We start from the raw sequence: 56,189 nt of genomic DNA on the forward strand, positions 1-56,189 counted from the left end.
GCCAGCGAGATCAACGAAGCCACAGTCCGGCAACTCCACCGCTGCGAGTTCATGGACGGGGCCCAGAACATCGTCCTGATCGGCGGCCCGGGCACCGGCAAGACCCACATCGCAACCGCCCTCGGCGTCCAGGCCATCGAGCACCACCGCCGCAAGGTCCGCTTCTTCTCCACCATCGAACTGGTCAACGCCCTCGAACAGGAGAAGGCCAAGGGAAAGGCGGGGCAGATCGCTGAAAGCCTGACCCGCCTCGATCTCGTGATCCTCGATGAGCTGGGATATCTGCCCTTCAGCGCCTCGGGCGGGGCGCTGCTCTTCCATTTGCTGAGCAAGCTCTACGAACGCACTAGCGTCGTCATCACCACCAACCTCAGCTTCAGCGAATGGGCCACAGTCTTCGGCGATGCCAAGATGACCACCGCATTGCTCGACCGCCTTACCCACCGCTGCCACATCCTGGAGACCGGAAACGACAGCTTCCGCTTCAAAGCCAGTTCAGCCGCCGCAGCGCGCCAAAAGAAGGAGAACAATCACGCCTTGACCTCTGAATGACCCAAAAACCATAATCAAAGGTGGGTCAGTTCTCGATGGAAAACCTGGGTCACTTCTGGGTGGAAATTAACATCAGGGCTCCCCCGCACCCGCGGGGATAGACCTTCTTCCCGGCAGCAGGAGCCTAATATGGACGTGGCTCCCCCGCACCCGCGGGGATAGACCCCCGCAGCCGAGACAACAGAACCGACGAACGAGGGCTCCCCCGCACCCGCGGGGATAGACCCCTGCAAGACGCCATGCGCAAGGTCTGGGCCGAGGCTCCCCCGCACCCGCGGGGATAGACCCAGATGCAGCGGCAGCGGACGGCCCGCGGATGTGGCTCCCCCGCACCCGCGGGGATAGACCCGCCACCCCGGCGCCGATCTCGGGACACACAGGGGCTCCCCCGCACCCGCGGGGATAGACCCTCGTCCGCCGGCGCCCAGCCCACCTTGAACGCGGCTCCCCCGCACCCGCGGGGATAGACCCGATCCGAAGTCTGGCGTTCTGTTGCGGCCCCAGGCTCCCCCGCACCCGCGGGGATAGACCCCCCGCCGCCCCGGTTCGTCAGGATGATGTAGGGGCTCCCCCGCACCCGCGGGGATAGACCCTTGCCGCGATACAGGTTCGCCGCCCAGCCCGAGGCTCCCCCGCACCCGCGGGGATAGACCCATATCCTCACGATCCTTGCATCCGGCAATCTGGGCTCCCCCGCACCCGCGGGGATAGACCCTCGTCCGCCGGCGCCCAGCCTACCTTGAACGCGGCTCCCCCGCACCCGCGGGGATAGACCCGATCCGAAGTCTGGCGTTCTGTTGCGGCCCCAGGCTCCCCCGCACCCGCGGGGATAGACCCCCCGCCGCCCCGGTTCGTCAGGATGATGTAGGGGCTCCCCCGCACCCGCGGGGATAGACCCTGTCCGATATTGGGTTGAACCGGAAGCCATCAGGCTCCCCCGCACCCGCGGGGATAGACCCGGTCAGGTCGGTGCTGTCGCCCACCTCGCGAAGGCTCCCCCGCACCCGCGGGGATAGACCCATTGCGCACCCGCTTGATCGTCGCGCGGAAATGGCTCCCCCGCACCCGCGGGGATAGACCCGGGCGGTTTCCGGCCTGTGGCCCGTCGCGTCCGGCTCCCCCGCACCCGCGGGGATAGACCCGACGGCGTGTCGCGCAGCATCGGCGCCAGGCGGGCTCCCCCGCACCCGCGGGGATAGACCCGGTCAGGTCGGTGCTGTCGCCCACCTCGCGAAGGCTCCCCCGCACCCGCGGGGATAGACCCCGCTCTCTTGGATGGCCCTTGCCATTATTGCCGGCTCCCCCGCACCCGCGGGGATAGACCCTCGCAGGGCGCGCCCGCACGGATTGATGGATCGGCTCCCCCGCACCCGCGGGGATAGACCTGACTGACCCCACCGACTGCACCTGCCACGCCCGGCTCCCCCGCACCCGCGGGGATAGACCGTCATCGTGCCAGGGCGTCCAGCCTTCCACGCTGGCTCCCCCGCACCCGCGGGGATAGACCCCATCTTGTCCTCTGCGTCCGGCACCGGCAGATGGCTCCCCCGCACCCGCGGGGATAGACCCTTCTGCTGCACCGCCTGCCGGTAGAAGTGCGCGGCTCCCCCGCACCCGCGGGGATAGACCCTCGGACGGAAAGCAGATCCCCGTTCGGGTCATGGCTCCCCCGCACCCGCGGGGATAGACCCGGCGCCCACGGCTACACCAAGGCCGCCATTGCGGCTCCCCCGCACCCGCGGGGATAGACCCCTCGAAGGGCACAGGTGCCTGCCCGGCGAACCGGCTCCCCCGCACCCGCGGGGATAGACCTTTACGGGCCTCTGCACCCATCTCGCGCATGTCGGCTCCCCCGCACCCGCGGGGATAGACCCGATGATGCTCATCTTGCGTTTCTTGTCGTCGTGGCTCCCCCGCACCCGCGGGGATAGACCCGGTCAGGTCGGTGCTGTCGCCGACCTCGCGAAGGCTCCCCTGCACCCGCGGGGATAGACCCGGTCAGGTCGGTGCTGTCGCCGACCTCGCGAAGGCTCCCCTGCACCCGCGGGGATAGACCCCGCTGGCCGTCCAATGTGCAAGCCATCGCTTTGGCTCCCCCGCACCCGCGGGGATAGACCTTGCCGAAAAGCAACATGCGCTATTTAGTCCGGCATAAACAACTCTTAGCGCAATGATTACACATGCTGAAGCTGCGGATGTGTTCGATTTGATCTGCAAGGTTTCTTCTGCTTTGAGCAGAAATCCTGCAATTTCGGGTCGCCGATGAACCCTCATTCCCGTGCCCCTGAATGGGATGACCTGCTCTGCCCGCGCCTGGTCGATTTGATCGATGCGCGCCACGAGTTGGTGAAGCTTGGGGCGCTGATCGACTGGGAGATTTTCGAACGGGAGTGGGCAACCTTTTTCCCCTTGCATCAGGTCCAGCCCGCGACATCGCGGCGCCTGGTGGCGGTCTCATGTATCTTCAGAATGCCTTCAAATTGTCGGACGAGGGAGTCGTCGTCCGGTGGGTCGAAAATCCATGCCATCAACATTCCACCGGCAAGACGTTCTTTCGGCACCGCCCGCCGATCGACCCGTCATCCTTGATCCGCTGGCGCAGGCAGATCGGCGAAGAAGGCGTGGGGTGGCTGCTGACCAAGACCATCGAGGCCGACCGAGCCGCGGGCGCCGTCACCGACAAAAACCTGAAGCGGGTGGCTGTCGATACAACCGGATGCGCGGCTTGCCCCGCGGCTGGCCGCCCAGGTCGGGCGCCATGCCCATGCCCGGCAGTTCAAGCGCATGTGCAAGACCCTGCGCCAGTTCAAGGGCTATGTTGGCCGGATGCGCCACGACCTCCAGGACATTCCCCAAAGTGCGCTGCACGAGAAGGTGCTGGAGGCGCTTTGGCTGGTCGGCCACCTGCTTAACTAAACACCGAAGAGCAAGAACAAGCTTTACTCCCTGCATGAGCCCGAGGTCGACTGCATCTCCCAGGACAAGCCCCGCATCCGTTACGGGTTCGGCGCCAAGATCAGTCTCGCTACCACCCTCGACGGCGGCTTTGTTGTCGGCGCCCGCAGCTTTCCTGGCGACCCTTATGACGGCCATACCCTGGCGTCAGCACGGGAGCGGGTTGGCATTCTCGCTGACCAGGTTCCGGGTCTGGCTGTGGTCGACCGCGGCTATCGTGGCCACGGCGTAACCACTACCAAGATCCTGATCAGCGGCACAAGACGCGGCATCACGCCATTCGTGGCGGGACTCCTCAGGCGACGAAGCGCCATCGAATCCGAGATCGGGCACATGAAGATCGACGGTCTTCTTGCGAGATGTCTGCTGAAGGGGTGCATCGGTAACGCGGTCTTCGCCGCAGCGCAGCATAGGGCGTAGTTCGAACTGGAGGGGACGAATCCGCCTCCGATGCCGGAAACCGAATTTCCGTAGCCGGTTTACGACATCTTATGGGCAGAAACATCTGGAAGATCTTCGAGAAGATCTTCGAAAGGTGCGACCTTCCGGTTCCGCACCCATGACTCTTGCCCAGAAGATCATTGCGCGCCATGTTCTGACTTCTGGTAAGCAACAATGGAACATGCAGCCCGGATCTAGCGGCTTCGTTCAAGCCGATTTCCGGTTCATGCATGACATGCATACCGACAGGGCGGCGAATATTCTTGATCGCGTCAAGGGCCGGGATGACGCGTTGTTCGACCGGATCAATCGTGATGTTCGAGAACCACTATTCCTATGTGCATCGGTCGCCAAACCATGTGAACCGCGGTTTGCTGCTGCAGATTGCCCATTTGGGCCGCAGACACCGGAACTTCGTGCATCGCCATGGGCTGACCGGCCACGGCTACCGGGCCGGAGAGGAGGGCAGCAAGGGGATCAGCCAGGCCATGATGGCCGAGCGATATGTCCTTCCCGCACAGTTGATCGCGGGGACCGCCAGTCACACACCGCATTCCGGCTCTTTAGGCTGCTTTGCCAGGGTGTCGGCACGACGGACATGTGCAACGCTTTTCCGACAGGCCCCATTCGCCTGACGATGGCCGGGTCGGTGCTTGTGGAACTGACCGGCAAACCGCAAAATGGCGTCACGTCCAAGGACATCGCCTTGGCTCTTCTGACCATGCCGGTCATTCCCAAGGGGGCCTGCGTGGATCGTATCGACGACTTCGCTGGACCTGCCATCACCGCCATGTCCACCGACGAACACACGACCCTGACGAACATGATCGCCGAATTCGGAGGACTTATGCCTTTGCGCCCCCGGCGCTGAAACTGTGCGCTTTCTGCGAGAACGGCGAGGGATCGAGTTCCGGCCGAAGACTGGATGCAGTCCGATCCAAAGGCCGCCTATACCGCCACCATCACGCTGGATCGCAGCACGGTGCCGCAGATGCTGGCGCAAGCAGGCGATCCTCGCAACAGAGTGGCGGTGTCGGATCTAACCGGTCCAGTTTCAGTCAACCTTGCTTATGCCGGATCCTGCACCGTCGGAAAGCGCAACGACTTCGACAAGTTTCACAAGGTTGCCTTTTGGACCTGCAGCACAGCTTGCATGTGGCAGATCACGTAACGCTCTTTCTGCAATGCGGGACGGTGCAGGTCCGCGACTACTGCATTGCCATGGGCTATCTGGACACGTTCAAGGCAATCGGTGCAGAGATCTCGGGCCTTGCTTGTGATGCATGCGCGCAATGCCGCCCCGGCATCACGCCCCGAACGGATCAGTTCACGATTTCGGCAATCAACCAGATCTTCCCCGGCCACGGGGAAGCGGGAAAACGTGGCTGGCGAACCCCGCAACGGTCGTCGCAAGTGCACTTGCCGGAGAAATCTGTTCCTTTGCCCAGGTCAGGAAAAAAGATCCGGCAGCCCGTTGGGATTGAACGCGACCGATTGAGATCAAGACCACCCATCTCGGCTGACCGCCATTCAGCCGAGATGAACGATCGTTTCGTTGCGCTATCTGCAAGCGTCAATCCTGACCACCCTGCCGCGCGCTGATGGTGCAGGATAGTGTCCACCATCGATGATGGACAGCATGGTGATGGCGTGGTGCGTCGGACAAAGCGGTTTTGGACGCCTGAGAGGATGCGGTCCATCTGTTTCCAGACGGTCGCGCCGGGCGTTTCGGTGGCGCAGGTGGCCCGGCGCGCTATGCGGCGAAGGCGGACCTGACCTTCAAGTGGATGCCCGCTCCCCTCTACGCGCCGGACCTTGCGATGATGCCATCGCCCGCGGAGGTGCCTCGCTTTCTGCTTGGGGAGATCGTTCCAGAGGTGGCGAGGCCCTTGGTCGCACCTGTCGCGGACAATCGCCTCCAGATCGATTTGGCTGGTGCACATCGGCTGCGCATCACCGGCCGCTACGATACCGAAGCTCCGGCACGGCTGATCCGGTGTCTGACGGCGTGATCCCGTTTCCGGCCAACACGCGGGTCTAGGTGGCGGCGCGCCTTACCGACATGCACAAAGGTTCTGCGGCCGTGGCAATGCAGGCCGAGGCGCGGCTGGGCACCGATCGCATCGGGTCTGGCCCATGTCGCAGACGCGGGACAGCTTCAACCGGCATTCGAGACCAGCAAGATCGCCGCCGCCGGGATGACGGCGCGAATGACCCTGCTAGACCTCGAGAAGAAGGACAAGCCCAGGCGCCGTCCGATCCCGGACCATATCCGACCCGATGCGCCGCGCTACGCCACGAGACGGCATGGCCAGACGAAACCACATGCCCGGATGCGGGTTTCACTTGATGATTGGCGGTTTGCCGACGGGGCTGCACAGGACGCAGGGATGAGACGGTCTGCCCAAATCTGGGGGATTTTACTGGCGGCGTTGATGACGCTGACCGTCATCGCCGTCTGGCCGCCTGGAGGATCGGGTCCTGCGTCGTCTTCTGTTTCCGCGGCAGTCATCTCATTCCACAGCTATCCTCAGTACCCCGAAGAGAACGGCCCCCGGCCGGCTGTGCGCGGTAATGTGGACGAGGACTGCCAGCCCGCGTCACCCGGCTGTTGCATGATGACCCATTGCTATCCGGGCATTTCCGTCGAACCGCATAAGGTGGCCGCGATTGCTGTCAACGACAAGACGGCGGCGGCAGCGGCGGCGCGGGGATTGGGCAGCGATCCGGGAGTGATCCTTCCCCCGCCGCGAGGCTTGCGACTATGACCGCTCAACAGATCATGGATTCAGGAGAACTAGAGATGAACATCGTAAAGACAATCCTCGCCACGGCTTTCGCCGCAACCGCATTCTCGGCGCCTACCTTGGCGCAGGATGCCAAATTCCAGCTGCCCGAGCAGTGTTCCACAGCGACCGCGGCAGGAGGAATGGACAATTCGACCATGGGTCAGGGGGGCATGGACGGCAACCAAGGCGGCGGCATGGACGGCAACCAGGCTGGCGGCATGGGTAGCAGCATGGGCGGCAACCAGGGTGGCAGCATGAGCGGCGGCATGGGTGACGGGATGATGGGCATGATGGGCATGATGGGGATGGGAGGCATGGACCTCGAATCCATGCCCGAGCATGTCCAGGAAAACATGCGCCGGATGATGGAAACCATGCCCGCCATGCACAAGGGCATGATGAATGAAGATGCGGATGTGGCCTTTGCCTGCGGGATGATCGCCCACCACCAGGGTGCCATCGACATGGCCGAGGTGCTGCTGGAGAATGGTGACGATCCGCAGATGCGGGCGCTGGCCGAGGAGATCATCGCCGCACAGGTCGGCGAGATCGAGCAGATGACCACCTGGCTGGCCGAGAACGCCAACTAAGCCATACGGGCCGCGCGGGACGGTCCGCGCGGCCAATTCTGCCGACCGCTTCGACATTTCGGGCTTCCGGCAGCGGGAATTCCCACGGTGCGGGGCAGAATTCAGGAAATGCGCCATGACCCTGGCCCCTGCCACGCGGCAATCGGGCCTGCCAGCCAAGGTGATTTGCTGCAACAAGGACATCGGGGTGCTGAAGCCCGATGGCCGCCGAAAAGCTGGGCGAGATCGACCGCAGGATCGCGGAACCGAACGGGGTTCAGAAGATGCCGGGGCATCTGGGCGATACCGGTCATGACGACGCGTGCCCCGGATGCCCGATCATCGACGGCCTGCCGGGAGGGACGACCACAAGGTTCAAAGGCTGAGACAATGACGGACAACAGGATGATGACGGGCGACGGCATGATGTGGGCCATGGGGCTTTGGGGGCTTGCGCTTGCCGTGCTGGTGGCGCTCGTCATCGCCCGCGTTGGTCAAATACATCTTCTTTCGATAAGGATCCTCTGATGTGCAGCATGGAGAAATGGATCCAAGGGGTTTTGCCTCTGGCAGCCATAGTGATCGGTCTGGTGCCGCTTTCGGCCTCGGCCTTCGTGCACGCTGCCGATGCCAGGACCGACGCGGGCGGCGCTTTGTATGCCGAACGCTGCGCGGTCTGCCACGGCATCAACCTCGAGGGCCAACCCGACTGGCGCAGCACCGACGCCGACGGCCTCTATCCAGCGCCGCCCCATGACGAGACCGGCCACACCTGGCACCATGACGATGCGATGCTGATCGACTACATCACCCGCGGCGGTCAGGCAGTTCTCGACGATATGGGCGTGAAATTCACCTCGGGCATGCCAGGCTTCGGCCCGGTTCTCGACGAGGAGGAGATCGAGGCGATCCTCGACTATATCAAGTCGACCTGGCCCAAACGCATCCGAGACCTGCAAGCGCAGAGATAGAACGCAGCCGCATCCGAATGACACCCCCCGAATATGCGTCGGAATCCCTGGAGAGGCCCGAGTGGAGCAGCGGCAGGTTGCCCAAAGGGGTCTGATGTCCAGCCATGCTCCGCACCAACTGGTCTCGTATCCAGTCCGACAGACGTCTATCCACCGGTTTGGGCCGCAAAACAGCGTCAGCCCCTCACAGTTCGATCCGCCGCAATCGCAGCGCGTTCGTGATGACCGAGACGGAGGACAGGCTCATCGCCGCCGCCGCGATCATCGGCGACAGCAACATGCCGGTGACGGGATAAAGCAACCCTGCCGCGACCGGCACGCCAAGCGCGTTGTAGGCAAAGGCGAAAAACAGGTTCTGCTTGATGTTGCGCAGGGTGGCGCGGGCCAGCTTGCGCGCGCGGACGATGCCCATCAGGTCGCCGCCCAGCAGGGTGATGCCCGCGCTTTCCATCGCCACGTCGGCGCCCGTTCCCATGGCGATGCCCACATCGGCGGCGGCCAGCGCGGGCGCGTCGTTCACCCCGTCGCCCGCCATGGCGATCTTGCGGCCGTCGCGGCGCAGCTGGTCGATCAGTTCCTTCTTGGCCTCGGGCAGGATGCCGGCGCGCACCTCGTCGATGCCAAGCCTGCCGGCCACCGCCTGCGCCGTGCGCTCGTTGTCGCCGGTCGCCATGATGACCCGCAGACCCTGCGCGTGCAGTTCCCGGATCGCCTGCGCGGTGCTGTCCTTGATCGGATCCGCCACCGCCACGATCCCGGCAAGCGCGCCGCCCGATGCGACGAACATCGCCGTCTTGCCGTCGCCGCGCAGGGCGTCGGCCTTGGCCTCGGCCGCATTCGTGTCCAGCCCCATCTCGCGCATCATCGCAGCGTTGCCCAGCGCCACCGCACGGCCGCCGACCGTGCCGCGCACGCCCTTGCCGGTGACTGCCTCGAAATCCGCCGCCTCCTGACGCGGCGCGCCTTGCGCCTCCGCGCCCTCGACGATCGCTTCGGCCAGCGGGTGTTCCGAGCCGCGTTCGAGGGCGGCGGCCAGCGACAGCAGTTCCGTTTCGGCCACATCGCCAAGCGCCACGATGTCCGTCAGCTTCGGCCTGCCCATGGTCAAGGTGCCGGTCTTGTCAACGATCAGCGTATCGACCGCCGCCATCCGCTCCAGCGCCTCGGCGTCCTTGATAAGCACGCCGGCCTGCGCGCCGCGCCCCGCCGCCGTGGTGATGGAAATCGGCGTGGCCAGCCCCAGCGCGCAGGGGCAGGCGATGATAAGCACCGACACCGCCGAGGCGATGGCGAAGACCAGCGCGGGTTCCGGGCCGACGGTCAGCCAGACGACAAAGGCGACGATCGCGATGACCACCACCGTCGGCACGAACACCGCCGACACGCGGTCGGCCAGTCCCTGGATCGGCGCGCGCGACCGGCGCGCGTTCGACACCATGGCCACGATCTGGGCCAGCACGGTATCGGCGCCGACCTTGCCCGCCTCGATCACCAGCGAGCCGTTCTTGTTGATCGTGGCCCCGGTCACGGCATCGCCCGGACCTTTTTCGACAGGCATCGATTCGCCGGTCAGCATGCTTTCGTCCAGCGACGACCGACCCTCGATCACGGTCCCGTCCACCGGCACCGCGTCGCCGGGGCGCACGCGCAGCCGGTCGCCCTCCATGACATTCTCCAGCGGCGCGTCGTATTCGGTGCCGTCCGGCAGGATGCGCCGCGCGGTCTTCGGCGCGAGGTCCAGCAGGGCCCGGATCGCGTCCCCGGTGCGTTCGCGCGCCCGCAGTTCCAGAACCTGGCCCACAAAGACCAGGGCCACGATCACCACCGCCGCTTCATAATAGGTTCCGACGCCGTGGCCCATGCGGTACTGCTCGGGGAACAAGCCGGGCAGGAATGTGGCGACCAGCGAATAGAGATAGGCCGCTCCGACGCCAAGGCTGATTAGCGTCCACATGTTGGGCGATCGGTTGACCACCGAGTCCCAGCCGCGCCGAAAGAACGGCAGCGCCGCCCACAGGATGATCGGCGTCGCCAGCAGGAATTCGAGATAACTTGCCGTCTGCGCTCCGATCCAACCGCGCACCGGCAGGGCCACCAGCTCGCCCATCGTCAGCACGATGAGCGGCACGGCCGCCGCGGCCGAGATCCACATCCGGCGGGTGAAGTCCGTCAGTTCCTCGCTGGGCTCGTCCGAAGGCACCATCGGCTCCAGCGCCATGCCGCAGATCGGGCAGCTACCCGGTGCGTCGCGAATGATCTCGGGGTGCATCGGGCAGGTGTACTGGACGTTGGCCGGGACCGCCTTCTTGCGGCCCGCAGCGCGCCCGGAGGCATAGAACCAGGGATCCGCCTGGAACTTCGTCTGGCACTTTCCCGAACAGAAGTGGAAGTCCTCGCCGCCATAGCTCTCGGTCCGGGTGTCCGGCTTCAGGCTCACGGTCATGCCGCAGACCGGGTCTATGGCCGTCGGACCGGTTGTCGGCTCCTCGTGGACCTTCGGCATTTCATCGTTGGAAGGGGCGTGGCGAGCGTGAGAGTCGACGGTGGACATGGCTTTCTCCTTTCGGGGTCTGCGCCGGGTGAACCTTGATGGTTGTCGCGGCAGAGACTGACGTGCGGCGATTTCCTTCAGGCCTGGAACACGGAATCTGTAACTGATCGTCGAGCGGCCCCGTTCCGATGGTGTCGATCACCAAAGCGTTCGGCGCCTTGCTTTCACCGCCAATTCGCTGGACGCGCAACAGCCGCCGGTCTGCACGCCGGACGAAGCCCCGCCCCAACGCCGGCGCCTTGAATTCCGCTGCGGGTTCTTCCCCCAGGGCACGGTCTCTCGCCTGTGCTCGGGCAATCCGATTCATCAGACGCGACATGCCGCCACCTCGTTTCCTTCACCTTGCGCTGCATCGCAACCATGATGCCCTGCGCACGGAGCATTGCGCAAGGCGCGCGCGCACGCGATCTTGGGCGGCCGATGGGCAGGCAAGGTCGTGGAAATCGCGGTCGCGGCTGTCATGATTGCCATGTCCCGTCAGGCGGCGACGGACCTTCCGAGCGCCCTGCGAAAATGAACTGCCAGAACGGGTGTTATGCGCGCAGACTAAACCGCAAGCGCATGAAAAAGCAAGCCGGATGGCGGCTTGCGCCCGCAGCCCTTGCCTGGTCGGCATGGCAAACCCTGCGGGACCGCCCGTCCGATTTTCAGGCAAGCGGCGTCTGGCCGTCGTCGTTCCACGCGCAGAACGCCGCGCAATCGCCATGCAGGATGCCGTTTGGCCATGTTGCCGACACAACACCCTGCCCTCCCAAAGGCATTCCTCGGTGACGGCCTCGCTCGTCCAGTCTTTGCCCATCCAGTCCTGGATTTGGGAAAGCCTTCATCGGCCCAACCGTCGCAGGCGCCGCAGGGCGCAAGCCTGTCGCAGGGCGATATCGACACGCTGGCAAATCCCGCCGCGAACCAACTTGCACACTGTGCAATTTTGGGATATGGCGTCTTCCTGACCCGAAAGGCTCTTTCATGTCCGCGACCATTCTTCATGCACAGACGCCCCAGCGCCGTCTGCCTCTGCCGGAATTCGTGGCGATGCTGGCATTCCTGTTTGCCACCGTCGCCTTTTCCATCGATGCCATGCTTCCCGCGCTGCCGGACATCGCGGGCGAACTGACACCCGCGAATGTCAACCGGGCGCAACTGATCCTGACCGCCTTCATGGCGGGGATGGGACTGGGCACGCTGTTCGCCGGTCCCATATCGGATGCCATCGGGCGCAAACCGGCGATCTTCCTGGGCACGGCCCTTTATATCGCCGCCGCCGTCGCCGCGATCTTTGCCCAATCCATCGAATTCCTGCTGGCGGCACGGTTCGTCCAGGGGATGGGGGCATCCGGGCCCCGGATCGTCGGCCTGGCACTGATCCGCGATCTGTATTCGGGCCGAGAGATGGCGCGGATTTCCAGTTTCGTGATGATGGTCTTCATCACGATCCCCGCCTTGGCACCGTCCATCGGCGCAGGCATCATCTGGGCGTCGGGATGGCAGGGCGTCTTTGTCGCCTTCATCCTGTTCGCACTGATCGGCGCAGGCTGGCTGGGCATCCGCCAGGCCGAAACCTTGCCCCCGTCCGAACGCCGCCCCCTGCGCCTTGGCCCCCTGACCGCCGCCGCGCGAGAGGTGCTGTCGGACCGGCAGGTCATGCTGTGCACGCTGGTTCTGACCTTGGGATTCGGCCAGATGTTCGCATTGCTGTCATCGGCCCAGCAACTGTTCGGCGAGGCCTATGGCAAGGGCGACAGCTTTCCCGCCTGGTTCGCGCTGATGGCGATCCTTTCGGGGGCCGGGACGCTGCTGAACGCGACCTTCGTGATGCGTTTCGGGATGCGGCGCATCGCGAAATGGGCCTATGCCATGCAGACGGTCGTGTCGTCGGTGATGCTGGTGCTGGTGGTGTCCGGCGTCCTGCCGGAAAGCCTGCGATTTCCGGCGTTCTTTTTCTGGGCGGTCAGCGTGTTCTTCATGGCGGGCGTGACCTTCGGAAACCTCAACGCCCTGGCGCTGCAACGCATGGGCCATGTCGCGGGCATGGCGGCGTCCATCATCGCCGCCCTGTCCACCGTCGCGGCCACGCTGATCGCGGCTCCGGTCGGGTTGCTGTACAACGGCACGGCCGTCCCGGCGATCACCGCCGCCCTGATCTGTTCGGCCTTGGCGTGGCTTCTGATGGGGTGGCTACGCGACTGACAGATCCGCCGGACGCGATCGTGACGTCACGAACCGGGCATTCGCCAGATCGTTTCGCAGATGCGCGGCGATCTGGTCTGCATCCTTGCCGTAACCTTGCCACCGCTCTGTCAGCCGACGTTCCAGTTCGGCTTCGGGAACATCCAGCCAGACCGTCAGATCATAGCGGAGGCGGTTCCAGGGCGCTGCGTCCAGCAGCAGATAGTTTCCTTCGATCACCACGATCCGGTGTCCGGAATCGACCACCCCGGATCCGGCCACCGCGATCTCCCGGCTGCGATCGAACAGGGGAAAGACGACCTCGGCACCAGGCACGGCCAGCCGCGTGACCAAGGATGCAAAGCCCTCGGCGTCGAAGGTCTCGACCGCTCCCTTGCGACGGCGCAGGCCGCGCGCATCCAGCACGCGGTCATCCAGGTGAAACCCGTCCATCGGCACCAGCACCGCATCGTCCAACCGCGCCACCAAGGATTCGGCCAGGGTGGACTTGCCTGACCCCGGCGCCCCGGCCACCGCGACCAGGATCCGCGCTCCCGGCAATGCGCGGATCCGGTCCAGCAACTCCTGCCCATCTTCTTCATCGAAATATCCTGGGGGGAGTCCGAAGGACGGGGGGCAAGGCCCCCCTTCCGCGCCGGTCATGCAGCGACTCCTTCCGGCACGCGCGCGCCGGTCATATAGGCGACCGCATCCGACATCGTGTGCTCCTTGGGGTTGATGACGCACAGCCGCTTGCCAAGACGATGGATATGGATCCGGTCGGCCACCTCGAAAACATGGGGCATGTTGTGGCTGATAAGGATGATCGGAACCCCGCGCGAGCGCACGTCGCGGATCAGATCCAGCACCCGGCGGCTTTCCTTGACCCCCAGGGCGGCGGTCGGTTCGTCCAGGACCACCACCTTGGATCCAAAGGCCGCGGCCCGCGCCACCGCGACACCCTGGCGCTGTCCGCCCGACAAGGTTTCGACCGCCTGGTTGATGTTCTGGATCGTCATCAGGCCCAGTTCGTTCAGCTTCTGGCGGGCAAAGGCTTCCATGCGCGGCCGGTCAAGCTGGCGGAACAGGCTGCCCATCACGCCCGGCTTGCGCAGTTCGCGCCCCATGAACATATTGTCGGCGATCGACAGCGCCGGCGACATGGCCAGGGTCTGGTACACGCATTCGATGCCATGCGCCCGCGCTTCCAGCGGAGAGGCGAACTGCACGGTCCGCCCTTCCAGGGTGATTTCGCCTTCATTGGGCTGGACCGCACCCGACAGCGCCTTGATAAGCGACGACTTGCCCGCGCCGTTGTCGCCGATCACGGCCAGGATCTCGCCGGGGAACAGGTCGAAGTCGCAGTGATCCAGCGCGGTGACGCGGCCGTACCGCTTGACGAGGTTGCGCGCCTTGAGAATGGGTTCGGTCATGACGACACCTTTCTGATCCACTGGTCCACGGCGACGGCAAAGATGATGAGCGCGCCGATCAGGAAGAAGGTCCATTGCGGGTCCGTGCCGACCAGGCGCAGGCCCATTTCGAAGACGCCCACGATCAACGCGCCAAAGAACATGCCGATCACCGACCCCCGCCCCCCGAACAGCGAAATGCCCCCGATGACCACGGCGGTGATCGACTGGATGTTGCCCAACTGTCCGGTCGAGGCCGTGGGCGAGACCGATCCGAAGCGCCCGATCATCACCCATCCCGCGATGGCGCAGAACAGCCCGGCCAGCGCATAGACCTGGATCACGATGCGGCTGGTCTGGACCCCGGCCAGTTGGGCGGCCTCCTGATCGTCGCCCACGGCATAGACATGACGCCCCCAGGCCGTGTGGCGCAGGACATAGGACAGGACCGCCACCAGCGCGATCATCAGGAACACCGCATACAGCACCTTGACGCCGAAAGGATCGATGGACTGGCCCCAGAATTGCAGAGACGGCGCGTTTTCGGCCACATCCTGACTGCGGATCGTCTCGTTGCGCGAAAAGATGAAGTTGGCCGAGAGATAGATCTGCCAGGTGCCCAGCGTCACGATGAATGGCGGCAGCTTCAGCCGCGATATCAGGAAACCGTTGAAAGCCCCCATCGCCGTTCCCAGCGCCAGGCCCAGCACGATGGCCAGCGGCGCGGGGATTCCGAATGTGAACGCCATCTGTCCCATCAGAACCGAACAGAACACCGCGATGGCCCCAACCGACAGGTCGATTCCGGCGGTCAGGACCACGATGGTTTGCGCGCAGCCCAGGATGCCGACAATCGCGATCTGCTGAAGGATCGTCGACATCGTGGTGGCGCGGAAAAAGTTGTCCGACAGCAGCGCGAACACGATCACCGACGCCAGCAGCACGATCATCGGCACGGCCGAGGGCGTCTTGTGCAGCCAGTGCTGCACCTTCTTCACAAGGCTTTTTTCTTCGTGAAACTCGGCCACGCTTTCCGAGGCGCCTTTCAGGCCCTCCTCGAAACTTGACGAAGCCCCGGTTTGATTGGCCATGCTCGCTCCTCCTGGAATGCATCGCGGGCTGTGACACTGGGGCGGCCTCAGCGCCGCCCCATCGGTTCAGGCCTGGCGGACCCCTGCGCCGGATCTCAGCCCCAGCACAGCTCCGCACCCTTGGTCGAATCAACCGATTCGACGCCATCGACCGGCTTGTCGGTAATCAGCATCACGCCGGTATCGACGAAATCCTTGCCCTCGGTCGGGGTGGGCTTGGTGCCGTCCTTGGCAAAGGCGGCGATCGCCTCGATGCCCATGGACGCCATTTCCAGCGGATACTGCTGGGACGTCGCGCCGATCACGCCATCCTTGATGTTCTGGACGCCGGGGCAGCCGCCATCGACCGACACGATCAGGGTGGAACCCTCCTTGCCGACAGCCTTCAGCGCCTCATAGGCGCCGGCGGCGGCCGGTTCGTTGATGGTATAGACCACGTTGATGTCGGGATCCTTGGCCAGCAGGGCTTCCATCGCGGTCAGGCCGCCTTCCTCGTTGCCCGCCGTGACCTCGTTGCCGACGATGCGCGGATCGGTTTCGTCGCCCCACTTGTTGGGATCACCCAGATCGATGCCAAAGCCTTCCAGGAAACCCTGATCGCGCAGCACATCGACCGAGGGCTGGGAAATGGCCAGATCCAGCATCGCGATCTTGGCATCCGCCGCGGCATCGCCCATCGTCGCGCTGGCCCATTGCCCGATCAGCCGGCCCGCCGCGAAATTGTCGGTCGCAAAGGTGGCGTCGGCGGCGTCGATCGGATCCAGCGGCGTATCCAGCGCGATCACCAGAATCCCGGCGTCGCGAGCCGACTGCACCGAATCCACGATCGCCGCCGTGTCGGATGCGGTCAGCAGGATACCCTTGGCCCCGTCGGCAATGCAGGCTTCGATGGCCGCCACCTGCGCCTCGTTGTCGCCGTCCACCCGCCCGGCATAGGATTTCAATTCGATCCCCAGTTCCTCGGCCTTGGCGGTGGCGCCTTCCTTCATCTTGACGAAGAACGGGTTGGTGTCGGTCTTGGTGATGATGCAGGCCTTGACCGGATCCTGCGCGCTGGCAAAGCCCGCCGAAAGGGCCAGCACCGATGCGGCCAGCGACAGACGAAGCGACGATTTCACGATCATGTTCAAAACTCCTCCATACGGCGGAACCCCTGCCGCCTTGCCGGTTCAGAAAGCACAAAGCGATTCCTCTTGTCAATAAATCAATCATGTTGATTAATACGTCAAGGAGGGCGTGCCACCATGCTGAACGATCCCATACCATGGCTTGATCTCAGCCAGAACGAACGGCAGATCCTGTCGCTGATCCGCCGGCGCGGACCCCTGCCCCGCGCGGCTCTGGCCCACGTCACCGGACTGTCGCCGCAAGCCATTACCAACCTTACGCGAAAGCTGATCCAGAACGGTTTTCTGGATGCCGGAGAGGTCGTGCGCGGCAAGGTTGGACAGCCCTCCACCCCCCTGTCCCTGGCCCCCGAGGGCGCCCTTTTCCTGGGCCTCAAGCTGGGACGCAGGCTGGTCGAGCTGGCCCTGGTCGATTTTGTCGGCCACATAAAGATCCACCGGCAAGAGATATACAGCCATCCGACCCCGGAACGGGTGTTGGCCTTTGCCCGTCAGGGTCTTGCGACGATCCTCGATTCGCTGGCCCCGTCCGCGCGAATCGCCGGGATGGGGATCGCCGCTCCGTTCCGCCTGTGGGACTGGGGATCCGAAATGGCGGGCTGGCACGATGTCGATCTGTCCGCATCCCTGGCCGAGGGGCTGGCCTTTCCGGTGTTTCTGGAAAACGACGCCAGCACCGCCTGCGCGGCGGAGCTGATCTTCGGCCGCTCGGTCCTACCGCGCGATTTCGTGCATCTGTACATCGCGCATTTCGCGGGCGGGGGCGTGGTCCTGGATGGCCGGTTGCGGATCGGGCCGCGGCGCAACGCGGGGGCGCTGGGGTCCATGCCGATCCCCGGCGGGCGGCAGTTGCTGGACGCCGCCTCGGTTTCGACCCTCGAACAGCGTCTTGGGCGGTCGCTGCCGCCCGACGATTCGGGATGGCAGGTGCCGACGGACGTCGAAGCGCAATGGATCGCCGAGGCGGCCCATGCCCTGGCCTTCGTGGCGCTGTCGGCGACGGCGCTGCTGGATATTCCGGTCGTGGTGATCGACGGGGCCGTCCCCCCCGCAACCCGCCGGGCCTTGGCCGACGCCACCCGCACTGCCATGGAGGCCCTGCCCGCTGCGGGGATCGACCGCCCCAAGGTGATCGAGGGCAGCCTGGCCCGCAGCGCCCGCATTCTGGGTGCGGCGGCCCTGCCGCTTGCGCATTTCTTCGAGCCGGGGGGCGCCTTGGCTTGACAGCGGCGCGCGCCGCCTTATAAGCGCGCACTTCATTGGTGTTGGCGGCCCCCGCAAGGGGATGCCTGTCGGGTCCGCGGACCAAAGGACAACGCCCTTTTGAAACGCACAAAAGGAGATCAGCCGTGACGAAACGCACGTCTGCCAAGTACAAGATCGACCGCCGCATGGGCGAAAACATCTGGGGCCGCGCCAAATCGCCGGTCAACCGCCGCGAATACGGCCCCGGCCAGCACGGCCAGCGCCGCAAGAACAAGCTGTCCGATTTCGGCACCCAGCTGCGCGCCAAGCAAAAGCTCAAGGGTTATTACGGCGACCTGACCGAAAAGCAGTTCCGCCGCATCTATGCCGAGGCCGAGCGCGTCAAGGGCGACACCGGCGAGAACCTGATCGGCCTGCTGGAACGTCGGCTGGACGCCGTGGTCTATCGCGCGAAATTCGTGGCGACCATCTTTGCCGCCCGTCAGTTCGTGAACCATGGCCACGTCACCGTGAATGGTCAGCGCGTCAACATCGCGTCCTATCGCGTCAAGGAAGGCGACGTCATCGCCATCCGCGACCGTTCGCGCCAGTTGGCCATCGTGCTGGAGGCCGTGGGCCTGACCGAACGCGACGTGCCGGATTACCTGGAAGTGGACCACAACAAAATGACCGCGACCTTCGTGCGTCAGCCGGCCCTGGGCGACGTTCCCTATGCCGTGGTGATGGAGCCGAACCTGGTCGTCGAATACTACGCCAAGAACTGACGCCACGCTTCCTGCTGTTCTGAAAGCCGCATCCCCCGGATGCGGCTTTTTTCTTGCCGCCGCGCCGCGTTGCGGGCCTTCCTTGCCGGGTTGCGATGCACTAGACGGGGCGTGACAAGGATCAGGAACATGACGCAGATCATCCCCCAGCCCGGCATCATGGACATCGCGCTGTATGTCAGCGGCGAAAGCAGGCTGCCGGGCCACGACGACGTGCTGAAGCTGTCGTCCAACGAAAATCCCCTTGGGTGCAGCGACGCGGCCCGCGCCGCCTATGCCGCCGCGGCGGCCGATCTGCACCGCTACCCCTCGACCGACCACATCGCCCTGCGTCGCGCGATCGGAGACGTTCACGGCCTTGACCCTGACCGGATCATCTGCGGCGTCGGGTCGGACGAGGTGCTGCAATTCGTGACCCATGCCTTTGCCGGTGCGGGGGATGAGGTCATCACGACCGAGCACGGCTTTTCCATGTATCCGATCCTGGCCCGCATGGTCGGCGCCGTCCCGGTGACGGTTCCCGAAATGGACCGCCGCATCGACGTGGACGCGATCCTGTGCGCGGTGACGGACCGGACCCGCATCGTCTTCATCGCCAACCCGGCCAACCCGACCGGCACCATGCTGACGCCCGACGAGGTGCAGCGGCTGGTGGACGGGTTGCCCCCGCATGTCCTGCTGGTCCATGACGGCGCCTATACGGAATTCGCGGCAGGGGCCGATGGCGGTGTGTCGCTGGTTGACCGGCATCCGAATGTCATCATGACCCGGACCTTTTCCAAGATCCACGGCCTCGGCGGCCTGCGCATCGGCTGGGGCTATGCCGCAGGCGAGATCATCGACGTGCTGAACCGCATCCGCCAGCCCTTCAACCTGTCGAACGCCCAGATGGCCGCCGCCGAGGCCGCGATCCGTGACACGACCTTTCGCGACCATTGTGCCGACCTGAACGCCCGCATGCGCGACCGCCTGCGCCAGTCGCTGATCCAGATGGGCATCGGCTGCGACGAAAGTCACGCCAATTTCGTTCTGGCCCGGTTCATCGATCCCGCCGAGGCCGAGGCGGCAGACGCCGCCTTGCGCGCGGATGGGATCCTGGTCCGCCGCGTGGCCGGCTATGGCCTGCCCGCCGCCCTGCGCATCACCGTGGGCGACGAAGATGGCGTGACGCGCGTGATCGACTGCCTGGGCCTTTTCATGGCGGACCGGAGGGGCTGATGACCGTCCTCTATGACCGCGTGGCGCTGATCGGTCTGGGCCTGATTGCCGGGTCGATGGCCCATGCGATCCGCGACGCCGGGCTGGCAACCGAGGTCGTGGGTCACGCCCGCAGCGCCGAAACCCGTGACATTGCCCGCGAGATCCATCTCTGCGACCGCATCGCGGACACCGCGGCCGAGGCGGTCGCGGGCGCCGATCTGATCGTTCTGGCCGTGCCGGTGGGCGCCATGGGTGCCGTGGCGGCCGAGATCGCGCCGCATCTGAAGCCCGGCGCGACCGTTACCGACGTAGGCTCGGTCAAACAATCCGTCATCGACGCCGTTGCCCCCCATATCCCCGATGGCGTCCATTTCATTCCCGGTCATCCGCTGGCCGGGACCGAACATTCCGGCCCCCGGTCGGGCTTTGCCGGCCTGTTCCGCAACCGCTGGTGGCTGCTGACCCCCCTGCCCGACAGCGACCCCGATGCCGTCGCGCGCCTGTCCGATCTGGTCCGCGCAATGGGCGCCAAGTCTGATACGATGGAGGCCGGGCATCACGATCTGGTGCTGGCCGTGACCAGCCATGCCCCGCATCTGATCGCCTATACGATGGTCGGCGTCGCCGATCACCTTCGCCGCGTCACGGACGAGGAGGTGATCCAGTATTCCGCCGCAGGGTTCCGCGACTTCACCCGGATCGCGGCCAGCGATCCGACCATGTGGCGCGACGTGTTCCTGCACAACAAGGATGCGACGCTGGACATCCTGGGACGGTTCACCGAGGAACTGTTCGTCCTGCAACGCGCCATCCGCATGGGCGACGGCCAGCAGTTGCACGACTATTTCACCCGCACCCGCGCCATCCGGCGTGGCATCATCGAGGCCGGACAGGACACCGCCGCCCCCGATTTCGGCCGGGTCGCGACGTCGGCGCCCTGACGGCCTCTTTCATCGGGCCGCCTGGTGACCTAGGTTTCGCGGGATGGGCGGGATCAGACAGATGCGCAGGATCGATTGGGTGTTCGGGTACGGATCGCTGATCTGGGATCCGGGTTTCGTGCCGGCGGAATCGTCGCGGGCCTGGGTGACGGGTTATGGCCGCACCTTCTGCCTGCGGTCTGTCCAGCATCGCGGCACCGCTGCCCGGCCCGGTCTGGTGCTGGGCCTTGACGAAAGCGATGGCGCGGAATGCGGCGGTCTGGCCCTGCGCATCGCCGACCGGGATCATGACGAAGTGCTGGCCTATCTGCGCGCCCGCGAACTGGTGACGGACGCCTATCGCGAAGCCATCCTGCCCATGCGGCTCGAGGATGGCCGCAGGGTCGAGGCCCTGGCTTACGTGATGCGCCGCGATCATGTGCAGTACGCGGGCGGGCTGGATCTGGCCGAACAGGCGCGGATCATCGCGCAGGCGCATGGCGGGTGGGGACCGAATGCGGAATACCTGTTCAACACCGCCGCCCATCTGACCCGGATAGGGCTTGCCGACGACCTTCTGGATCACCTGTCGGACCAGGTGCGCAAGCTGCTGGAAAGCGACAAAAACCGGCCCGCCTGACTTTTGCATCGCTTGGCAAGTGGCGGGGCGCGCCCTACAGTTGCCGACCAGACAGTCATGGCCATGGGAATGCGATCCGTTGAGCGAACCGACCAGCCAGCAGCCCGACCCCTCTGCCCTTCCGCGCCGCCCCGGCATGGCGAACCGGCGGATCACCGCGACCCGCGCCGCAGGCCCCGGCCCGTCCAGTCCGCGTTTCTCCCAGCCGATCCGGCAGATCGTGATGATGGTTGCGGTCCTTGCCCTGGTCATGGCGGGTGGCTGGATCGCCTATGGTCGGATCCTGCCGATCTTTCGCGCGAACATGTGGCTGAACGGACTGATCCTGGGGGTCTTTGCGCTTGGCGTCCTGGCCTGCTTCTGGCAGGTGGCGCAGTTGATCCGGTCGGTCAGCTGGATCGAACGGTTCGCAAAACGGCGCAGCAACGCCGTTGAAAAAGGCATCGCGGCTGAAGGCCGCGACACGGGGGATCATCCCCCACGCCTGCTGGCGCCGCTGGCGGCGCTGCTGGGCACGCGGGGACCGGTGGGCGGGGTCATTTCGACCGGTGCGGCGGCCTCGATTCTGGATTCGGTCGCAACGCGCATCGACGAATTGCGCGACATCACGCGCTATATTTCCAATCTGTTGATCTTCCTGGGGCTTCTGGGCACGTTCTATGGCCTTGCCACGACCATTCCGGCCGTGGTCCAGACCATTCAAAACCTTGCTCCGCAACAGGGCGAAACCGGCATCCAGGTCTTTGACAAGCTGATGTCCGGACTGGAGGCGCAGTTGGGCGGCATGGCGACGGCCTTTTCGTCGTCGCTGCTGGGTCTGGCGGGGTCGCTGGTCGTCGGCCTGCTGGAACTGTTCGCGACGCATGGCCAGAACCGCTTTTACCGCGAGCTTGAGGAATGGATGTCGGGGTTCACCCGCGTCAGCCTTGCCGGGTCCGAAGGCGATGGCGTCGATCAGGCGGCCTTGGCGGGGTTTCTGGAACACATGGCGGGACAGATGGACCGACTGCAACGGATCCATGCCGAACGCGACATGCAGCGCGACGAGGCCGCCGCCATGGCCGACGAGCGGGTCGTCGTGATGGCACAGGCGGTCGAGGCCTTGGTCCAGCGTGGCGATGCCGAACGCGACGCTTCGCTGGAACGTGTCCAGACGCTGACCCAGGCCCTGTCCCGGCTGGCCGAAGGTCAGGACCGGCTGATCGACCTGACGCGTGTGCAGGCGGAACGTCCCGCTCCTCCGGTTCCCGATCTGGGCGGCATCGAGGCGGCGCTGATCCGCTTGTCCGGAGATCTGACCGAAGGCCGCGACGAGATGGTCGCTGAATTGCGGTCCGATATCCTGGTCCTGACCCGCGCCGTGCGTGCCGCGCGGTTCAACGATCCGTTCCGCGACGATCTTCTGCGCGACCCGCTGGTTTCGCGGGACCGGGGCTGACCCATGGCCCTGCGCCGCGCCACATCCGGGCACCGCTTTTCGGCCAATATCTGGCCGGGCTTCGTGGACGCCTTGGCGACCTTGCTGATGGTGCTGGTCTTCGTGTTGACCATCTTCACCGTCATGCAGTCGGTCCTGCGCGAACAGATCACCGACAAGGACGACACCATCGCCGATCAGGAACAGACGATTGCAGGCCAGGGGGCGACCATTGCCGGCCAGGGGCAGGTCATTTCACGTCAGGAACAGCGGCTGGAACGGCTTGGCCAGCAGGTTGCCGCGCTTAGCCAGGCTCTGACCGCGTCCGAGGATCGGGAAAGCGGTCTGCAAGGCCAGCTTGCCGAAGCCGAAGCCGAGGCACGGGATCGCGCCGCCCGCATCACGCGCCTGTCCACGCAGTTGGAGTCCAGCCAAGGCGAACTGGCCCAGGCCCGCAGCCGCCTGACCGATTTCGAAGCCGAGGTGGCGGCGCTGATCGCCGCGCGGGCGGCAGACCAGCAAGCGGCGCAGACGCAACAAAAGCAGGCGCAGGCCGACCTTGCGCAGCAGCAGGACCGCGCCAGCGCCGCCGAACTGGCGGTGGCGGCGGCGCGCAGCGAAATCGACGCCCAGGCCGAACAGGCCCGCCTTGCCGCCGCGCGCCGCGAGGCCCTGGAGGCGATGGTCGCCGATCTTCGCCAGAAGAATCAGGCAACGCAGGCCCAGGTCGAACAGGTCCAGGCGGAACTGTCCGAAGCCGAGGTCGCCCGCCTGACCGAAGCCGAGGCCGCGCGCACCCTGCGTGCCCGCCTGGAAAGCGCCGATGCCGAACTGACGGCGATGACCCTGTCGCTGGAGGAAAGCCGCAAGCGCGCCGAGGAAACGCTGACCCTTCTGGCAGCGGCCGAGGCCGCGCGGGACCAGGCCTCTGCGCAGGCCAGCCGCACCCTGTCCGACATCGAGCGTCAGGCCGCATTGTTGGCCACCGCCGAAAAGGCCTTGGCCGAGCAGGAAAGGCTGTCGAACGACGGGCAGCAGCGGGTGGCGCTGTTGAACGAACAGGTCGCCTCGCTGACGGCGCAACTGGGATCGTTGCAGGCCCTGCTGGACGCGGCTGGCGAGGATCAGCAGCAGGCCGAGCTGCGCGTCGAGAACCTGGGCCAGCAATTGAACGCGGCCTTGTTGCGTGTGGCCGAGGAAACCAGCCGCCGCCTGACCCTGGAGGAACAGGCCCGTCAAAGCGCCGAGGACGAGGCCCGCGACCTGGCGCGCTATCGGTCGGAATTCTTCGGGCGACTGTCCGAGATCCTGTCGGGCCGAGAAGGCGTACAGGTCGTGGGCGACCGCTTTGTCTTTCAATCCGAGGTTCTTTTCGCGCCCGGCGCCACAACGCTTTCCCCCGAAGGACAGGATCAGGTCGCTCGGGTTGCCCGGATGCTGTCGGACGTTGCGGACGACATTCCGCCGGAAATCGACTGGATCATCCGTGTGGACGGCCATACCGATTCGACGCTCCTGTCCGGGACCGGGCGTTATCGCGACAACTGGGAACTCAGCCAGGCCCGCGCCCTGGCCGTCGTGCGATACATGATCGACGACTTGGGCTTTCCGGCGAACCGTCTTGCCGCGACTGGCTTTGCCGATACGCGACCGGTGGCGGACGGCACGTCACCCGAGGCCTTGGCAGCCAACCGGCGCATCGAATTGAAACTGACCGAACGGTAATCAGACCTGTTCTTTGCTAGCATCATCGGGAGCTGGAACCCCGGCCAGCCTTTTCAGGTGCCGTTCGATTTCGGAATTCACCTCTGCCCCGACCAGCACCACGGTCGACGCGAACCAGAGCCACATCATCAGGGCGATGACCGCGCCAATCGATCCGTAGGTTTCATTGTAATCGGCAAAGTTCGCGGCATACCAGCTGAACAGGATCGACGTAATCACCAGGCCAACTGCGGCCAAAACCGCGCCGGGGGAAATCCAGCGCCAACGGGAATCAGGCGCGTCCGGTCCCCATCGGTAAAGGGCGGCCAAGGCCAGGATCAGCACCGCGAACATGATCGGCCACCGGATCACGGCAACCCAGGTGCTGGTCGTATCCGCCAGGGGCAGCATTTCCAGCAGGATCGGGATGACGGCGATGACCCCCAGCATCAGCACGATCAGGATCAGCCCGCCCAGGGTGAACGCCATCGACACGATGTTCAGCCGGACGAAACCCCTTGTCTCGGTCTGGAAAAAGGCCACGTTCAATGCCGACAGCAGGGCCTTCATTCCGCCATTCGCAGAATAGAACGCCACAAGCAACCCGCCGATACCGGCCAGCGACAGCGCCGTTCCGGGGGACGACATAATGGCCTGAACCTGGTCGCGGATGATGTCCAGCGCCCCTTGCGGCAGGAAACTGTCCAGCAAGTCCAGATGACCGGCGATCGTCGCAGGATCGGCCACAAGGCCATAGATCGAAACCAGAGCCGTAAGGGCCGGAAACAGCGAAAGCAGCCCAAAGAACGTGATGCCCCCCGCAACCGCCGTCACGCGGTCGGTCGCTATCTGGCCAAAGACGGCCTTGGCAATTACCACATAATCGCCCTTGTCCAGATCCCGAAGCCCGACATTTGGGACTGGATCGCGCGCCACCGGGGCAGGCTCACCGGCCGTGGACAATCCAAATCGCCGACGCGTCGTGTCGTCGAGATCACCGAACAGGGCATTCAGAACGCCGGTTGTCTTTGCTGTCATCGGCCCAGTTTCCCAACCGCGATCAAAGCCGGTGGGTCCGGTCGAAATCGTCGGTATCCGGTTCGGACCTGCGCGCGGCAACAGGCTGTTCACCCCGCAATGCCGCCTTCAGCTGATCGGCCGTGGCGGCGAATTCTGCCATGATCTCGGTGGCCTGGCGGGCAACGCTGCGAAAGGATTCGATCGCCGTTCCAAGGGACTTGGCAACACCGTCCAGGCTTGCCGACAGTTTGGTCGAGGTCTGGATCAGATCGTCCACAAAATTGCCTTTGGATGTCTTCTGGAACTTGGGGACCGGCCTGTTCTGCGACGCCTCGGCCCGAAGGCGGGCGAATTCCTTGCGGTCTTCGCGATCCTGCGCGCGGACCCTGCGGCGCATCATCTCGCGTTCATCCTCGTCCATCTGCACGAACCGGGGCGCCGACATCGGGCGTTGGCCATGCGAGGGGCGGGGATCGTCGGAAATCGCCTCGGCGATCTTGCGCACGGCAAAGACGGCCGCGGCCGTGCCGCCCGCCACGCCCAACGCGATGCCGCCCCAGACCGCAATCTTGGTTCCCATCGCCGGGGTGGGATAGGCCGACCGCCCATCGGGGGACATGCGGCCCGATGCAATCACGCGGCGGGATTGCTGGGACGCCTTGGGAACATGGTGCCCCCCCGGCACCGGGCGCGGGCCAAAACGGGTCTGGCTGGTGCGGTCGGCCTCGCTGCCGCGGCGGTCGTTGTCGTTGGTCGGATACATCGCTTTTCTCCGGCGTTGTCGGATTGGTCGAATCCTCAACAGCTTGCGCGGCAGGAATGTTCCCATGCCGGTTGAGCGCCCAATCGAAATCTTGCCGCCATGTCACCGCCCCGCTATGCCCGCCCCACCCTTAACGGAGGCCGCCATGATACCGCGCTATGCCCGCCCTGAAATGACCGCCATCTGGTCGCCGGAAACCAGATTCCGCATCTGGTACGAGATCGAGGCCCACGCCTGCGACGCCCAGGCCGACCTGGGCGTCATCCCGCGCGAAAATGCGCAGGCCGTCTGGAATGCCAGGGACGTGGACTTCGATGTGGCCCGGATCGACGAGATTGAGGCCGTGACCAAGCACGACGTGATCGCCTTTCTGACCCATCTGGCCGAACATATCGGCGCGGACGAGGCACGGTTCGTCCATCAGGGCATGACCAGCAGCGACGTTCTGGACACCACGCTGAACGTGCAACTGGTCCGCGCGGCCGACATTCTTCTGGCGGATCTGGATCGTGTGCTGGAGGCGTTGAAGCGCCGCGCCTATGAACACAAGGATACTGTGCGGATCGGCCGCAGCCACGGCATCCATGCCGAGCCCACCACCATGGGCCTGACCTTCGCGCGGTTTTATGCCGAAATGGACCGCAATCGGAACCGCTTGGAAAAAGCCCGCTGGGAGGTCGCGACCGGCGCGATTTCGGGCGCGGTCGGCACCTTCGCCAACATCGATCCGGCGGTCGAGGAACATGTCTGCGCGAAACTCGGCCTGCGCCCGGAACCGATCAGCACGCAGGTGATCCCGCGCGACCGTCACGCGATGTTCTTTGCCACCCTGGGTGTCATCGCCTCCAGCGTCGAGAATATCGCCATCGAGATCCGCCACATGCAGCGGACCGAGGTTCTGGAAGCCGAGGAGTTCTTCAGCCCCGGACAGAAGGGCAGTTCGGCGATGCCGCACAAGCGCAATCCCGTGCTGACCGAAAACCTGACTGGACTGGCGCGGCTGGTCCGCATGGCCGTCATCCCGGCCATGGAAAACGTGGCCCTGTGGCACGAACGCGACATCAGCCATTCCTCGGTCGAACGCGGCATCGCGCCGGATGCCACGATCACGCTGGATTTCGCGCTGAACCGGCTGGCCGGGGTGATCGACAAGCTGGTGATCTATCCCAAGACGATGCTGGCCAATATGAACAGGTTCAAGGGTTTGGTCATGTCGCAGCGGGTTTTGCTGGCGCTGACGCAGGCTGGCGTCTCGCGCGAGGATGCCTATCGGCTGGTGCAGAGGAACGCCATGAAGGTCTGGGAACAGGGTGCCGATTTCAAATCGGAGTTGCTGGCCGACGCCGAGGTGACGGCAGCCCTGTCGCCCGCCGAGATCGAGGAAAAGTTCGACCTGGCCTATCATACAAAGCATGTGGACACGATCTTTCGCCGGGTGTTTGAACAGACCCGGACCTGAGGCGGGCGTAAACCGGGAATTAGGAAAATTCTGCCAGATTGGCCGCAGGAACGGTCGATCTGGTGGAACGATGACGATACATACGGGACTGAATCAGCGGCAGAAGGCGGCGGTGATCGTTCGGCTGCTTCTGGACGGCGACACCGCATCCAGCCTGTCGCGCCTGGACAACGAAAGCCAGACCCTGCTGGCCGAGGAAATGGCGGGGATGGAACTGATCGACCGCCAGACCCGCGACGCGATCATCACCGAATTCTGCGACCGGCTGGAATCGGTCGGCGTGACCTTTCCGGGGGATCTGGACGGCACGCTGGCCATGCTGGGAACGCAGTTGTCCGAAGACAGCACCGACCGCCTGCGCCGCCGCGCCGCCGTGTCGGGACGCGGCGATCCATGGCCGCGCATCGCCTCCCTGCCCGCCCCCGCCATCGCCACCCTTGCCAACTCCGAGGCGGTCGAGATGGTCGCCCTGATGCTGTCCAAGCTGCCCGTGGAACGCGCGTCCGAACTGTTCGTGGGCCTGCCCCGTGAACGCGCGCGGGCGGTGGCGCAGGCCATGTCGATGACCGCGGGCGTCACGCCCGAATCGCTGCATCGCGTCGGTCTGATCCTGTTGCAAGCGGCCGAGGCGCTGCCCCGGCCCGCGATTTCCACCCCCGCGACGGACCGGATGGGCGCCATCCTGAATTTTGCGACGGCTGACCTGCGCGACGACGTTCTGGACAGCCTTGACCGCCACGACGCCGATTTTGCCGGAAATGTGCGCAAGGCGATCTTCATCTTTGCCCATATTCCCGCCCGCGTCATGCCCCGCGACGTCCCCCGCATCGTCCGAGAGGTCGATCAGCCCGTCCTGGTCCGCGCCCTGGCCGCAACCGGAGAGAACGAGGTTGCAGCCGCCGAATTCATCCTGGCCAACCTGTCGCAGCGCATGTCCGATGGCCTGCGCGAAGAACGCAACGATCTTGGCAGGCTGCGCGCGTCCGACCTCGAGGATGCCATGACCGAGGTGGTGTCCGCCATCCGCCGTTTGCAGGAAGCGGGCGAAATCACCCTGATCCTGCCGCAAGAGGACGACTAGCGGACTTGCGCCACCGTCCCCCTCGACGGATAAGACGGCATGACCAACACCCTTACCATCGCGCTTCTGGTCGTGATCCTGGGCCTGTTCGCCGCGGACCAGATCTGGTTGCAGTGGCAGATTCCGCTGCTGGCGGCGCGGATGGTGGACGGGCTGGTCGAATATCTCAGCTTCTGGCGCTAACAGCCCGCCAACCGGCTGCGCGGCATTTGCATCAGCCCGAACAGCACGATACGAGAAGCGCAACGTCACTTGGTCGGGAGAGAGAACCATGGCTGTCAAAGTTGCGATCAACGGCTTCGGGCGCATCGGGCGCAACGTGCTGCGCGCCATCATCGAATCCGGGCGCACCGATATCGAGGTCGTCGCGATCAACGATCTGGGTCCGGTCGAAACCAATGCGCATCTGCTGCGCTATGACAGCGTGCATGGCCGCTTTCCGGCAACCGTGACCACCAGCGGCGATTCCATCGACGTGGGCCGCGGTCCGATCAAGGTCACGGCGATCCGCAATCCCGCTGACCTGCCCTGGGGTGATGTCGACGTCATCATGGAATGCACCGGCATCTTCACGTCCAAGGACAAGGTTCAGCCGCATTTGTCCACGGGCGCCAAGCGCATCCTGATCTCGGCCCCCGGCGACAATGCCGACAAGACCATTGTCTTCGGGGTGAACGACGACACGCTGACCGCCGACGATCTGGTCGTGTCGAACGCCAGCTGCACCACCAACTGCCTGTCGCCGGTGGCCAAGGTGCTGAACGACGCCATCGGCATCAACCGCGGCTTCATGACCACGATCCACAGCTATACCGGCGATCAGCCGACGCTGGACACGATGCACAAGGATCTGTACCGCGCCCGCGCCGCCGCCCTGTCGATGATCCCGACCTCGACCGGCGCGGCCAAGGCCGTGGGCCTGGTGCTGCCGGAACTCAAGGGCAAGCTGGACGGGGTGGCGATCCGGGTGCCGACCCCCAACGTGTCCGTCGTGGATCTGGTGTTCGAAGCGGGGCGCGATACCAGCGTCGAAGACATCAACGCCGCAATCAAGGCGGCAGCCGACGGTCCGATGAAAGGCATCCTGGGCTATACCGAAGAACCGCTGGTGTCGTCGGATTTCAACCACGACCCGCATTCGTCGGTCTTTCACATGGACCAGACCAAGGTCATGGAGGGCCGTTTGTGCCGCATTCTGACCTGGTATGACAACGAATGGGGCTTTTCCAATCGCATGTCCGACACGGCGGTCGCGATGGGCAAGCTGATCTGATTTTGGGCGGCGGGGAGAAATCCCCGCCCTCGGTTCAGCGGATTTTGCTCAGGCGGCGGGAATTGGCCCTTGTCCGCTTGCCGTAAGGGCGCAGGGCTGCGGCCATCATCCGTTCTGCGCTGTGTCCCCTGCCCGCCGACTGGGCAATGGCGAACAGCGATTCCGTCGCCGCGGCCTGTTTTTCGGCAACCATGCGGAACGGCTCTCCGGGGGATTGGGACATCATGCCGATCATTCCGGCGGTGCGGAGACCGATCACCGTCTGCGCCTCGATCGCCATTCTGGCAAACTGCGCCCACAAACGGACAGGGTTCTTGGGCATCATCGGAAACATGGGATCATCCTTTGGATCATCCGGCCATCTTGGGCTTACCTGGGCGTCAGCACAAGTGAGACCTTGGAACGGCAGCAATGCGATTTGCGCAAGGCGAGCTTGGCAACCGCACCCTGCCATGTATAGAGGCAGGCCATGACCGACCGCATCACCATCCGCCGCCCTGACGACTGGCATCTGCACCTGCGCGACGGCGCGATGCTGGCCGCCGTCGCCCCCCATTCCGCAGGCTTCGGCCGCGCGATCATCATGCCGAACCTCGTGCCGCCCGTTGTGACGGGCGCGCAGGCCGCCGCCTATCGCAACCGGATTCTGGCCGCCTTGCCGGACAGTGCCGCGTTGCAGCCGCAGATGACGCTGTACCTGACCGATGCCACCGAACCCGCCGATGTGGTGGCCGCCTTTCGGAATGGCATCATCCGGGCCGTGAAACTGTATCCCGCTGGCGCGACGACGAATTCCGCCAGCGGCGTCACCGATTTCGACCGGGTGCAACCCGTGCTGGAGGCGATGGCCGAGGCTGGCGTGACCCTGTGCGTCCACGGCGAGGTGACGGATCCGGCGGTGGACATCTTCGACCGGGAAGCCGTGTTCATCGACCGCGTGCTGGACCCGCTGCGCCGCCGCACCCCCGGCCTGCGCGTGGTGATGGAGCATGTCACCACCAGCGACGGCGTCGCCTATGCGCGGTCGGGCGGCGACGATCTGGCCGCGACGATCACCACGCATCACCTGGTCATCAACCGCAACGCCATCCTGGCCGGAGGGATCCGGCCGCATTACTATTGCCTGCCCGTCGCCAAGCGCGAATCGCACCGCCTGGCCCTGCGCGAGGCCGCGACCAGCGGCGAGGCGCGGTTCTTCTTGGGCACCGACAGCGCACCCCACGCGGACAGCGCCAAACTGCAACCCTGCGGCTGCGCGGGCTGCTTCACGGCGCCCAACACAATGTCGATCCTGGCCCAGGTCTTCGAGGACGAGGGCGCCTTGGACCGGCTGGAGGCTTTCGCCAGCCTGAACGGCGCCGCCTTCTATCGCCTGCCGCCGAACGACGACCGAATCACCCTGGTCCGGCGCGACAGGCCTGCCGCCTATCCGGCCCGGATCGATGCGGGCGGCGAGACCGTCACCGTCTTCGACCCCGGCTTTCCGCTGTTCTGGCACCAGGAGGACTGATGAGCCTGACCTTCCCCACCCCAGAGGAGATCGCCCGCCTGTCCGCCCGGATGCTGCTGGACATCAAGGCCGTCGATTTCAACGCGGACACGCCGTTCACCTATGCCTCGGGGTTGAAAGGGCCGACCTATGTGGACTGCCGCCGGATCATCAGCTTTCCGCGCGTGCGCCAGACGCTGATGGACTTCATGGCGGCAACCGTGATGCGCGATGCCGGATTCGAGGCGTTCGACAACGTTGCGGGCGGCGAAACGGCAGGAATTCCCTTTGCCGCCATGGTCGCCGAACGGCTGGGCCTGCCGATGACCTATGTGCGCAAGAAACCCAAGGGGTACGGCCGAAACGCCCGGATCGAGGGCGTGATGACCGAAGGGCAGCGCGTCCTTCTGGTCGAGGATCTGACCACCGACGGGGGCAGCAAGCTGTCCTTCGTGGATGCGATCCGCGACACGGGCGCCACATGCGCGCATACGGCAGTCATCTTCTATTACGGCATCTTCCCGGAAACGACGCAGCGCCTGGCGGATCACGGAGTCGCGCTGCATCACCTGTGCACCTGGTGGGATGTCCTGGCCGAGGCGCGCGCCCGGTCGTCGTTCGACGACAAGACCCTGGCCGAGGTCGAAACCTTTCTGACCGATCCCCGCGCATGGCAGGCAAAGAACGCCTGACTTATCCACAGGCGATCCACAGATCGGCCCCCTGAATTCGCATCGCGCGGCGTTTCCCGCGCGGTGCATCGGGTGTAGAACAAAGACAAGAAAAAAGGGGCAGCACATGACCAACCTGCGCGCCATCGTTCCCGGCCAGGCCGACAGCACCGAGGATACGCCCTCGATCCCCTTCTCGCTCGAGGCCGAGCAGCAGCTTTTGGGCGCGCTGCTGACCAACAACGACGTGTTCGACCGGGTCAGCCAGATCATCAAGCCGGACCATTTCTATCACCCTGTTCATGCGCGGATCTTCGACATCTGTTCGGAACGCATCCGCAAGAACGCCCTTGCCAGCCCCGTCACGATCAAGGCGTTTCTGGAACATGATGACGGATTGAGGGAACTGGGCGGTCCTGCCTATCTGGCGCGGATGGCGGGGGCCGCCATCAGCGCCTATGCGGCGCGCGACTATGCCCAGATGATTCGCGAATTCGCGCTGCGGCGCGAACTGATCCTGCTGGGCCAGGATATTTCCGCCCGCGCCGCCACGGTCGAGGTCGGCGACGAGGCCGAGGAACAGATCAAGGCCGCGGAACAGACCCTGTATAAGCTGGGCGAACAGGGCGTGGCGGAACGCGGCTTCCAGTCCTTTCTGAAGGCCGTGACAGGTGCGGTCCAGGCCGCCAACGCCGCCTATCAGCGCGACGGCAAGCTGTCGGGGATCTCGACCGGGCTGATCGACCTGGACGGCAAGATGGGCGGGCTGAACAATTCCGACCTGGTGATCCTGGCCGGTCGCCCGTCGATGGGGAAAACCTCGCTGGCGACCAACATCGCCTTCAACATCGCCAAGGCGCACAAGATGGGCCAACGGCCGGACGGCACCACCGGCACTGTCGAAGGCGGCGTGGTGGGCTTTTTCAGTCTGGAAATGTCGGCCGAACAGCTTGCGGCGCGGATTCTTTCGGAAGCGGCCGAGGTTCCCAGCGAACGCATCCGCAGCGGCAACATGGACGAGGCCGAGTTCCGCCGTTTCGTCGAAGCCGCGCACGCCTTGCAGAACTGCCCCCTGTACATCGACGACACCCCGGCCTTGCCGATCAACCAGTTGGCCGCTCGCGCCCGCAAGCTGAAGCGGACGCACGGGCTGGACGTGCTGATGGTGGACTATCTGCAACTGCTCAAGGCGGCATCGGCCAAGGACAGCCGCGTGAACGAGGTCAGCGAGATCACCCAAGGTCTGAAGGCCGTTGCCAAGGAACTGAACATCCCCGTCATCGCCCTGTCCCAGCTGTCGCGCCAGGTCGAAAACCGCGAGGACAAGCGGCCGCAACTGTCCGATCTGCGCGAATCCGGGTCGATTGAACAGGATGCCGACATCGTGATGTTCGTGTTCCGCGAGGAATATTACAAGGAACGCGAAAAGCCGTCCGACAGCGATCTGGACGCCATGGCGAAATGGCAACAGGTGATGGAACAATGCCACGGCAAGGCCGAGGTGATCCTGGGCAAGCAGCGCCACGGTCCCATCGGCACGGTCGAACTGTCCTTCGAAGGCCAGTTCACCCGGTTCGGCAACCTGGCCAAGGACCGGCAGTCGCAATGGGACTAGGCCTGCCCGTCCCCGTCGTCACCATCGGTTTGCTGATCGCGTCGAACGTCTTCATGACCCTGGCGTGGTATGGGCATCTGAAATTCAAGACGACGCCCCTGGTCACGGTGATCGCGATAAGCTGGTTCATCGCGCTGTTCGAATACATCCTGCAAGTGCCCGCGAACCGCATTGGCCACGGCTATTTCAGTGCCGCGCAGCTGAAGACCATTCAGGAGGTCATCAGCCTGACGGTCTTTGCCCTGTTTTCATGGATCTATCTGGGCGAACGCATCGGCTGGCAGCACGGCGTCGGATTCGGGCTGATCTGCCTGGGCGCCTGGTTCATCTTTCACGACTTCGGCTGAACGCCCCCGCCCTGTCAGTGGGTCCAGGGCGCGCGGCGGTCGGTGGCGAAATTTTCGCCATAGCCGCGCGGGCGGACGTTGGCGGCGCGGCCGTGGGTCGGCTGGACGATATAGTCCAGACCATGCTCTCGGGCATAATCCTCGGCCTGTTTCTGCGTTTCAAAATGCAGGCGGACCTGGCTTTGGGTGTCGTCGCTGCTGGTCCAGCCCATCAGAGGATCGATGTCGCGCGCATCGGCTGGCGGAAACTCTAGAACCCAGGTCTTGCTCCGCGCCGTACCGGACTGCATGGCATTGCGGGCAGGTTGATAGATGCGAACGCGCATGGAACTCTCTTTCGCGGGCTGTCGGGCGACTTATCGCCAATGACGCGGGCCGGATCAAGGGCCGGAACGGCGATCCCCCCACGGCGTTGAGCGTCGAACCGCAACCAGAGGAGGTTTCCATGCCATTCCGATCCGCTGCCGCCCTTGGCCTGCTGCTGGCCCTGCCCGCCGCGGCACAGGACACGGCCTCGCCCGCTGCGCCGACCGAAGGCGAAAAGCCCATGATCGCTGAAATCAAGACCGCCGAGGGGGAAAGCCGGGGCACGGCGACCATCGTCGCGACGCCGTCGGGCATGATGCTTCTGACGCTGGAACTGCAAGACGTCCCCCCCGGCATCCACGGCGCGCATGTCCATCAGACCGGCGAATGTTCGCCCCCCGATTTCGAATCGGCGGGCGGCCATCTGGCGGGCGAAAAGGAACATGGCCTCATGTCGGCCAATGGTCCGCATCCGGGCGATTTGCCGAACATCCATGTGCCCGAAAGCGGCAGCCTGATGGTCGAAGCGTTCGTGTCGGGACTGACGGCCGAGATGCTGGCCGACGATGACGGTTCCGCTTTCATCATCCATGAACAGCCGGACGATTATGTCGGACAGCCTTCGGGCCATGCGGGCAACAGGATCGGTTGCGGCACCTTTGCGCAAGCCGGCTAGTTCTGGCCGGAAATGGCGGCGTCCGCAAAAGGCGCCGTCAGTTCGGCCGTCCCGGTTGCCTTGGAGTAGATGCAGACCATCCGGTCCGGGGTGTCATCGTGATCCACGGTCACGAGCGCCGCGCCGAAGCTGTCCGATCCGAACGGATTCACTTCGACCCGGATCCGGGTCCGGTCGGGCGAATCGACCAGCGAGCGGCACGATTCGCCGATCGCCTGCCGGAATTCCTCCCATGCCGCGTCGCTCGACGCCGAAGCGAGGGCGGGAAGAATCGTGACGATCCATCCGGCAAGGCGCGCTTTCATCGTAATTCCTCCGAACCGCAGTCAGGGAACGCCAAGCATTGCAGCGTCGTTCCCTTGAGAAACATCACAGGTGATCCGATGCGCCGACCTTGCGCCCCCATCGTCCTTTCCGTCCTGACCGCAGCGGCCCTGGCTGGGTGTGCGCCGGGATATGACCTGACCGTTGCCTCACCGACCTGCGATCTCGCCCAGCACCAGCAGCTCGTGGGCATGAACATCGGAGAGGTTTATCTGCCCCGGCAGCTTGAGCGCCGCGAAATCAGTCCGGGTCAGGTCGTCACGTTCGATTATCAACCCCGACGGTTGAACATGTTCCTTGATTCCAAGGGATGGATCACCCGAGTCACCTGCGGCTGATCCGCTTCAGGTCAACACCCGGTTCACCTGCGCGATAGCGACGGCGATCGCGTCGGATATGGTCAGGTCGGTCGTGTCCAGAATGACCGCGTCGGATGCAGGCCGCAACGGGGCGGTGGCGCGTTCCCTGTCACGCCGGTCGCGTTCGCGAAGTTCCTTCAGCATAGTGTCGGCGTCGGCGCCCAGCTCTGCGGCGCGGCGGGCGGCGCGGGTTCGGTCGGACGCCGTGACATACAGTTTGACCGCCGCATCGGGACAGATCACCGTTCCGATGTCGCGCCCGTCCAGAACGGCGCCCGGTTCCTGACCGGCAAAACGTCGCTGAAAATCGACAAGAGCCGCGCGCACCGCCGGAATGGCGGCGATGCGGCTGGCGGCTTGCCCGGCTTGGGCACTGCGAAGGCCGGGCCGGGTCAGGTCACTGGCGGTCAGCGTCTGGGCCGCAAGAACCGGATCGCCCCCCTTGGCGCCGGTGGCACGGTAAAGCAGGCCGGTATCCAGATGGTGAAAGCCGAAATGCGCGGCAAGCGCGCGGGCAATGGTTCCCTTGCCGGATGCAGCAGGTCCGTCGATGGCGATGATAAGGGGCATGAGCAAGTCGGACAGGTTTCGCCCCTGAATGGCACGACGGCGCGGCAAAGGTCCAGTTGCAATCGGCCACGAAAAACGCCGGCCTCCGGGGGGAGACCGGCGTTTCCTGTCGGGTAGGAGGCGATCAGGCGCCGCTGAGGGTCTTGGCGACCTCGGCTGCGAAATCCTCCTCTTTCTTCTCGATGCCTTCGCCAACTGCCACGCGGGCAAAGCCGGTGATCTCGACCCCGGCCTCCTTTGCGGCCTGTTCGACCGTCAGGTCGGGGTTGATGACGAAAGGCTGGCCCATCAGCGTGTTTTCACCCACGAATTTCTTCATCCGGCCAGGGATGATGTTGTTCTGGATCACGGCCTCGGGCTTCGGCTTGGCCGAAGATGCGTTTTCTTCCAGAGCCTTGGCGGTCTGAACCTGCAACTCGCGCTCCAGCATGGCGGGATCCAGCGTCGCTTCGGACAGCGACAGCGGGCTGGTCGCGGCGATGTGCATGGCAAACTGCTTGCCGATGGCCTGCGCCTTGTCCTTGTCGCCTTTCAGCGCGACCAGGACGCCAATCTTGCCCATGCCCTCGGTCGCCGCATTATGGACATAGGATACAACGGTGTCGCCTTCCAGCAGATGCATCCGGCGCAGGGTCATGTTCTCGCCGATGCGGGCGATGGCGTCGGTCAGCACCTCGGACACGGGCTTGCCGTTCAGATGCGTGGCCTTCAGAACCTCGATGTCGTCGGCAGTGGTCAGGGCGACATCGGTGATGTCGCGGACAAGTTGCTGAAAATCGGCGTTCTTGGCGACGAAGTCGGTTTCCGAGTTGATCTCGACGGCGACGCCGCGGCCATCCGTGACCTGCACGCCGACCAGGCCTTCGGCGGCGACGCGGTCGGCCTTCTTGGCGGCCTTGGCCAGGCCCTTGGTGCGCAGCCAGTCGATGGCCGCTTCCATGTTGCCTTCGGTTTCCGTCAGCGCCTTCTTGGCATCCATCATCCCTGCGCCGGTCGTTTCGCGCAGTTCCTTCACCATCGCGGCGGTGATTGCCATGATCCGTCTCCTTTGATGAACGCATCAGGCGGGGCATATCCCCGCCTGACGACATTTCCATGAATATCCGGCGCAGGCGCCGATCAGGCGTCGGCGGTCGCCTGTTCCTCGGCCGCATGCTCGTCCAGCATTTCCTCGGGGGCGTCGGACAGGGCGCCGACATCCACGCCCGCGGCGCCCATCTGGGCCGACATGCCATCCAGCGCCGCGCGGCTGGCCAGATCGCAATACAGCGCGATGGCCCGCGCGGCGTCGTCGTTGCCGGGGATGATATAGTCCACGCCATCGGGCGAGCAGTTGGTGTCGACCACGGCGACGACCGGGATGCCCAGCTTCTTGGCTTCCAGGATGGCCAGATCTTCCTTGTTCACGTCGATGACGAACAGCAGGTCGGGCAGGCCGCCCATATGGCGGATGCCGCCCAGCGACGCTTGCAGCTTGGCCTGCTCACGCTCTAGTTGGAGACGTTCCTTCTTGGTCATGCCTTCGGCGCCGCCGGACATGGTTTCGTCGATGGCCTTCAGGCGGCTGATCGACTGGGACACGGTTTTCCAGTTGGTCAGCGTGCCGCCCAGCCAGCGGTGGTTCATGTAGAACTGCGCGGACCGTTCGGCCGCATCGGCGATGGGTTTTTGCGCCTGCCGCTTGGTGCCGACGAACAGCACGCGGCCGCCCTTGGCCACGGTGTCGCGCACGACTTGCAGCGCGGCGTCCAGCATGGGCAGGGTCTGCGTCAGATCCAGGATGTGGATGCCGTTGCGGTCGCCATAGATGAATTCCGCCATGCGCGGATTCCAGCGTTGCGTCTGGTGACCATAGTGAACGCCAGCTTCCAAAAGCTGACGCAACGAAAATTCGGGAAGCGCCATTCCATGTCCTTTCCGGTTTGCGCCTTGGCAGGGGATTCAGGGCGGATGCCCCAACCGGTGGACCTGTCGCGGATTTCTCCCGCGGCGGCCCGCCCCTGCCTGTGAAGTGTCGCGCAAATAGTTCCCCCGCCGCAGATTTGCAAGGACCATCGGCATTTCAATCGCATAAAACCTGACGAATCTGTCAGTTGCTGGCCATGCCGCGGTCAGGCAAGATGAATCATCACGGGGTTCATCATGGCCGACAGCCGGTTCCGCCTGGGGCGGCACTATGATTTTTACGAGTTGCTTGCCGATGGGGTCGTTCATGGAATCGGCGTCGCACTGGCTCTGGTTGGGGTGGCCTTCCTGATCCCCCACGTCTCGGCCCAGGCAGGCCCGACCGAGGTTCTGGCCACGGCGATCTATGCTGCGGGGCTGATCCTGTCGCTTGCGGCCTCCTTCACATACAACATGATGCCAAAATCGCCGTTGAAATGGTATCTGCGCCGGCTGGATCATTCCGCCATCTTCATCCTGATCGCCGCGACCTATACCCCGTTCCTGCACAAGGCGTCGTCCGATCCCACGGCCCTTGCGCTGCTGGTCTGCATCTGGGTGACGGCGGCGCTTGGCGTTGCGCTGAAATGCCTGCTGCCCGGTCGATACGACCGTCTTGCGATCTTTCTGTACCTTCTCATGGGGTGGAGCGGGCTGATCGCGTTTCGACCCATCGCCGACAACCTGCCGCCGGTATCGATGCTGCTGATCGTCATTGGCGGAATCGTCTATTCCGTGGGGGTGATCTTTCACGTCTGGGAAAAACTGCGCTTTCAGAACGCGATCTGGCACGGCTTTGTCGTGACGGCCGCCGCGATCCACTTTGCCGCCGTGGTTGTGGCCGTCTGATCCGAACCGGCTGATAGCGATAACGGAATTTCCGCCTGTGACCGGCAAACCGCTTGCATCAGCCTGTGTCAGCAGGCAGTTTGCCGTTGGATTGCGGAACGAAAGGCGGCGCCATGAACCCCCATCTCCAGTCACAGAAAACGCGGGCCCTGTGCCGGCTTGCCCCCGTGATCCCGGTCATCGTCATCAAGAACGCCGATCGCGCGGCCGGGCTGGCGCAGGCGCTTGTTTCGGGCGGGCTTCCCGTTCTGGAAATCACCCTGCGCTCGGACGCGGCGTTGGATGCGATCCGGGCCATGTCGGCCGTGTCGGGCGGGCATGTGGGCGCCGGAACGGTGCTGACCCCGGACGATGCCAAGCGCGCCAAGGACGCAGGCGCCACCTTTGCCGTATCGCCCGGACTGACGGACCGCCTTGTCGCTGCCTGCGAGGAACTGGAACTGCCCCTGCTGCCCGGCGCCGCCACCGCGTCCGAGGTGATGCGCGCGTCGGACGCGGGCTATGACATGCTGAAATTCTTCCCGGCCGAGGCGGTCGGCGGGGTCCCCGCGCTGAAATCGCTGGCCGGTCCCCTGCCCCGGATCACCTTCTGTCCCACCGGCGGGATTTCGCCTTCGAATGCCGCCGACTATCTGGCGCTGCCGAACGTGATCTGCGTCGGCGGCAGCTGGATCGCCACGGACGCCGACGTGAATGCCGAAAACTGGGGGGCGATCCAGGAACGCGCCCATGCGGCCGCAGGCCTGAACCGGCGCTGAGACCTTGCACGGTCCCCGGCGCAATCGCCGCAACGTCGCCGTGCTGGTCGCGGCGCAGGCGATCCTGGGCGCGCAGATGTCGGTGAACTTCATCGTTGGCGGCCTTGCAGGCCAGATCCTTGCGCCTCATCCCTGCATCGCCACCCTGCCCCTGTCGATGATTGTCCTGGGATCCGCGCTGTCCGCCCGCCCGCTGGCGCGATTCATGCAGGATCGCGGCAGGCAGGCGGGTTTCATGCTGGCCGTGCTGGCCGGGGGCCTTGGCGCGGCGCTGGCGGCATGGGGGCTGTCGGCGGGGTCGTTCTGGCTGTTCGCGGCGGGGGCGCCGCTGGCCGGCATCTACATGTCCGCGCAGGGATTCTATCGCTTTGCCGCAACCGACATGGCGTCCGATGACGATGCCCCGCGCGCGATCAGCTGGGTCATGGCAGGCGGGCTGGCGGCGGCGATCATCGGTCCTGCGGTGGTGCGCGCGACGGACGGGCTGACGGCGGTGCCGTTCCTTGCCACCTATGTGGCGGTGATCGGCCTGAACGCCGTCGGCCCTGTCCTGTTCGCCTTTCTGGACATTCCGAAGCCCGCGCCTTTGGCCCGTGGCGCCGGGGGCGGACCGGCCTTGCCCACCTTGCTGCGCCGTCCGGCCCTTGCAGTGGCGATGATCTGCGGAACGGTCGCCTATGCGTTGATGAACCTGGTGATGACCTCGACCCCGCTGGCGGTGGTGGGCTGCGGCTTTGCGCCGAGGGATGCGGCGAATATCGTCAGCGCGCATGTCCTGGCGATGTTTGCGCCCAGCTTTTTTATCGGCCATCTTATCGCCCGCTTCGGGGCCGAGCGGATCGTGGCGGTCGGGCTTGTCCTGCTGGCGCTTGCCGGGGCAGCGGCCCTGTCCGGGGTCCAGCTGACGAATTTCTTTGCCGCCCTGGTCCTGTTGGGCACGGGCTGGAACTTCGGTTATATCGGCGCGACGGCCATGCTGACCCGTGCCCATACGCCGCAGGAACGCGGCCATGTCCAGGGGCTGAACGATGCCGTTGTGTTCGGCGGGGTGTTCCTGGCCTCGCTGTCGTCTGGCGGGCTTATGAATTGCAGCGGCGGGCCTGTCGTCGCGGGATGGAACGCGGTCAATCTGTCAATGCTTCCGTTTCTGGTGCTGGCCGGGGGCGCGCTGATCTGGCTGATGCTTCGGCCAAGGGATCCGGCCTAGAACAGCGTCTTCTGTTCAGGCTGTGCCTGCTTTCGCACGGGCTTTTGCGACGAGCCTTCGGGACGGACCCCAAGATACTGGTTGTCGGCGAATTGCAGGTTCAGCCGTGCATGGCGCCGCGCCTCGGCGACCGAGGTGATGACGCTGTCATCCGGCCCCCGCACAACCACGAATCCCCGTTTCAGCGTCGCCTCATGGCCCAGCGACAGTCGCAGCCGGTCAACCCGTTGCAGCGAGTGGTCCCGGTCTCGAATCGCCCGGTGGACCCCTGTCTCAAGCCGCTGCGACAGATCGATCAGCCTTCGATCCTGGGTCTCGATGGTCCGCCGCGTCACCGCCACCACCCGCGCCAGCGAGGCATCCAGCCGTTCCCCCATCGTCGTCATCCGGTCGCGGCGCCGTTCCATACGCCGGGCCACACCGGCGTCCAGCCGATGCGCCAGTCCTTGCAGGGCGTGCGCCTTTCGATCCGTGAACCGGCTCAGCAAGGCCATCGGGATCGGACGGGCCGCAAGCTGGTGCCTGCGATTGCGCACCAGCCCGTGCAATGCGGGATCTAGACGGCCCGCCCACAAATCCAGTCTTTGCCGTGCCGCTTCGGTCAGGACGGCAGGGCGGCCCAGCCCACGGGCCAGATCACGCAGACGCTGCCGGGGCCGTTCGACCTGACGTTGGCTGGACCGCGTCAGCCGAACCTGCGATTCCGCCAGACGGGCCGCCAGGTCCGCCAGCACCGGCACCGCCATCTCGGCCGCGGCGGTCGGTGTCGGCGCGCGGCGGTCGGCGGCAAAATCGATCAGCGTGGTGTCGGTCTCGTGCCCCACGGCCGAAATCAGCGGAATGCGGCTTTCGGCGGCAGCGCGGACCACGGCTTCCTCGTTGAACCCCCACAAATCCTCCAGACTGCCGCCGCCCCGCGCCACGATCAGCAGATCCGGGCGCGGGATCGGCCCGCCTGGGGCAAGGTCGTTGAACCCCCGGATCGCCGCCGCCACCTGCGGGGCGCAGCCGTCGCCCTGGACGGCCACCGGCCAGATCAGCACGCGGGTCGGAAAGCGGTCGCGCAGCCGGTGCAGGATGTCGCGGATCACCGCACCGGACGGCGAGGTGACAACCCCGATCACGCGCGGCAGGGACGGCAGCGGACGCTTGCGCGCATCGTCGAACAGCCCCTCGGCCGCCAAGGCCTGACGGCGCCTTTCCAGCATCGCCATCAGCGCGCCAAGGCCAGCGGGTTCGATCTGATCCACGATCAGTTGATATTTGGACTGGCCGGGAAAGGTGGTGATGCGGCCCGTGGCGATGACCTCCATACCCTCCTCGGGGCGCTGCGCCAGCTTGGCCGCCTGCCCTTTCCAGGTGACGGCCGCCAGCACCGACCGGTCATCCTTGAGATCGAAATACAGATGCCCCGACGACGGGCGCGACACCCGCCCGATCTCTCCGCGCACGCGGACGCGGCCGAACTGATCCTCCAGGCTGCGCTTCACGGCGCCCGACAGTTCGGACACCGTGAATTCATGCGCGTTGCTGCCCGGCGCGTCTTCCAGCAAATCCATGCGTCTTGTTCCCTTTGCAGCGCCAGACTAGAACGCCCGCACGGCAAGCGAAAGGGCGGCAGATGAACATCCTGATCCTGGGCGGAGGCGGGCGCGAACACGCACTGGCCTGGGCGATCCGGCAGAACCCGAAATGCGACCGCCTGATCGTGGCGCCCGGCAATGCGGGCACCGCCCACGTCGCCGAATGCGCCGACCTGAACATTCTGTCACGCGCCGACGTCCTGGAGTTCGCCCAGGAAAACACCATAGACTTCGTGGTGATCGGCCCCGAGGCGCCCCTGGCTACAGGCGTCTCGGATGCCCTGCGCGACGCCGGGTTCCTGGTTCTTGGCCCGTCCCAGGCCGCAGCCCAGCTCGAGGCGTCCAAGGCCTTTACCAAGGACATCTGCGACGCCTGCGGGGCGCCGACCGCCGCGTGGGCGCGGTTCGCCGATGCCGACAGCGCCCGCGATCACGTCACCGCCCAGGGCGCCCCCATCGTGGTCAAGGCCGACGGGCTGGCCGCCGGCAAGGGCGTCACCGTGGCCGAAACCGTCGAGCAGGCGCACGGGGCCATCGACGCGATCTTCGATGGCGAGTTCGGCGACATGTCGGTCGTGATCGAGGAATTCATGGCGGGCGAGGAAGCCAGCTTCTTTGTCCTTTGCGACGGCACCGATTGCCTTCCCCTCGGCACCGCCCAGGACCACAAGCGCGTGGGCGAGGGCGATACCGGCCCGAACACCGGCGGCATGGGCGCCTATAGCCCGGCGCCGATCCTGACCGATGCTGTGCAGGATCAGGTGATGACGCAGATCGTCCGCCCGACCGTGGCGGAAATGGCCGCGCGCGGAATGCCGTTCCAAGGCGTCCTGTACGCCGGGCTGATGATCCATGATGGGCGCGCTCGGCTGGTGGAATACAATGTCCGCTTCGGCGATCCCGAATGTCAGGTGCTGATGATGCGCCTGGGCGGACAGGTGCTTGACCTGCTGCTTGCCTGTGCCGAAGAACGGCTGGCCGACATGGCGGTGAACTGGGCCGACGATCACGCCCTCACCGTGGTAATGGCTGCGAAGGGCTATCCCGGAATCTATCAGAAAGGCACCGCCATCAACGGGTTGAATAGCCTGACTGAAACCAGTTTCGAGATGACATTCCACGCCGGAACCGCTGCCAGAGACGGCCACACGGTCGCCACCGGCGGGCGGGTTCTGGCCTGCACCGGGCGCGGCGCCACCCTGGCCGAGGCGCATGCCCGCGCCTATGCGCAGGTCGATGCGATCGACTGGCCGCAGGGGTTCTGCCGCCGCGATATCGGGTGGCGGGCGCTGTAACCCGCCCGCCGGGCCGGACCGTGCGTCAGGCCGTCGTATAGAGCCCCTCGTAGATCGGCAGCAGGGTGTCCGTTTCGAACAGGCTGCTGACCGAGGTGCCGTTCCAGATGTTCAGGATCGCCTGCGCGAACATCGGCGCGGTCGGCACGATGCGGATGTTGGGCGCGGATTTCACGGCATCGGTCGGCTGGATCGAATCGGTGATGACCAGCGATTTCATGACCGAATTCGTCACGCGTTCGACCGCCGGGCCGGACAGGACGCCATGGGTGATATAGGCATGAACCTCGGTCGCACCATTGTCCGTCAGCACCTGAGCGGCCTTGGCCAGCGTTCCGGCGGTGTCGCAGATGTCGTCCACGATGATGCAGACCTTGCCCGCGACATCGCCGATCACGGTCATTTCCGCGATCTCGCCCGCCTTTTCGCGACGCTTGTCCACGATGGACAAGGGCGCCCCGATCCGGGTTGCCAGTTCCCGCGCCCGCGCCACGCCTCCCACGTCGGGCGACACGACCATCAGGTCGTTCATCCGGCCACGGAAATGATGCTGCACATCCAGGGCAAAGACCGGCGCCGCATAGAGGTTGTCCACGGGAATGTCGAAGAACCCCTGGATCTGGGCCGCATGCAGATCCAGGGTCAGCACACGGTCGATGCCGGATTCGGTCAGCAGGTTCGCCACCAGCTTGGCGCTGATCGGCGTCCGGGCCTTGGCGCGGCGGTCCTGGCGGGCATAGCCGAAATAGGGAATGACCGCCGTGATCCGCGCCGCCGACGACCGCTTCAGCGCGTCGGACATGATAAGCAGTTCCATCAGGTTGTCGTTCGCGGGGTTGGATGTCGGCTGGATGATGTACATGTCCTCGCCGCGCACGTTCTCGAAGACTTCGACGAAGATTTCCTGGTCGTTGAACCGCTCGATCCGGGCGTCGCACAGGCTGACGTTCATGCCCCGATGCATCGACATCCGCCGGGCGATGGCCCCGGCCAAGGTCCGGTTGGCGTTTCCTGAGATCAGCTTGGGTTCGGTCATGACGGGCATAAGGGGGCCTTTTCGCAGGGATTCGCCAGATTGCGCCCGCCTTAGCACCCGGTTAGCCTGCGGGCAAACCACCAGGCGCCACAAGGGGCATCGTCATGGCCAGCATCGACTATTATTTCGGAACGATCAGCCCCTGGGCCTATCTGGCAGGGGACCGGCTGGAACGGATCGGCGAACGGCACGGCGCGACGATTGCCTACAGGCCGCTGGACATCCTGCAACTGTTCGACCGCACCGGCGGCGTCCGGCCCGCCAACCGTCATCCCAGCCGGATGCAGTACCGTGCGCAGGAACTGCCCCGCTGGGCGGATCACCTGGGGATGGCGTTCAACCTGAAGCCCGCCCATTGGCCGGTCAACATGGCGCCCTCGTCCTATGCCATCATCGCGGCGCAAGAGGCGGGGGGCGGCGACCTGGGCGGGCTGGTGCAGGGCTTCCTGCGCGCGGTCTGGGCCGAGGATCGCGACATCAGCGATGACGCCGTGATCCGCGACGTCCTGTCGGCCCATGGCTTTGACCCGTCGCTGGCCGATTCGGGGCTGATCGTCGGCGCGGAAACATATGGCCGCAATCTGGACCGGGCCGTCGAGGCGGGCGTCTTCGGTTCGCCCTTTTATGTCGTGCCGGAAACCGGCCAAAAATTCTGGGGACAGGATCGGCTGGATTTCCTCGACCGGCATCTCTCCACGCTGTGACCGGCATCCACAAGCGACACTGGCCCGGCGACAAGGATCGCCCGGCCCTAGCCCTGCATTGCATGATGGGCAATTCGGCCTCGTGGGGGCCGATCGCGGGGCGGCTGGACGGACGGATCGACTTGTTCGCCTTCGACATGCCGGGCCATGGCCGCAGCGGGCCTTGGACAGGGCTGCCTGATGGAACGGATTTCCACACGGCCATCACGCGGATCGCGGCATCCTTCATCCATCAGCCGCTGGACCTGATCGGCCACAGCCTGGGGGCGACCGTCGCCCTGCGCATCGCCGTCGCCGCGCCCGAGGCCGTGCGGAGCCTGACGCTGATCGAGCCGGTCCTGTTCGCGGCGGCACCCGACGCGGATCAGGCAGCCCGCGAGCGCAACCTTGCCGCCAGCCTTGCGAAGGGCGAGGCCGAGGATGCTGCCCGGCAGTTCATCGATGTCTGGGGGGCGCAGCCTTTCGGCGACCTGCCCCCGGCCGTTCGTCAGACGATGACCGACCAGATTCATCTGGTTTCGGCGACCGCCGAAACCCTGTCGCGTGACGGGGCACGGATCCTGCGCAAAGGCGGCCTGGAACGGATCGACGCCCCCGTCCTGATCGTCGCCGGAGCGGATTCTCCGCCCGTGATCCATGCGATCGCCGAGGCCCTTGCAAGCCGCTTGCCCGATGTCGGCCGCGCGGTCGTGCCGGATGCCGGGCACATGGTATCCTTGACGCATCCCGACCAGACCGCCGGACTGATCGCGCTGAATTTGGATCGCGCCTGACGCGGCCTTCGTTGACGAAGACGTTCGGCGCGGACGTCAGAACCGGCAATTCCCACGGGTGACGCCGCGACTTAACCGAAGGCTTCCTCGAAGGCGCGCTTCACAAGCTCGACCCGGCCGCGGGCATCGACCAGGGCTGCATCGAAGCGCAGTTCGGGCAGGGGCTGATGGCCGTGGCTGTCGCAATATTCCAGGGCGGCCCGCATGATGCGCCCCTGCTGGACCGGCCCAAGACGCTGTGCGGCCTCGGCATGGGTCGCGGACCGCTTGACCTCGACAAAGGCAAGGCATGGCCCGTCCTGGCAGACCAGATCGATTTCCCCCGCCGTGCCCCGCCAGCGGCGGGCCAGGACTGAAATGCCCTGGTCTTCCAGAACGCGCGCCACGCGGTCCTCGGCCATGGCGCCGGACAGACAGGCCAGGCGCCCCCGCGTGCGCCGCGCGGACGACACCGGCCTTGTCCCTTTCAGATCCAGCGGATTTCCGGAACCCATCATCAATCCCCGTTCCTGTTCAAGGCCAGCGCCACCTGATAGACATCGCGCCGCGCAAGTCCCAGTTCCGCCGCAACATCCCTCGCGGCATCCTTGACCGTCATCCGTTCCAGCCGATCCAGCAAGGCTTGCCGGATCGTTTCCTCGTCGGCCACCACCTCGCCCGGCCGGTCCGCCAGGATCACCACCTCTCCGCGAAGGGCGGCCATGCGCGGGTCGTCGGCCAGTTCCCGCGCCGTGCCGCGGATCACTTCCTCGAACTTCTTGGTCAGTTCCCGTGCCACCACGATAGGCCGATTCGCGTCAATCTCGCACATCTCCTGCAAGGTCTGGTTAACGCGCCGGGGGCTTTCGAACAGGATCAGGGTCGCATCCACAGCCATCCACTGACGCAGCCATGTCGTCCGCGCGCCTTTCGCCAGTGGTGGAAAGCCCGCAAAGACGAAACGGTCGCTTGGCAATCCCGAAACGCTCAGCGCGACAAGCGGGGCCGAGGGGCCGGGGATGGCGTGAACGCGATGACCTGCCACGGCTGCAACCTTCGCAAGACGGTATCCGGGATCGGCCACCAGCGGCGTGCCCGCGTCCGACGCATAGGCCACGCTGGAACCGCCCGCCAGGGCGGCCATCAGGGCCGGGCGGGCGCGTTCGCCGTTGTGGTCGTGATAGGGTTGGATCCGGCGGCCGCGCAGGGGGATGCCGTGAATGTCCATCAGGTGACGCAGGACGCGCGTATCTTCGGCCGCCAGCACATCGGCCGCGTTCAGCACATCCAACGCCCGCAGCGTGATGTCGCGGGCCGTGCCGATCGGCGTCGCCACCAGGTACAACCCGCTCTCAAGCCGGGTCGCCTCGACATGGGCGTTCAGACGCTGGGGGGGGTGGATGTCCATGGCGCTTTCCTTCCGACTGATTGCCAAGCAGGTCCGTTGGTCCTAGGCTGCCCGCACCTCGCCGATACCTTACAGCAGGAAAGTTTCCCATGGTCGTTTCCGCCATACCCCGGCCCGCCGCCGGATTGCGCCGCGCCGTCACCCGCGCCGCCGCCATCCTGTCGGCCTTTGTTATCGCGGCCTGCCAGCCGATGGACGGGTCGCAGGGGGCCAGCGGTCCTGCCACCGGATCCCTGATAAATCCCGACGAGCCGGTGCGCGTCGCCCTGCTGGCCCCCGGCGGCAGCGGATCGGCCGATCTGGAATGGCTGTCGCGCAGCCTGAAGAACGCGGCCCGGATGGCTGCGGCGGACGCCCAGGGCGCCAGCATCGACCTGCGCATCTATGACACCGGCACCAGCACCGCGCAGGCCGTGGCCCAGGCCAATGCCGCCGTGGATGCGGGCGCGCAGATCATCGTCGGCCCACTGTTCGCCGAGGGCGCCAATGCCGTCGGCACCGCCATGCGGCCGCGCAACGTGAACGTGCTGTCGTTTTCCAACAATGCCGAGATCGCGGGCGGGAACGTCTTTATCCTGGGCAACAGCTTTGCCAACGTCGCGAACCGGCTGGTCGGCTATGGCGTGCGGCAGGGCAAGCGCAACATCTATGTCGTGGCCGAAGACGACATCGCGGGCCAGCTTGGCGGCCGCGCGATCGAAACCGCCATCGCCCGCAACGGCGCCCGTCTGGCAGGACGCAGCAACCATGCCGTATCCGTTACCGGCATCGACGCGGCGACGCCCCAGATCGTCGCGGCCGCGCAATCGGGCCGGGTCGATGCGGTGTTCATGACCGCCAACAATCAGGCCGTCCTGCCCTATCTGACCGAGAAACTGGCGGCGGCGGGCGTCCGGTCGCCCGTGACCCAGATGATGGGACTGACCCGCTGGGACCAACCCGCCAACCGCATCGGGATGCCGCAGTTGCAGGAAGGCTGGTTCGCGATCCCCGATCAGGGACTCAAGGCGCAGTTCGACGCCCGTTACCGCAGCGTCTATGGGGAACAACCGCACGAACTGGCAAGCCTTGCCTATGACGGGGTTGCCGCCATCGCCTCGCTGGTGCGCAGCGGCAATCGCAATGCGCTGACGACCACGGGGCTGACGCAGGCCGCGGGCTTTTCCGGCGTCGGCGGCGTCTTCCGACTGCGGCCGGACGGCACCTCGGAACGCGCGCTGGCGGTCGCCACGCTGCGCGGCAACCGGCTGGTCATCCTGGATCCGGCCCCGCGCGGATTTGGCGGCGGTTTCGGGTTCTGACCTTGGCCGTCCTGTCCGATACGCCTGTCCGGCAAAGCGCCCCGGCCCTGTCCGGGGCGCATCCGATCTTCGACCCTGAAATCTTCCTGCCGATCCTTGATGCGGACCTGACCGGGGTGACCGACCGCAAGGAAATTCGCGCGCGCACGGTGGCCCTCCTTTCGGAGGCCCGCACCCAAGCCATGCAGGCCATCGAGGCCGGGCTGACCAGCCATCCCCGAGCAGCCCGCGAGACGGTCCGTGCGATTGCCAATCTGACGGACGGCATTGTTGTCGCCACCCATCATGTCGCGACGCGCCTGCATCCCCAGCGGTCCCCGTCCGAGGCCGAGCGGCTGGCTGTGCTGGCCGTCGGCGGCTATGGCCGGGCCGAGATGGCGCCGCAGTCGGACGTTGACCTGCTGTTCCTGACACCCTGGAAGATCACCGCCTGGGCCGAAAGCGTCGTCGAATCGATGCTCTACATCCTGTGGGACCTCAAGCTGAAGATCGGCCATTCGATTCGCAGCCTTGACGACTGCATCCGTCTGGGCACGGGCGACATGACCATCCGCACCTCGCTTGTGGAACACCGGCTGGTCGCGGGCCATGCGCCGCTGGCCGAGGATCTGCGCGAGCGCCTGTGGGTCGAGCTTTTTTCGAAGACAGTGCCCGAATTCATCGAAGCCAAGCTGAAGGAACGCGCGGACCGCCACAAACGCCAGGGCGGGCAGCGTTATGTCCTGGAACCCAACGTCAAGGAAGGGAAGGGCGGGCTGCGCGACCTGCAAACTCTGTACTGGATCGCGAAATACATTCATCGGGTGGACCGCGCGGTCGAGCTGGTCGATCTGGGCGTCTTTACCCGTGAAGAACACTTGGCCTTCTGGCAGGCCGAGGATTTCCTGTGGGCCGTGCGAAGCCATCTGCATCTGATTGCGGGCCGTCCGGTCGATGTCCTGTCCTTCGACATGCAGGTCGAGGTCGCGCGCCGCATGGGTTATCGCGACACGTCGGCCCGGCGCGGAGTCGAATATTTCATGCAGGATTACTTTCGTCACGCCACCCATGTGGGCGAATTGACCCGTGTGTTCCTGACCGAACTCGAGGCGCGCCACGTCCGCAGCGCACCGTTCCTGGGACGGCTGTTCCGCCGGCGGCGCAAGATGAAGGCCGGTTTCACCGAGGATCACGGCCGTCTTGGCATCTTGGACGAAACGCTGTTTCTGGCGGATCCGCTGAACATGCTGCGCCTGTTCGAGGAAGCCCTGCGCACCGGCATCCTGATCCATCCCGACGCCATGCGCCTTGTCGCGGCCAATCTGGATCGGATCGACGACCGGATGCGCGCCGATCCGGAAGCCACGCGCATCTTCATGGACATCCTGCTGAAGCACGGCAACCCGGAACGGGGCCTGCGCCGCATGAACGAACTGGGCGTGATGGCCGCCTTCATTCCCGAATTCGAGCCGGTCGTGGCGATGATGCAGTTCAACATGTATCACCACTATACGGTGGACGAACATTCGATCCAGTGCGTCGCCGCCCTGGCCGAGATCGAGCGCGGCGAGCACCCCGAGGATCTTCCCCTGTCCAGCCACATCATGGAAGCGGGCATCAACCGCCGCGTGCTGTATCTGGCCACCTTGCTGCACGACATCGGCAAGGGCCGCCGCGAGGATCATTCGATCCTGGGCGCGCGGCTGGCGCGGCGGATCGCGGCGCGGTTCGGCTTTCCCCAGGACGACATCGACACGGTGGAATGGCTGGTGCGCAATCACCTGCTGATGTCGGATGTGGCGCAGAAACGCGACATCGCCGACCCGCGCACCCTGCGCGATTTCGCCAAGGCGGTGAAGACGCGGCGTCGGCTGGACATGCTGCTGGTGCTGACGGTCTGCGACATCCGCGGCGTCGGCCCCGGCACCTGGAACAACTGGAAGGCCGCGCTGCTGCGCAAGCTGCACACCGAAACCGCCCTGGTCCTGGAAAACGGGCTGGAGGAGTTGAACCGCGACCGCCGCCAGAACGAAGCCAAGCGCAGCCTGCGCCACATGCTGATCGCCAAGGGGTGGGAGGCCAGGGCCATCCGCGCGGAACTGGGGCGCCATTATGACAGCTATTGGTCGGGCCTGCCGACCGAAACCCAGGCCAGCTTTGCCGGATTGCTGCGCGGGATCGGCCCGGACGACATCCGCATCGACCTGCGGGCCGACCATGACCGGGACGCGACGCGGGCGGCCTTTGTGCTGGCCGACCATCCAGGCATCTTTTCACGCCTGTGCGGGGCGCTGACGCTGATGGGCGCCAACGTCGTGGACGCGCGCACTTATACCACGCGCGACGGTTTCGCCACTGCCGTCTTCTGGGTGCAGGATCCCGATGGCAGCCCCTTTGACGACGACCGGCTGCCCCGGCTGCGCCAGACCATCCTGCGCACGCTGGGCGGGGAAATCGTGGCCCGCGAAGCCTTCGCCACCCGCGACAAGCCCAAGAAGCGGACCCGAGAGTTCAAGTTCCCCACCCATGTGACCTTCGACAACGAAGGCAGCGACATCTATACCATCATCGAGGTTGATACCCGCGACCGGCCTGGACTGCTGTACGACCTGACCCGGACGCTGGCCGCGAACCATATCCAGATCGTCAGCGCCGTGATCGCGACCTTCGGCGCGCAGGTGGTGGACAGCTTCTATGTCAAGGACATGTTCGGTTTGAAGCTGCACAGCGAAGCCAAACGTGACGCCCTGGAAAAGAAACTGCGCGCGGCCATCGCCGACGGGGCAAAACGGGCAGAGGCGTGACATCATGAAATCGGGACTGGTGAGGGGATTCCTCTCGGTGGGGATCTGGACCTTCGTGTCGCGCGTGTCGGGCTTTGTCCGCGACATCCTGATGGCGGCGTGGCTGGGCAGCGGCGCCGTGGCCGACGCATTCTTCGTGGGCCTGTCGCTGCCCAACATGTTCCGCCGCTTCTTTGCCGAAGGCGCGTTCAACACGGCCTTTGTCCCGATGTTCGCCAAGAAGCTGGACGACCGTCCCGACGCCCAGCGTTTCGCATCCGAGGCGTTTTCCGGCCTGCTGATGGCGGTGCTCGTCCTGTCGGCGATGGCAATGATGTTCATGCCGGGACTGGTCTGGCTGATGGCGTCGGGCTTTGCGGGCGACGAACGCTTTCCGCTGGCCGTGCAGTACGGCCGGATTATGTTCCCCTATATCCTGCTGATCTCGCTGGCCTCGATGATCTCGGGCGTGCTGAACGCGAACGGGCGCTTTACCGCCGCCGCCGCCGCGCCGGTGCTGCTGAACCTTCTGTTCATCGCCGCCATGGCGGTTGCCTGGTGGCGGGGCTGGGACGTAGGGCTGACGCTGGCCTGGGCTACGCCGCTGACGGGAATCGCGCAATTGGCCCTGGTCTGGTGGGACGCGCATCGCACCGGCTGGTCGTTCCACCCCCGCCGCCCGCGCCTGACGCCCGACATGCGCCGCCTGCTGGCCGTGGCCCTGCCCGCCGCCTTTGCCGGGGGCGTCGTGCAGATCAACCTGCTGGTCGGCCGCCAGGTCGCCAGCCATTTCGAGGGCGCGATTTCCTGGCTGTCCTATTCCGATCGGCTGTATCAACTGCCTTTGGGCGTGGTCGGTGCGGCGGTGGCGGTGGTCCTGCTGCCCGAACTGGCGCGGCGCCTGCGCGCGGGCGATCATGCGGGCGGGCAGTCGGCCTATTCCCGCGCGACCGAATTCGGCCTGTTCCTGACCTTGCCCGCCGCCTTCGCCATTGCCGTGATCGCCGAACCGATGGTCCGCACGCTGTTCGAACGCGGCCAGTTCACCGCCTTTGACACGGCCCAGACCGCCCGCGCGCTGATCGTCTATGCCTTCGGCCTGCCCGCATTCGTGCTGCAAAAGATCCTGCAACCGCTGTATTTCGCGCGCGAGGATACCCGCACCCCGTTTCGCTATGCCCTGTGGTCAATGGCGGTCAATGCGGTCGTGGCCTTCGGCCTGATGCCATGGCTGGGCTTTCTGGCGGCGGCGCTGGGCACTACGATCGCCGCCTGGATCATGGTCGCGCAACTGTGGTGGGGCACGCGGGCCATGGGCGATGCCGCCCGCGCCGACGACCGCCTGCGCCGAAAGGTGCCGCTGATCGTGCTGTCATCGGCGCTGATGGCAGGGGCGCTGTGGCTGATGACAGGGTGGCTGGATGAGGGCGGCATAGGTCGCGTCCCAGGGCTGGCGATTTTGGTATTCGGCGGCGCCGCCATCTATTTCACGCTCAGCTTCCTGACGCGGGCCTATCGCCTGTCGGAATTGAAGGCCGCTGTCCGGCGGCGCTAGCGCGCCCGGATCTGCCGCAACACGCGCTGCACCCCGCCATCGACCAGAACGAAGCTCAGCAGGAAGCCTGCGCCAAAGCCGGCGATCTCGGCGATCCAGCCATAGCCCGCGCCGCCAAAGACGATGCCGAAGACCAACTGAAAGGCCAGCAGCATCCCGATCAGCGTGAAGGCGCGCATCCGGTTGGCCTGAACCGCGCCCAGCCGCGACCACAGCAGAAAGGTGAAGGCCCCCACCAACCCATACACCGACGGATAGCCTCCGATCAGCGGCCCCGGCCGCCCCGGCAGGACCGAAACCGCTGCCGTATAAACAAGGGCGCCTCCGATCGCCGATCCCAGGAACAGCGCGACGACCGCCCAGGGCCGGAATTCCCGCGCGATCATGTTGCCCAGCGCCAGCGTGAAGACCACCACGAACAGCGCATGCATGAAGGACGAATTGACGAAGCTGTAGGACAGGATGCGATAGGCCTGGTCCCAATCCAGGGCGCCGACCTGCCACATGCGCTGCACCATTTCGGGCGCGAAGGCGGTCATCTGCATCGCGGTCAGACGCAAGCCGATGCCCTGCGCGCCCCCCACCAGGCCGGTCTGTCCCAGCAGGAACACGATTTCCCCGGCGATGGCAGGCAGGGCCAGTGCCCAGACGGCGGCGGGCAGCGGGTTGATCGGCGAGATGGGCATGGCCTGGCGCATCGGATTTCCTTCGCGGTTGCGGTCGTTGTGGCCAAGGGCTAAGCCAAGGCCACGCAAATTCCAAGCAGGCCCGCATATGACCGAGACGACCGAGACCCGTTTCACGCCGCGCATCTTTTCGGGCATCCAGCCCTCGGGCGGGCTGACGCTTGGCAACTATCTGGGCGCGTTGAAGCGTTTCGCCGCCTTGCAGGGCAGCGGCGCCGAGACGATCTATTGCCTGGTGGACCTGCACGCGATCACCGTCTGGCAGGATCCCGAAACCCTGCGCCGCAACATCCGCGAGGCCGCGGCGGCCTTCATGGCGGCGGGCGTCGATCCGCGGCAATCGGTGCTGTTCAACCAGAGCCAGGTGTCCGCCCATGCCGAAATGGCGTGGCTGTTCAACACCGTGGCCCGCGTCGGATGGATGTACCGGATGACCCAGTTCAAGGACAAGGCGGGCAAGAACGCGGAAAACGTCAGCTTGGGCCTGCTGGCCTATCCGGCGCTAATGGCCGCCGACATCCTGACCTATCAGGCGACCGCCGTGCCGGTGGGCGAGGACCAGAAGCAGCATCTGGAACTGACCCGCGACATTGCCGCCAAGTTCAACCACGACTACGGCGTTGAACAATTTCCGATCGCCGAACCCCTGATCGAAGGCGTGGCCACCCGCGTCATGTCGCTGCGGGACGGATCCAGGAAAATGTCGAAATCCGACCCTTCGGACGCCAGCCGCATCAACCTGACCGACAGCGCCGACGCCATTGCCCAGAAGATCCGCAAGGCCCGCACCGATGCGGATCCCCTGCCCGGCAGCATAGAGGGTCTGAAGGATCGACCCGAGGCGCGGAACCTGGTCAATATCTACGCGGCCCTGGCAGACCAGGCCCCGGACCAGGTGCTGTCCCGATTCGAGGGTCAAGGCTTTGGCACCTTCAAGCCGGCGCTGGCCGAACTGGCCGTCGCCTCGCTGGAGCCGATCACGCAGCGGATGAACGATTACATGGCCGATCCGGCGGAAATCGACCGGATCCTGGGACAGGGCGCGGTCCGAGCAGATGAGATCGCGACGCCGATCCTGGAAAGCACGAAGGACATCATGGGCTTGCTGCGGACGCGGCCCTGATCCTCAGATCGATCTTATCACCTCGGCCGCGATCTCGAAACTGCGCAGCCGGGCCTGATGGTCGTGGATCTGCCCGGTCAGGATCACCTCGTCCGGGCTGTATCGCCCGACAAGTCCCTGCATCTGTTCCCGCACCCGTCCGGCATCGCCGACGGCGCTGATCCGCAACGCATCGTCGACCATTCCGCGCATCTGCGGCCCGATCTCGGCATCCAGATCCCGCGTCGGACGCGGCAATTTCCCCGGAACCCCTGTCCGAAGCCGCGCAAAGGCCAACTGCATAGAGGTTCGCAGATAATGCGCCTCGGCCAGGTCGTCGGCGGCAAAGACGTTGATCGCGATCATCACCCTGGCCCTGTCGCCCCAAGGGCCGGGCCGGAAACGGTCGCGATAGATGGCAATGGCCTGCTCCAGGTCGGAAGGCGCGAAATGGCTGGCGAAGGCATAGGGCAGGCCCAGATGCGCGGCCAGTTGCGCCCCGAACAGGCTGCTGCCAAGGATCCACACCGGCACCTGCGTCCCCTCGCCGGGCAGGGCGCGAACCGGGGCGCTAGGGCGTTCGGGACCAAGATAATCCAGCAGTTCCACCACATCCTGCGGAAAGCTGTCGGCCATGGGATCACGGCGCAACGCGCGGATCACCGCGCCGTCTCCGCCGGGGGCGCGGCCAAGGCCCAGGTCGATGCGGCCGGGAAAGGCGGTGGCCAGCGTACCGAACGCCTCGGCCACGGTGAGGGGCGCGTGATTCGGCAGCATGATCCCGCCAGCCCCGACCCGTATCCGCGTCGTGGCCTGCGC

General features: G+C 65.4%; 55 protein-coding genes, 1 pseudogene and 1 CRISPR repeat array (1 of these 57 running past the window's edge). Of the genes and pseudogenes, 37 read left to right on the plus strand and 19 right to left on the minus strand.

The annotated features are described in order from the left end of the window. From istB to CHB77_RS12410, 9 genes and pseudogenes are all read left to right on the plus strand, one after another. The coding region (istB, locus tag CHB77_RS12380; RefSeq protein ID WP_089388542.1) for an IS21-like element helper ATPase IstB at positions 1–552 on the plus strand (552 nt) is incomplete at its 5' end. A 76-nt stretch (positions 553–628) separates the two neighbouring features. Continuing rightward, positions 629–2,670: direct repeats of the CRISPR family, unit length 29 nt; unit sequence GGCTCCCCCGCACCCGCGGGGATAGACCC. Positions 2,671–2,814: 144 nt separating this feature from the next. Beyond that, positions 2,815–3,906: pseudogene (locus CHB77_RS12385) on the plus strand (transposase); the annotation flags it as partial. 160 nt (positions 3,907–4,066) lie between these two features. Continuing rightward, a complete protein-coding gene (locus CHB77_RS12390) occupies positions 4,067–4,819 on the plus strand; it encodes an aconitase family protein (RefSeq protein WP_089388543.1) in 753 nt (250 codons plus the stop codon). A 54-nt stretch (positions 4,820–4,873) separates the two neighbouring features. After that, entirely contained in the window at positions 4,874–5,119 is a 246-nt protein-coding gene (locus CHB77_RS18345; RefSeq protein WP_089388544.1) for a hypothetical protein, read from the plus strand. Next, positions 5,080–5,550, plus strand: coding sequence for an aconitase family protein (locus CHB77_RS18350; RefSeq protein WP_165456261.1), 471 nt, complete (start codon positions 5,080–5,082; stop codon positions 5,548–5,550). Before CHB77_RS18345 ends, CHB77_RS18350 begins: the two co-directional genes overlap by 40 nt. 608 nt (positions 5,551–6,158) lie before the next feature. Beyond that, positions 6,159–6,716, plus strand: a complete 558-nt coding sequence (locus CHB77_RS18080) for a hypothetical protein (RefSeq protein ID WP_131023348.1) — start codon at positions 6,159–6,161, stop codon at positions 6,714–6,716. Beyond that, positions 6,713–7,327, plus strand: coding sequence for a CopM family metallochaperone (gene copM, locus CHB77_RS12405; RefSeq protein WP_278185017.1), 615 nt, complete (start codon positions 6,713–6,715; stop codon positions 7,325–7,327). Before CHB77_RS18080 ends, copM begins: the two co-directional genes overlap by 4 nt. A gap of 384 nt (positions 7,328–7,711) precedes the next feature. Next, positions 7,712–7,834 (plus strand): hypothetical protein, encoded by a 123-nt coding sequence (locus CHB77_RS18795; RefSeq protein WP_278185018.1) that lies wholly within the window; start codon positions 7,712–7,714, stop codon positions 7,832–7,834. Next, positions 7,834–8,277, plus strand: a complete 444-nt coding sequence (locus CHB77_RS12410) for a c-type cytochrome (protein WP_089388546.1) — start codon at positions 7,834–7,836, stop codon at positions 8,275–8,277. The genes CHB77_RS18795 and CHB77_RS12410 overlap by 1 nt, the downstream gene beginning before the upstream one ends. 184 nt (positions 8,278–8,461) lie before the next feature. On the opposite strand, the gene CHB77_RS12415 is transcribed toward CHB77_RS12410, so the two are convergent. Then, entirely contained in the window at positions 8,462–10,780 is a 2,319-nt protein-coding gene (locus tag CHB77_RS12415; RefSeq protein ID WP_089388654.1) for a heavy metal translocating P-type ATPase, read from the minus strand. 1,014 nt (positions 10,781–11,794) lie between these two features. On the opposite strand from CHB77_RS12415, the gene CHB77_RS12420 reads away from it, so the two are divergent. Beyond that, a complete protein-coding gene (locus tag CHB77_RS12420) occupies positions 11,795–13,015 on the plus strand; it encodes a multidrug effflux MFS transporter (protein WP_242626623.1) in 1,221 nt (406 codons plus the stop codon). Here the strand turns inward: CHB77_RS12420 and CHB77_RS12425 are convergent. The 4 genes from CHB77_RS12425 to CHB77_RS12440 all read right to left on the minus strand — a co-directional run bounded on the left by CHB77_RS12425 (position 13,004) and on the right by CHB77_RS12440 (position 16,621). Further along, positions 13,004–13,657 carry a nucleoside/nucleotide kinase family protein gene (locus tag CHB77_RS12425; protein ID WP_165456262.1) on the minus strand — a complete coding sequence of 218 codons (654 nt, stop codon included), beginning with the start codon at positions 13,655–13,657 and terminating at the stop codon, positions 13,004–13,006. The genes CHB77_RS12420 and CHB77_RS12425 overlap by 12 nt on opposite strands. Further along, complete coding sequence (locus tag CHB77_RS12430; RefSeq protein ID WP_089388547.1) at positions 13,654–14,427, minus strand: ATP-binding cassette domain-containing protein; 774 nt, start codon at positions 14,425–14,427, stop codon at positions 13,654–13,656. Before CHB77_RS12430 ends, CHB77_RS12425 begins: the two co-directional genes overlap by 4 nt. Continuing rightward, positions 14,424–15,497, minus strand: a complete 1,074-nt coding sequence (locus tag CHB77_RS12435) for an ABC transporter permease (RefSeq protein ID WP_089388548.1) — start codon at positions 15,495–15,497, stop codon at positions 14,424–14,426. The genes CHB77_RS12430 and CHB77_RS12435 overlap by 4 nt, the downstream gene beginning before the upstream one ends. 95 nt (positions 15,498–15,592) lie before the next feature. After that, positions 15,593–16,621: a sugar ABC transporter substrate-binding protein gene (locus tag CHB77_RS12440; RefSeq protein WP_089388549.1), complete on the minus strand. Its 1,029-nt coding sequence runs from the start codon at positions 16,619–16,621 to the stop codon at positions 15,593–15,595. Positions 16,622–16,741: 120 nt separating this feature from the next. On the opposite strand from CHB77_RS12440, the gene CHB77_RS12445 reads away from it, so the two are divergent. From CHB77_RS12445 to CHB77_RS12475, 7 genes are all read left to right on the plus strand, one after another. Next, on the plus strand, positions 16,742–17,848 hold the full coding sequence (locus CHB77_RS12445) for an ROK family transcriptional regulator (RefSeq protein ID WP_089388550.1): 1,107 nt from the start codon (positions 16,742–16,744) through the stop codon (positions 17,846–17,848). A gap of 125 nt (positions 17,849–17,973) precedes the next feature. Further along, the gene (gene rpsD / locus CHB77_RS12450) at positions 17,974–18,594 is read left to right on the plus strand and encodes a 30S ribosomal protein S4 (RefSeq protein WP_089388551.1); all 621 of its coding nucleotides are present in this window, start codon (positions 17,974–17,976) and stop codon (positions 18,592–18,594) included. Positions 18,595–18,723: 129 nt separating this feature from the next. Further along, positions 18,724–19,812 carry a histidinol-phosphate transaminase gene (gene hisC / locus CHB77_RS12455; protein WP_089388552.1) on the plus strand — a complete coding sequence of 363 codons (1,089 nt, stop codon included), beginning with the start codon at positions 18,724–18,726 and terminating at the stop codon, positions 19,810–19,812. After that, on the plus strand, positions 19,812–20,735 hold the full coding sequence (locus tag CHB77_RS12460; RefSeq protein ID WP_089388553.1) for a prephenate/arogenate dehydrogenase family protein: 924 nt from the start codon (positions 19,812–19,814) through the stop codon (positions 20,733–20,735). Before hisC ends, CHB77_RS12460 begins: the two co-directional genes overlap by 1 nt. 61 nt (positions 20,736–20,796) lie before the next feature. Then, positions 20,797–21,354: a gamma-glutamylcyclotransferase gene (locus CHB77_RS12465; protein ID WP_089388554.1), complete on the plus strand. Its 558-nt coding sequence runs from the start codon at positions 20,797–20,799 to the stop codon at positions 21,352–21,354. Positions 21,355–21,490: 136 nt separating this feature from the next. Further along, the gene (locus CHB77_RS12470; RefSeq protein WP_242626630.1) at positions 21,491–22,792 is read left to right on the plus strand and encodes a biopolymer transporter ExbB; all 1,302 of its coding nucleotides are present in this window, start codon (positions 21,491–21,493) and stop codon (positions 22,790–22,792) included. 3 nt (positions 22,793–22,795) lie between these two features. Beyond that, entirely contained in the window at positions 22,796–24,496 is a 1,701-nt protein-coding gene (locus CHB77_RS12475) for a peptidoglycan -binding protein (RefSeq protein ID WP_089388555.1), read from the plus strand. On the opposite strand, the gene CHB77_RS12480 is transcribed toward CHB77_RS12475, so the two are convergent. After that, positions 24,497–25,513 carry a YihY/virulence factor BrkB family protein gene (locus CHB77_RS12480; protein ID WP_089388556.1) on the minus strand — a complete coding sequence of 339 codons (1,017 nt, stop codon included), beginning with the start codon at positions 25,511–25,513 and terminating at the stop codon, positions 24,497–24,499. It lies immediately after the preceding gene. Positions 25,514–25,535: 22 nt separating this feature from the next. Continuing rightward, positions 25,536–26,258 (minus strand): hypothetical protein, encoded by a 723-nt coding sequence (locus CHB77_RS12485; protein ID WP_089388557.1) that lies wholly within the window; start codon positions 26,256–26,258, stop codon positions 25,536–25,538. 145 nt (positions 26,259–26,403) lie between these two features. Here CHB77_RS12485 and purB point away from each other — a divergent pair, with 145 nt between their 5' ends. From purB to gap, 4 genes are all read left to right on the plus strand, one after another. Beyond that, positions 26,404–27,717 (plus strand): adenylosuccinate lyase, encoded by a 1,314-nt coding sequence (gene purB / locus CHB77_RS12490; RefSeq protein ID WP_089388558.1) that lies wholly within the window; start codon positions 26,404–26,406, stop codon positions 27,715–27,717. A gap of 70 nt (positions 27,718–27,787) precedes the next feature. After that, positions 27,788–28,798: a flagellar motor switch protein FliG gene (locus tag CHB77_RS12495; protein WP_089388559.1), complete on the plus strand. Its 1,011-nt coding sequence runs from the start codon at positions 27,788–27,790 to the stop codon at positions 28,796–28,798. A gap of 39 nt (positions 28,799–28,837) precedes the next feature. Further along, positions 28,838–28,981 carry a hypothetical protein gene (locus tag CHB77_RS18355; RefSeq protein ID WP_165456264.1) on the plus strand — a complete coding sequence of 48 codons (144 nt, stop codon included), beginning with the start codon at positions 28,838–28,840 and terminating at the stop codon, positions 28,979–28,981. An 88-nt stretch (positions 28,982–29,069) separates the two neighbouring features. After that, positions 29,070–30,071, plus strand: a complete 1,002-nt coding sequence (gene gap, locus CHB77_RS12500; protein ID WP_089388560.1) for a type I glyceraldehyde-3-phosphate dehydrogenase — start codon at positions 29,070–29,072, stop codon at positions 30,069–30,071. 34 nt (positions 30,072–30,105) lie between these two features. On the opposite strand, the gene CHB77_RS12505 is transcribed toward gap, so the two are convergent. Beyond that, positions 30,106–30,405 (minus strand): antibiotic ABC transporter, encoded by a 300-nt coding sequence (locus tag CHB77_RS12505; RefSeq protein ID WP_089388561.1) that lies wholly within the window; start codon positions 30,403–30,405, stop codon positions 30,106–30,108. 135 nt (positions 30,406–30,540) lie between these two features. On the opposite strand from CHB77_RS12505, the gene pyrC reads away from it, so the two are divergent. The 4 genes from pyrC (at position 30,541) to CHB77_RS12525 (ending at position 34,193) form a co-directional block, all read left to right on the plus strand. Then, complete coding sequence (pyrC, locus tag CHB77_RS12510) at positions 30,541–31,581, plus strand: dihydroorotase (RefSeq protein ID WP_089388562.1); 1,041 nt, start codon at positions 30,541–30,543, stop codon at positions 31,579–31,581. After that, positions 31,581–32,252 carry an orotate phosphoribosyltransferase gene (locus tag CHB77_RS12515; protein WP_089388563.1) on the plus strand — a complete coding sequence of 224 codons (672 nt, stop codon included), beginning with the start codon at positions 31,581–31,583 and terminating at the stop codon, positions 32,250–32,252. The genes pyrC and CHB77_RS12515 overlap by 1 nt, the downstream gene beginning before the upstream one ends. A gap of 106 nt (positions 32,253–32,358) precedes the next feature. Beyond that, positions 32,359–33,846 (plus strand): replicative DNA helicase, encoded by a 1,488-nt coding sequence (locus tag CHB77_RS12520; protein ID WP_089388564.1) that lies wholly within the window; start codon positions 32,359–32,361, stop codon positions 33,844–33,846. After that, complete coding sequence (locus tag CHB77_RS12525) at positions 33,837–34,193, plus strand: DMT family protein (protein WP_089388565.1); 357 nt, start codon at positions 33,837–33,839, stop codon at positions 34,191–34,193. The genes CHB77_RS12520 and CHB77_RS12525 overlap by 10 nt, the downstream gene beginning before the upstream one ends. A 14-nt stretch (positions 34,194–34,207) precedes the next feature. Here the strand turns inward: CHB77_RS12525 and CHB77_RS12530 are convergent, their stop codons facing one another. Then, positions 34,208–34,519 carry an ETC complex I subunit gene (locus CHB77_RS12530; RefSeq protein ID WP_089388566.1) on the minus strand — a complete coding sequence of 104 codons (312 nt, stop codon included), beginning with the start codon at positions 34,517–34,519 and terminating at the stop codon, positions 34,208–34,210. A 119-nt stretch (positions 34,520–34,638) separates the two neighbouring features. On the opposite strand from CHB77_RS12530, the gene CHB77_RS12535 reads away from it, so the two are divergent. Then, positions 34,639–35,175 (plus strand): superoxide dismutase family protein, encoded by a 537-nt coding sequence (locus CHB77_RS12535; protein WP_089388567.1) that lies wholly within the window; start codon positions 34,639–34,641, stop codon positions 35,173–35,175. Here CHB77_RS12535 and CHB77_RS12540 read toward each other — a convergent pair. Beyond that, positions 35,172–35,480, minus strand: a complete 309-nt coding sequence (locus tag CHB77_RS12540) for a hypothetical protein (protein ID WP_089388568.1) — start codon at positions 35,478–35,480, stop codon at positions 35,172–35,174. The two genes, CHB77_RS12535 and CHB77_RS12540, sit on opposite strands and share 4 nt — an antisense overlap. 78 nt (positions 35,481–35,558) lie before the next feature. Here CHB77_RS12540 and CHB77_RS12545 point away from each other — a divergent pair, with 78 nt between their 5' ends. Beyond that, positions 35,559–35,837, plus strand: coding sequence for an I78 family peptidase inhibitor (locus CHB77_RS12545; protein WP_089388569.1), 279 nt, complete (start codon positions 35,559–35,561; stop codon positions 35,835–35,837). Positions 35,838–35,843: 6 nt separating this feature from the next. Here CHB77_RS12545 and CHB77_RS12550 read toward each other — a convergent pair whose 3' ends face one another. The 3 genes from CHB77_RS12550 to rpsB form a co-directional block, all read right to left on the minus strand. Beyond that, positions 35,844–36,428, minus strand: a complete 585-nt coding sequence (locus CHB77_RS12550; protein WP_089388570.1) for a (d)CMP kinase — start codon at positions 36,426–36,428, stop codon at positions 35,844–35,846. 124 nt (positions 36,429–36,552) lie between these two features. Further along, complete coding sequence (gene tsf / locus CHB77_RS12555) at positions 36,553–37,464, minus strand: translation elongation factor Ts (RefSeq protein ID WP_089388571.1); 912 nt, start codon at positions 37,462–37,464, stop codon at positions 36,553–36,555. 83 nt (positions 37,465–37,547) lie between these two features. Beyond that, positions 37,548–38,333: a 30S ribosomal protein S2 gene (gene rpsB / locus CHB77_RS12560; RefSeq protein WP_089388572.1), complete on the minus strand. Its 786-nt coding sequence runs from the start codon at positions 38,331–38,333 to the stop codon at positions 37,548–37,550. Positions 38,334–38,570: 237 nt separating this feature from the next. Between rpsB and trhA the strand changes: the two genes are divergently transcribed. The 3 genes from trhA to CHB77_RS12575 all read left to right on the plus strand — a co-directional run bounded on the left by trhA (position 38,571) and on the right by CHB77_RS12575 (position 41,186). After that, entirely contained in the window at positions 38,571–39,221 is a 651-nt protein-coding gene (trhA, locus tag CHB77_RS12565) for a PAQR family membrane homeostasis protein TrhA (RefSeq protein WP_089388573.1), read from the plus strand. A gap of 113 nt (positions 39,222–39,334) precedes the next feature. Further along, positions 39,335–39,979, plus strand: a complete 645-nt coding sequence (eda, locus tag CHB77_RS12570; protein ID WP_089388574.1) for a bifunctional 4-hydroxy-2-oxoglutarate aldolase/2-dehydro-3-deoxy-phosphogluconate aldolase — start codon at positions 39,335–39,337, stop codon at positions 39,977–39,979. Between the two features lie 4 nt (positions 39,980–39,983). Then, complete coding sequence (locus CHB77_RS12575; protein ID WP_242626624.1) at positions 39,984–41,186, plus strand: MFS transporter; 1,203 nt, start codon at positions 39,984–39,986, stop codon at positions 41,184–41,186. On the opposite strand, the gene xseA is transcribed toward CHB77_RS12575, so the two are convergent. Continuing rightward, positions 41,183–42,745, minus strand: a complete 1,563-nt coding sequence (gene xseA, locus CHB77_RS12580; protein ID WP_089388575.1) for an exodeoxyribonuclease VII large subunit — start codon at positions 42,743–42,745, stop codon at positions 41,183–41,185. The genes CHB77_RS12575 and xseA overlap by 4 nt on opposite strands. Before the next feature lie 62 nt (positions 42,746–42,807). Between xseA and purD the strand changes: the two genes are divergently transcribed. Next, positions 42,808–44,064, plus strand: a complete 1,257-nt coding sequence (purD, locus tag CHB77_RS12585) for a phosphoribosylamine--glycine ligase (protein ID WP_089388576.1) — start codon at positions 42,808–42,810, stop codon at positions 44,062–44,064. 25 nt (positions 44,065–44,089) lie between these two features. Here purD and CHB77_RS12590 read toward each other — a convergent pair whose 3' ends face one another. Next, positions 44,090–45,109 carry a ribose-phosphate pyrophosphokinase gene (locus tag CHB77_RS12590; protein ID WP_089388577.1) on the minus strand — a complete coding sequence of 340 codons (1,020 nt, stop codon included), beginning with the start codon at positions 45,107–45,109 and terminating at the stop codon, positions 44,090–44,092. Positions 45,110–45,204: 95 nt separating this feature from the next. Here CHB77_RS12590 and CHB77_RS12595 point away from each other — a divergent pair, with 95 nt between their 5' ends. Together CHB77_RS12595 and CHB77_RS12600 are read left to right on the plus strand one after the other, a co-directional pair. Further along, the gene (locus CHB77_RS12595) at positions 45,205–45,804 is read left to right on the plus strand and encodes a 2-hydroxychromene-2-carboxylate isomerase (protein WP_089388578.1); all 600 of its coding nucleotides are present in this window, start codon (positions 45,205–45,207) and stop codon (positions 45,802–45,804) included. Next, a complete protein-coding gene (locus CHB77_RS12600) occupies positions 45,801–46,577 on the plus strand; it encodes an alpha/beta fold hydrolase (RefSeq protein ID WP_089388579.1) in 777 nt (258 codons plus the stop codon). Before CHB77_RS12595 ends, CHB77_RS12600 begins: the two co-directional genes overlap by 4 nt. A 71-nt stretch (positions 46,578–46,648) precedes the next feature. Here CHB77_RS12600 and CHB77_RS12605 read toward each other — a convergent pair whose 3' ends face one another. After that, complete coding sequence (locus CHB77_RS12605) at positions 46,649–47,074, minus strand: YraN family protein (protein WP_089388580.1); 426 nt, start codon at positions 47,072–47,074, stop codon at positions 46,649–46,651. Further along, complete coding sequence (rsmI, locus tag CHB77_RS12610; RefSeq protein WP_089388581.1) at positions 47,074–47,964, minus strand: 16S rRNA (cytidine(1402)-2'-O)-methyltransferase; 891 nt, start codon at positions 47,962–47,964, stop codon at positions 47,074–47,076. The genes CHB77_RS12605 and rsmI overlap by 1 nt, the downstream gene beginning before the upstream one ends. Positions 47,965–48,053: 89 nt before the next feature. Between rsmI and CHB77_RS12615 the strand changes: the two genes are divergently transcribed. The 3 genes from CHB77_RS12615 to murJ are packed head-to-tail and all read left to right on the plus strand — an operon-like array spanning position 48,054 to position 53,582. Next, positions 48,054–49,265, plus strand: coding sequence for a penicillin-binding protein activator (locus CHB77_RS12615; protein ID WP_089388582.1), 1,212 nt, complete (start codon positions 48,054–48,056; stop codon positions 49,263–49,265). Between the two features lie 11 nt (positions 49,266–49,276). Next, entirely contained in the window at positions 49,277–52,048 is a 2,772-nt protein-coding gene (locus CHB77_RS12620; RefSeq protein ID WP_089388658.1) for a [protein-PII] uridylyltransferase, read from the plus strand. A 4-nt stretch (positions 52,049–52,052) separates the two neighbouring features. After that, positions 52,053–53,582: a murein biosynthesis integral membrane protein MurJ gene (gene murJ / locus CHB77_RS12625; RefSeq protein ID WP_089388583.1), complete on the plus strand. Its 1,530-nt coding sequence runs from the start codon at positions 52,053–52,055 to the stop codon at positions 53,580–53,582. On the opposite strand, the gene CHB77_RS12630 is transcribed toward murJ, so the two are convergent. Then, positions 53,579–54,280 (minus strand): rhomboid family intramembrane serine protease, encoded by a 702-nt coding sequence (locus tag CHB77_RS12630; RefSeq protein WP_089388584.1) that lies wholly within the window; start codon positions 54,278–54,280, stop codon positions 53,579–53,581. The genes murJ and CHB77_RS12630 overlap by 4 nt on opposite strands. Before the next feature lie 76 nt (positions 54,281–54,356). On the opposite strand from CHB77_RS12630, the gene trpS reads away from it, so the two are divergent. Further along, a complete protein-coding gene (gene trpS / locus CHB77_RS12635; RefSeq protein ID WP_089388585.1) occupies positions 54,357–55,391 on the plus strand; it encodes a tryptophan--tRNA ligase in 1,035 nt (344 codons plus the stop codon). A 3-nt stretch (positions 55,392–55,394) separates the two neighbouring features. Here the strand turns inward: trpS and CHB77_RS12640 are convergent, their stop codons facing one another. Next, positions 55,395–56,189: the 3' portion of an LLM class flavin-dependent oxidoreductase gene (locus CHB77_RS12640; RefSeq protein WP_207303043.1), read on the minus strand. It continues 192 nt past the right edge of the window; only the last 795 of its 987 coding nucleotides appear in the window; its start codon lies off the right edge, out of view; it ends in the stop codon at positions 55,395–55,397.

The sequence above is a fragment of the Paracoccus sediminis genome (genome assembly GCF_900188295.1).
Classification (GTDB): domain Bacteria; phylum Pseudomonadota; class Alphaproteobacteria; order Rhodobacterales; family Rhodobacteraceae; genus Paracoccus; species Paracoccus sediminis.

Bases quoted from the DNA above. Each gene is read 5' to 3' on its own strand.
- CHB77_RS12390 (WP_089388543.1), top strand. From the start codon at position 4,067: ATGACTCTTGCCCAGAAGATCATTGCGCGCCATGTTCTGACTTCTGGT.
- CHB77_RS18345 (WP_089388544.1), top strand. From the start codon at position 4,874: ATGCAGTCCGATCCAAAGGCCGCCTATACCGCCACCATCACGCTGGAT.
- CHB77_RS18080 (WP_131023348.1), top strand. From the start codon at position 6,159: ATGACCCTGCTAGACCTCGAGAAGAAGGACAAGCCCAGGCGCCGTCCG.
- copM (WP_278185017.1), top strand. From the start codon at position 6,713: ATGACCGCTCAACAGATCATGGATTCAGGAGAACTAGAGATGAACATC.
- CHB77_RS18795 (WP_278185018.1), top strand. From the start codon at position 7,712: ATGATGACGGGCGACGGCATGATGTGGGCCATGGGGCTTTGGGGGCTT.
- CHB77_RS12410 (WP_089388546.1), top strand. From the start codon at position 7,834: ATGTGCAGCATGGAGAAATGGATCCAAGGGGTTTTGCCTCTGGCAGCC.
- CHB77_RS12415 (WP_089388654.1), bottom strand. From the start codon at position 10,780: ATGCCGAAGGTCCACGAGGAGCCGACAACCGGTCCGACGGCCATAGAC.
- CHB77_RS12420 (WP_242626623.1), top strand. From the start codon at position 11,795: ATGTCCGCGACCATTCTTCATGCACAGACGCCCCAGCGCCGTCTGCCT.
- CHB77_RS12425 (WP_165456262.1), bottom strand. From the start codon at position 13,657: ATGACCGGCGCGGAAGGGGGGCCTTGCCCCCCGTCCTTCGGACTCCCC.
- CHB77_RS12430 (WP_089388547.1), bottom strand. From the start codon at position 14,427: ATGACCGAACCCATTCTCAAGGCGCGCAACCTCGTCAAGCGGTACGGC.
- CHB77_RS12435 (WP_089388548.1), bottom strand. From the start codon at position 15,497: ATGGCCAATCAAACCGGGGCTTCGTCAAGTTTCGAGGAGGGCCTGAAA.
- CHB77_RS12440 (WP_089388549.1), bottom strand. From the start codon at position 16,621: ATGATCGTGAAATCGTCGCTTCGTCTGTCGCTGGCCGCATCGGTGCTG.
- CHB77_RS12445 (WP_089388550.1), top strand. From the start codon at position 16,742: ATGCTGAACGATCCCATACCATGGCTTGATCTCAGCCAGAACGAACGG.
- hisC (WP_089388552.1), top strand. From the start codon at position 18,724: ATGACGCAGATCATCCCCCAGCCCGGCATCATGGACATCGCGCTGTAT.
- CHB77_RS12460 (WP_089388553.1), top strand. From the start codon at position 19,812: ATGACCGTCCTCTATGACCGCGTGGCGCTGATCGGTCTGGGCCTGATT.
- CHB77_RS12465 (WP_089388554.1), top strand. From the start codon at position 20,797: ATGCGCAGGATCGATTGGGTGTTCGGGTACGGATCGCTGATCTGGGAT.
- CHB77_RS12470 (WP_242626630.1), top strand. From the start codon at position 21,491: ATGGCGAACCGGCGGATCACCGCGACCCGCGCCGCAGGCCCCGGCCCG.
- CHB77_RS12475 (WP_089388555.1), top strand. From the start codon at position 22,796: ATGGCCCTGCGCCGCGCCACATCCGGGCACCGCTTTTCGGCCAATATC.
- CHB77_RS12480 (WP_089388556.1), bottom strand. From the start codon at position 25,513: ATGACAGCAAAGACAACCGGCGTTCTGAATGCCCTGTTCGGTGATCTC.
- CHB77_RS12485 (WP_089388557.1), bottom strand. From the start codon at position 26,258: ATGTATCCGACCAACGACAACGACCGCCGCGGCAGCGAGGCCGACCGC.
- purB (WP_089388558.1), top strand. From the start codon at position 26,404: ATGATACCGCGCTATGCCCGCCCTGAAATGACCGCCATCTGGTCGCCG.
- CHB77_RS12495 (WP_089388559.1), top strand. From the start codon at position 27,788: ATGACGATACATACGGGACTGAATCAGCGGCAGAAGGCGGCGGTGATC.
- CHB77_RS18355 (WP_165456264.1), top strand. From the start codon at position 28,838: ATGACCAACACCCTTACCATCGCGCTTCTGGTCGTGATCCTGGGCCTG.
- gap (WP_089388560.1), top strand. From the start codon at position 29,070: ATGGCTGTCAAAGTTGCGATCAACGGCTTCGGGCGCATCGGGCGCAAC.
- CHB77_RS12505 (WP_089388561.1), bottom strand. From the start codon at position 30,405: ATGTTTCCGATGATGCCCAAGAACCCTGTCCGTTTGTGGGCGCAGTTT.
- pyrC (WP_089388562.1), top strand. From the start codon at position 30,541: ATGACCGACCGCATCACCATCCGCCGCCCTGACGACTGGCATCTGCAC.
- CHB77_RS12515 (WP_089388563.1), top strand. From the start codon at position 31,581: ATGAGCCTGACCTTCCCCACCCCAGAGGAGATCGCCCGCCTGTCCGCC.
- CHB77_RS12520 (WP_089388564.1), top strand. From the start codon at position 32,359: ATGACCAACCTGCGCGCCATCGTTCCCGGCCAGGCCGACAGCACCGAG.
- CHB77_RS12525 (WP_089388565.1), top strand. From the start codon at position 33,837: ATGGGACTAGGCCTGCCCGTCCCCGTCGTCACCATCGGTTTGCTGATC.
- CHB77_RS12530 (WP_089388566.1), bottom strand. From the start codon at position 34,519: ATGCGCGTTCGCATCTATCAACCTGCCCGCAATGCCATGCAGTCCGGT.
- CHB77_RS12535 (WP_089388567.1), top strand. From the start codon at position 34,639: ATGCCATTCCGATCCGCTGCCGCCCTTGGCCTGCTGCTGGCCCTGCCC.
- CHB77_RS12540 (WP_089388568.1), bottom strand. From the start codon at position 35,480: ATGAAAGCGCGCCTTGCCGGATGGATCGTCACGATTCTTCCCGCCCTC.
- CHB77_RS12545 (WP_089388569.1), top strand. From the start codon at position 35,559: ATGCGCCGACCTTGCGCCCCCATCGTCCTTTCCGTCCTGACCGCAGCG.
- CHB77_RS12550 (WP_089388570.1), bottom strand. From the start codon at position 36,428: ATGCCCCTTATCATCGCCATCGACGGACCTGCTGCATCCGGCAAGGGA.
- tsf (WP_089388571.1), bottom strand. From the start codon at position 37,464: ATGGCAATCACCGCCGCGATGGTGAAGGAACTGCGCGAAACGACCGGC.
- rpsB (WP_089388572.1), bottom strand. From the start codon at position 38,333: ATGGCGCTTCCCGAATTTTCGTTGCGTCAGCTTTTGGAAGCTGGCGTT.
- trhA (WP_089388573.1), top strand. From the start codon at position 38,571: ATGGCCGACAGCCGGTTCCGCCTGGGGCGGCACTATGATTTTTACGAG.
- eda (WP_089388574.1), top strand. From the start codon at position 39,335: ATGAACCCCCATCTCCAGTCACAGAAAACGCGGGCCCTGTGCCGGCTT.
- xseA (WP_089388575.1), bottom strand. From the start codon at position 42,745: ATGGATTTGCTGGAAGACGCGCCGGGCAGCAACGCGCATGAATTCACG.
- purD (WP_089388576.1), top strand. From the start codon at position 42,808: ATGAACATCCTGATCCTGGGCGGAGGCGGGCGCGAACACGCACTGGCC.
- CHB77_RS12590 (WP_089388577.1), bottom strand. From the start codon at position 45,109: ATGCCCGTCATGACCGAACCCAAGCTGATCTCAGGAAACGCCAACCGG.
- CHB77_RS12595 (WP_089388578.1), top strand. From the start codon at position 45,205: ATGGCCAGCATCGACTATTATTTCGGAACGATCAGCCCCTGGGCCTAT.
- CHB77_RS12605 (WP_089388580.1), bottom strand. From the start codon at position 47,074: ATGATGGGTTCCGGAAATCCGCTGGATCTGAAAGGGACAAGGCCGGTG.
- rsmI (WP_089388581.1), bottom strand. From the start codon at position 47,964: ATGGACATCCACCCCCCCCAGCGTCTGAACGCCCATGTCGAGGCGACC.
- CHB77_RS12615 (WP_089388582.1), top strand. From the start codon at position 48,054: ATGGTCGTTTCCGCCATACCCCGGCCCGCCGCCGGATTGCGCCGCGCC.
- murJ (WP_089388583.1), top strand. From the start codon at position 52,053: ATGAAATCGGGACTGGTGAGGGGATTCCTCTCGGTGGGGATCTGGACC.
- CHB77_RS12630 (WP_089388584.1), bottom strand. From the start codon at position 54,280: ATGCGCCAGGCCATGCCCATCTCGCCGATCAACCCGCTGCCCGCCGCC.
- trpS (WP_089388585.1), top strand. From the start codon at position 54,357: ATGACCGAGACGACCGAGACCCGTTTCACGCCGCGCATCTTTTCGGGC.